We start from the raw sequence: 57347 nt of genomic DNA on the forward strand, positions 1-57347 counted from the left end.
CCGGGAACGCCGGCGGAAGAGTTTCGCCCTGCAGGTTCGACAAGCAGGCGATGCCCTCGGTGGCGATCCGGCGCCGCCGCGCCTCTCCATCCCCGAGGCGTAGGCCTCCGGCGAGGAACGCATGGACCGAGAGGAACCCGGCCTTGCGGTAGGCACCGCGATCGGAGATCTCGGCCAGCAGCGCCGAGTTCGCGCCGTCGAAGCGGCGGTTGGCCCGCTCAAGGACCTCCGCGGTCTCCAAGAGCTGCCCCTCGGTGGAAGCAGTGAACACTGCACTGGCGAGCTGGGCGGCGACCGCGCTTGCCAGCGAGGCGAGCTCGGCCGGATCCTTTACCTCGGCAATTGCCTGGGTTAGGTCCATCGAGTTCACCTCCTCGCGGCGTTAGTGAAGTAGCTGCACTGAAGTAGCTGCGCTAAAGAATCTGTAGTGAAGCACTTCACTGTGTGTTCGTTTATTTGTGTGAACACTATCGCGAGGGTCTGACAATTATCGGCGTCGCCGATTTGGGCGTAACTAGCTCGGTCTAACTAGCTGGGCGCATCTGCTGTCGACTTGAACATCCCTGCCGAACCCAGGACTCGTTCGATGCTCATCTCGAGGACGACTCGCTTCGGGTTTGGCTGGGGTTTGCGGTAGCGGGCCGCATACCTGGCCTCACCGTCGGCGACGGATACCGCGTCGCGCTTCACGACCATCGGACCCTCGAACGTTAGCCAGCGCGGACCGTCGACGTGCGTCAGCGCTCCATAGCCGCCTCGATCGGCATTCCGAACTTTCTGTGAGCCCTCGAATGTGATGACTCGGGCTTTGCCAGCTTCGGCATCGAAGGTGAAACCCACGGCCACGACGTGCGGCGTGCCATTGGCGCGCACAGTCGCCAGGCTTGCCAAGTGATACTCGGACAGCATCTGCAGGGCTTCGGCGGACAGATCATCGGTGGTGCGACTCATAGTGCTCAACGGTATCGGCAGGCGGAGTGGGGCCCGCGGCGCGGGCAGGGGATACTGACGCAATGGGAACAATCGTCGTCTTCGGTGGCCGCAGCGAGATCGGTGTGGCGACCGCCGTTCGCCTCGCCGACGGAAATCGAGTGGTCCTCGCGGCACGCCGCCCCGAAAACCTGCAGCAGGAAACCTCAGCCCTGCTCGCTGCGGGTGCGACCGACGTCACCACCCTCACCTTCGACGCCGATGACGTCGCCTCGCATCCGGCGCTCATCGAATCATTGTTCGCCGAGCACAGTCCCATCGACGTCGCTATTGTTGCGTTTGGCATTCTGGGCGACGCCGCCCGAGCCGAAACCGACGTCGAACACGCCCTGGCGATCGCCCACACTGACTACTACGCGCAGATCAGCGTCATGACACCGCTGGCGGTTGCCCTCCGCAAACAAGGCTCAGGCACCATCATCGCCTTTTCGTCGGTTGCCGGTGTGCGTGTCCGACGCGCGAACTACGTTTACGGATCAACCAAGGCCGGGCTCGACGGCTTCGCCAGTGGCTTGGCCGATGCTCTGCAGGGCTCGGGGGTCAACTTGCTCCTGGCCCGGCCGGGATTCGTGATCGGTGCGATGACCAAGGAGTTGATGGATTCGGGCGTGAAGCCAGCGCCCTTCTCCAGGACTGCCGATCAAGTCGCCGACGCTGTCGCTAGGGCGTACCGAAAAGGCAAGGGAGAGGTCTGGATTCCGGGGATCCTGCGCCCGATGTTCTTCGGTATGCGGATGCTGCCGCGCGCCGTGTGGCGGCGGTTGCCGCGCTAGATCGGTCCCCGGCGGGAGTTTCGGCTACTGCTTCGAGGCGGCATCGGCGTCGAAAATGAAGCCCATCGGCGCCAAAACCCGCACGACCGTCTCGGCCACGCCTTCGGTGAGGTCGGCGATCACAATCTCGCGGTCGTGAGTGAATAGGACGGGTACTCCGATGGCCGCAGCGAACTGCGCCTGCCGCGGCGATAGTCGCCCCGACTCGGTGACTGCACCCAGCAGAACTCGCCCGTCTGCTTGGGTAAACCAGCCAATCGTCGGGAGGACGGTTGGCTGTGTACGGGCGACTCGTTCCGTGTGGTCGGCGAGATCCGCGCGACCGAGCGTTTTCGCACGCTCGACCATGCCCGCAGCACCGCCCAGGGCAAAGGCCTCGGCGACGGTAATCATGGCCGCCGGAGCTTCCGCCACCGGAACAATCCGCCCCGTGGCCTGCCCGGCAACGACTAGTTCGGCTTCTTCGCTCGAGACAGCAACGGTGACGATGTCGATCTGCCGCATCAGTACATCGCCGTGACCGTCGTCGAAGCCAAAAGTGATTTCCGCAGGCAGATCGCCTGATCCGGCGCGCTGGCGGGCCCGATGCCCGAGTTCTGCAGCTGCGGCCCATACGTCGGCCAGACCGCCGATACGTCCGCTCAGCGATGACACCTCGATGGTGTGGGTCCGGTCGGGTGAGTCGCTAGCCACCAGGCCAGCGTCGTGCAGCCGTTCCGTCAACGCCCGAACGGATTCCGGTTTGATGCCGTGCAACCACAATTCACCGTGCGCGCCCAACTCCAAATGGGAGATCTCGTGATCGTCAGCGGCAACGGCGATTGCATCCAAGTTGGCCGCCTCGATCAGACCGTGGAGCAACCGGATTCGCGCTCGATGACCGTCTTCGGACGGTGCGATGGCGAAATCTCCGGGGATAGTCACATGCTCCAGCGTACGAGAGGCTGGCAGCCTTCTCTGGGTCCCGGGAGCAAAATCGGGCGCTCGAACGTTAACCAGACATGATGTACATCTTCCTCGGATACGTGGCGGTCGAAATTGCCGCCTTCTGGGCCATGGTCCACTTCTTCGGTTTCTTGTGGGCGCTGTTCATCACGATCGCGGTGATGGGTGTTGGCTACCTGGTGCTCGGGAACCGAATTCGTAGCCTGGGCGACAACTGGCGTACCGCCAAAACCGCCCCGACCGTCCCCGATTCGCCAATTGGCAATGCGGCGCTCTACGCGATGGCCGGAACTTTGACGATCGTTCCCGGTGCTGTGTCCAGCATCATTGGCCTGCTGTTGATGGCGAAGCCGGTCCGGAAACTGGCTGGTCCTGTCGCTGATGCCGTCGCGATGCGCCGCTTCGTCTCGATGTCACAGCGAGCAGGCATTCTCGGACCCAACATTTTCCAAAGCGGTGGCAGCGGCTCACGCGGCCGTCGCTTCTCCTACGGGAGCGGATATATCGACGGGTCCGTTGAGGACGTTGTCGATGCGCCTGCCAGCACTGTCGACGACATCACCGTCCGCAACGCCGACGGCACCGTCTACATCGACCTCCCGGAAATCGACGCGCGCCATCCGCATCCGCGTCCTGATTCACCAGCCGCCTGAGTCACACATCACCGGACGGCGACCGAATTGACTGTCGGACGTCTGGGAGAATGGCCCACGTGAGCACGCAGCTACTCCTCGGAGGCATGGTCTACTCATCGCCGGCAGTTCCCGACGCCACGGCGATGGCAGTGACCGACGGAACAATCGTGTGGGTGGGGTCCGACGACGTCGGCCGCGCACTGCATCCGGACGCTGAGGTCGTCGACCTGGCAGGGAGGTTCGTGAGTCCGGCGTTCGTCGATTCGCACGTGCACCTCACCGACACCGGCATCGCCCTCGGCGGACTCAATCTGTCTGGTGCTACCAACCGCGCTGACTGCCTCCAGCAGCTCGCAAAATACCTCGCCACGCACGACGACGACCTCGTCTGGGGCCTGGGATGGGATGCCTCAGCCTGGACCGGTGATGCTGGCCAAGACCAGCCCCCAACTACCTCCGATCTCGACGCCATCGCTGGCGACCGTCCCGTCTACCTGGCACGGATCGACGAACACTCTGCGGCGGCCTCGAGCGCGCTGCGGCGAATGGTGCCCGATCTGCAAGCGGAGAACGGATTCTCCGCTGAGCAGCCCCTCGTGGCCGACGCACACCATCGCGTCCGATCCACGGCCCGCAACCTCATGAGCCCGGCCATCCGGCAGCGCGCCCGACTGCGGGCCCTCGATTACGCCGCCTCGCGGGGCGTGGTTGCCGTTCACGAGAACGGCGGCCCCGATATTGGCGGCCTCGACGACTTCCGCGCTATCGCCGACCTCAATCACGGGGTTAGTGTTCGTCGGTACTGGGGTGAAGCCGCGTCGTCGACTGACGAAGTGAAGGCGATCTTGGAGCGTACCGGTGCCGATGCGCTCGGCGGCGACCTCTTCGTTGACGGTGCCCTCGGCTCGCGCACCGCGTGGCTCACCGAGCCCTACGCGGACGCGGCCGCCAGCGGGATCAGCTACCTGAGCGAGCAAGTGATCCTCGACCACCTCCGAGCCACCACCCAACTCCGCGTTCAGGCCGGATTCCACATGATCGGCGACGCCGCTGCCGGAGTTGTTGCGACCGCACTGACAATCCTCGCCGAAGAACTCGGCACCCCAGCGTTGGCGAGTTGCGCCCATCGCCTCGAACACGCCGAAATGGTGACGCAGGAACAAGCCGAACTGTTCGCTCGCTGCGGTGCCGTCGCCAGCATGCAACCGCTGTTCGATGCAGCCTGGGGCGGACCCGACGACCTGTATGCGGCCCGCCTCGGCGATCGTCGTACCAGCCTGAACAATTTCGCGATGCTAGCGAAAGCTGGTGTGGGACTCTCACTTTCCAGCGATTCACCAGTATGCGACATTGATCCCTGGGCCACGATCCGCGCCGCAGCGCATCACCGGACCGAGGAGAACTCGATATCTCCCCGTGCCGCCTTCGCTGCGTCCACCCGCGGTGGCTGGCGCGCCGCAGGCATTAACGACGGCCTCACCGGCACCCTCGTCCCCGGCGCACCAGCACACTATGCGGTGTGGGACGTCGATGAACTCGTCGTCGCAGCATCGACCGAGAACGTTCAGCGATGGTCCACCGATCCACGTTCGCGGGTGCCCGCACTACCGGCAGTCGACGAAGATGCCCGTCTCCCCGAATGCGTACAAACCGTCGCAAACGGGCAACAGATCTTTTCCCGCGCGTGACCGACAGCATTCGATGGTGGCATCGGGTTGTGGTCGCCGCGGTCGCGGGCGGCCTGATGTACCTGACGTTCCCACCGTTTCACCACACGTGGTGGTTAGCGCCAATTTCGTTGGGGCTGCTGTACGCGACGATGGCGGTCGGCAAACCGTCCGTCCGAAGCTGTGCTGGCTCCGGCTTCAGTTACGGCCTCGCCTTCTTCCTGCTCCTGATCCCGTGGGTAGGGGAGTACGTGGGACCAGTTCCCTGGATTGCGCTGTCGGCCGTCATGGCGGGTTACCTGGCCCTATTTGGCGCCCTCGCCGCAGTCACCATGCGACTGCGATTCCGCCCGGTCTGGTTCGCACTCAGTTGGGTGAGTGTCGAGACGATTCGCTCAGCGTTCCCGTTTGGCGGATTTCCGTGGGGTCGGACGGCGTTTGGGCAAGTCGAGGGCTGGTACCTTCCGTTGACATCGGTGATCGGCGTTCCGGGTGTGGCGTTCTCGGTGGCACTCACTGGCGCCGCGGCCGTCGCGCTGATCATTCGCCTCCTTGACGACCGGTCCAGCGTTGTCCGGAATGGGACCGCGCTAGTCGCCGTGGCCGCGGTAGTCGTGCCGTTGGGCCTCGGTGCCGTTCTCGCTGTTACCGGCAGTCCGCTGACCTCGAAGTCGGGGGAGTTGGACGTCGTCGCGGTACAAGGCAATGTGCCTCGACTGGGCCTGGACTTCAATGCCCAGCGGCGTGCCGTCCTCGATAATCACACGCGGGAAACGCTCCGGCTGGCCGAGCAGGTCAACAACGGTAGCCGGACTAAGCCGGACCTGGTCTTATGGCCGGAGAATGCTGCCGACGTGCCGCCAACCGTCTACCCGGACGCTGCCGCGAGTATTCGCGCCGCAGTCACCGCCGTCGGTGCGCCCATTGCTTTCGGTACCTGGATTCCCGGGCCCGACGGCCCCACCAACTCAGTGCTGCTGTGGAGCGCACGCGACGGATACGCCGACGCCGAACCGTCCGGGCGCTACGACAAGCACATCGTCCAACCGTTCGGTGAGTACCTGCCGTGGCGGAGTTTCTTCCGCCTGTTTTCGTCCTACGCCGACCGTGCTGGCGACTTCCAACCCGGTACTGGGCCCGTGGTCCTTGACGTCCCCACCGAAAAGGGAGACGTCGTGATGGGAGTGGCGACGTGCTGGGAGGTCGCGTTCGATCGCGCCGCCCAACAGTCCGTCCGTGAAGGTGCGCAGTTCCTGTTTGTCCCAACCAACAATGCGACGTTCGGTCGGACCAACATGTCCTATCAACAATTGGCGATGTCTCAGGTGCGAGCCGTCGAGACTGGGCGCAGCGTCGTCGTGGCGGCCACGAGTGGCGTTAGCGCGATGGTGGCGCCAGACGGCTCGCTGATCTCAAGCAGCGGGATTTTTACCCCCGACCTGCTGCAGGAGAAGATGCAGTTGCGGACCGGAACCACGCTCGCAGTCCGATTTGGACCTTGGCCACAACGCTTTGTGGTCCTCTTAACCGCGGTCGCATTTTTGTACGCGCTGCGTGGACGCACTAGCCTCGATGTGTTAGCCGGTCGGAGGGGATCGGCCACGACAAAGGAGCACGATGGCCAGCAGGCAACCTGAATCGCGCATCGTTGGATCGAACGGTGAGAACGCACTCGTCGTCATTCCGACGTTCAACGAACGCGACAACCTGCCACTCATCGTCGAGCGACTGCTGTCGTCGCAGACGGGCGTTCACGTTCTGGTCGTCGACGACTCAAGTCCGGACGGTACAGGCGATATCGCTGACCGGCTTGCCGCCGATGACGCTGCAGGGCGCATCCATGTGATGCATCGGACGGCCAAAGACGGCCTCGGCAAGGCCTATCTAGCCGGTTTCGCCTGGGGACTCGATCGCGACTACGCCGTGATTGTCGAGATGGATGCCGACGGCTCTCATGCGCCCGAGCAGTTGCATCGACTTTTCGACGGCATTAACTCGGGGGCCGATCTCGTCATTGGGTCGCGCTATGTTCCGGGCGGGGAACTCGTCAACTGGCCGAAGCGCCGCGAAGTGCTATCGAAGGGCGCGAACACCTACGCTCGTTTGGCCCTCGGCGCCAAGGTCAAGGACATCACCGCCGGTTACCGCGCCTTCCGACGCGAAGTGCTCGAGAAGATCGGTCTCACCGAAGTCGAGTCGGCGGGCTACTGTTTCCAGATCGACCTCGCATGGCGGTCGTTGCAGAATGGCTTCACGATTCTCGAAGTCCCGATCACCTTCACTGAACGCGAGATCGGCGAGTCGAAGATGGACGGCGGCGTCATCGCCGAATCCTTCATCAACGTCGCCCGCTGGGGCATCCAAGGCCGCCTCGACCGCCTCCGCGGCAAGAAGTAGCACCCACCCCGCACACCCCGTTTCCGTGTTCTCGCATGATGCGTTGATTCCCGCACTATGTCTGACATAGTGCGGGAATCAACGCATCATGCGAGAACGGCCGGGGACGGGGTGCGGGGGCTACTTCGACTGCGGGAAGAACCACTGTTGGTCGTCGACTTCTTTGCTCTTGTCGTCGGCCAGGTTCACTTCGACGACTTCGCCGAGTTGCGCCTTCTGTGCCTGGATGCGGCCATAGCCGTACGCCGAAGCCATACCGACGACGCCGGTGAGGAGTCCGACGATCATCTGCAGTTCGCCAGAGTCGGTACCCGCGTCGGCCGATATGCGGTAAATCCAGCCGTTCAACGCGACCACTGCCAAACCACCGAAGGTCAACGGCCACACATAAGTTGTCCACACCGTCGACGGCAGCGGCTCAATTCCCGCGCGCTTGCGATACACCTGCCACAGCGACATCACGACGACGGCAAACCCCACGATGACGGCAGTAATTGCCGGATGCAGGGTCCACGAGCCAATCGCCGCGCACAGGAGCAAGATCCCGGAGATTCCAGCAGCCACACGTGCTGTCATTGCGTAAACTCCACCACTCGTTCGGCGTCGGTGAACCCCGCCACGGGGCCGATCACGGCGATCGCCGGGGCAATCAATTTCTCATCGGTTGCGGTCTGCGCCGCGTGGGCAAGATCTGTGCGCAGCAGACGTTGATCGGGGCGCGAGGCATTCTCGATAAAGGCGACCGGCGTATCGGCAGGTCTGCCACCCTCGAGCAGTGCCGTCGCGAAGTCGTCGATCCGCTTCACGGCCATCATCAGCACGATGGTGCCGCGCATCTGCGCCAACGCCGTCCAGTTGGTCAGCGAGTCCGGATGGTCCGGTGCGACGTGCCCGGAGACAATGACAACCTCATGCGTCACGCTCCGATGCGTCACCGGGATGCCAGCCAAAGCGGGAGCAGCAATGGGACTACTGATGCCGGGGACGACCGTCACCGGTACGCCCGCGGCCACGCACGCCTGCAGTTCCTCGAAACCACGACCGTAGACGTACGGGTCGCCGCCCTTGAGTCGGACGACAAACTTACCGGCCTTGGCACGTTCGACGAGGATCTCGTTGATCTTTTCTTGCCGCATGGCGCGCCCGTAGGGCACCTTCGCGGCGTCGATGATCTCCACCTGGGGTCCGAGTTCATCGAGCAGTGCCAACGGGGCGAGTCGATCGGCGACGACAACGTCGGCCTCGGCAAGCATCTTGCGACCGCGGACGGTGATGAGGTCGGCGTCACCGGGACCGCCACCCACCAAAGCCACACCCGCAGCGTGGTGACGATCGCTGTCGATCTTCAGCACGGTGCCGTCGGAGAGAGCCTCGGCGATGGCCGCGCGCACCGCCGCCGACCGATGGTGGTCACCGTTGGCGAGCACCCCAAAACGCAAGTCGCGGTAGACACCCGATGCGGGGGTGACGGCTGTGCCCGCCTTGCCATCATCAGCACGGACGCAGAAGATCCGTTTCAACTCGGCTTCGGTGCCCACCGCGGCGTTAACCTCAGGATCGTTGGTACATGCCATCGCATACCAGGCCCCGTCGAGGTCACCGTCGGCGTATGGCCGACGGTGAACCGTCACCGCCACCTCGGACTCAATCGATGGCGTGGGGTCGATCGCGATCACATGTACATCGGCACCGGAGGCGATCAGGTTGGGGAGGCGCCGCTGAGCGACACTGCCGCCACCGACGACGACCACTTTGCGACCGCTCAAATCCAGGCCAGCGAGGTAATGGGCTTGCATGAGGTACCAGCCTACCGGTGGCCCGGTATCGCTAGACGGGCACGCCGCGTCGTCGCTGCCGGTCCAGGGCACGCTCGCGCGATGCCTCGAAACGAGCGACCTTAATGTCCATTTCGCCAAGGAAATCGGCAAGCTTTTCCCGGTACATCTCGCCGACCGGACCAAAGTCGGTCCGCTCAAAGATGCGCCACTTGCGCAGCACCGGCATCACCACTTCGGTCATGTGCTGGGGAAGGTCGTAGATGCCGCCCTTCGCGATCAGCACTGCGTTGCGGCGGAAGTTGGGCATGGTTGCGCCGGGCATCTGGAAGTTCGCGACGATCGCATAGATCGCGGTCATGGCTTCGTCGGGCACCAGGTCGAGCGCGCCAGCGACCACGTTGCGGTAGAACAGCATGTGCAGGTTCTCGTCGGCGGCGACACGCTGCAGCATCCGGTCGGCGATCGGGTCGCCGCAGGCCTTGCCCGTATTGCGGTGACTGACGCGAGTCGCCAGTTCCTGGAACGAGACGTAGGCGACGGCGAATAGCATGTCGTAGCTGTGATCGCGCATGCCGTCGTCCTCGGGCAGCGGATTAAAGCCGCCGATCATGTGCGCCATACGGGTCTGTTCCAGCTCAACGGGATCAACCCCGCGCGTCACGACGAGGTAGTCGCGCATCACGATCGAATGTCGCATTTCCTCGGCAGTCCAGCGGCCCACCCAGTAGCCCCAGGCGTCGTCGAGACTGAAGTTGTCGGCAATGACCCGGTGGTATGACGGCAGGTTGTCTTCGGTCAGCAGGTTCGTGATCATCGCGGCTTTCGCAGTCTCCGACAGCTGCGACTGCTCCGGATCCCAATCCACGCCGCCGAGAGCGGCGAAGTTGCGACCGTCGTCCCACGGGACGTAGTCGTGGGGGTTCCAATCGCGGGTCATCTTCATGTGCCGCTCAACCTCGGTCTCGCACACGGGAAGAAGTTCGCGGAGCAGGTCGCTCCCGCTCATTGGTTTTCCAATCAGAGTGGTCATGTTCCCAGCTTCATGGTTTCCACCAGGATTTTCAGGGGGCAAAGGTCCCTTTAGGATTGGGCCACCAGTCGCGAAGTTGCCTGTTGTAGCGTGGTGGCATGGCTGACCCCCAACGCAAATATCGCGTCTTCCTTGTCGACGACCACGAATTGGTTCGCCGGGGCTTGCGCGATCTCCTGAGCACCGCAGGCGATCTGGAAGTGGTCGGCGAAGCCGCCACGGTCGCCGAAGCCGAGGTCGGGATCGCCGCGACCTCCCCCGACGTCGCGGTCCTGGATGTACGACTACCCGACGGCAACGGTGTGGAACTGTGCCGGTCGGTACGCAGTCAACAGCCGTCCGTGCGCTGTCTGATGCTAACGAGTTACGCCGACGACGACGCTCTCCTGGCCGCAGTGCTCGCCGGTGCGTCCGGTTTTGTTCTCAAGCAGATTCTCGGCCACAATCTGATCGCCGCGGTACGGACTGTCGGCTCTGGCGGATCGCTACTCGATGACCGCAGTACGGCGGCGCTTCTGACGCGTCTGCGCGACGGCGAACCATCCGATCCCCTCGCTCGTCTGACCGGCCAGGAACGTGAGGTCTTCACGTTGATTGGCCAGGGCATGACGAATCGGCAGATTGCCGATCGAATGTTCTTGGCGGAGAAGACGATTAAGAATTACGTTTCCCGAATCTTGTCGAAGCTCGACATGCAGCGCCGCACGCAGGTGGCAGTGCTCGCGACGGAGTTGCGGTCGAAAGACCGGTAGACCTCGGCAAGACCGACGGCCCTACTGCAGCGGCGCGGTCCAGGTCAGCGTGGTGCCGGTCGCCGCAGAGCTAGCGATCGTGAACACGCCGTCGCAGTCGTCGGCGCGCCGGTTCAAGTTCGACAGCCCGGAGTGCTCGGCCAACGGCGGAATACCGCGGCCATTGTCGGCGATCTCGACAACAACCACGTCGTCGGCCACGATTCGCACGGCAATCTGTTCGGCACCCGAATGTCGAATGGCATTCGAGATCCCTTCCCGCAGAACCGCTTCGATGTGCGGGCCGAGGGCGTCGGGCACGAGGGTGTCGACCGGCCCGTGGAACGTGACACTCGGCATGATCGGCGCATGGGCGGCCAGTTCGGCAACTACGTCGAGCACGCGGCGTCGCAGGGTCACCGCCCCACCGTGCGACGGCATACCCTGCAGGTCGAAGATCGACGTGCGGATTTGCGCGATGGTGCTGTCCAGGTCGGTAATGACCTGCTCCATGCGTGCTTCGTCGCGCACGGGCGTGGCCTGCATTGTCTGCAACGACATTCCGATCGCGAACAGCCGCTGAATCACCAGGTCGTGGAGATCCCGGCCGATCCGGTGCCGGTCTTCGAGGAGTTGCAGGTCGTGTGCCAGTTGCTGCTGGTCGGCGTAGGCCAGCGCCAACGACGCAACTCGCGCCGCCCCTTGCAACCCGGCGACTTCTTCGCCGGTCCAATACCGCCGGTCGACGTTGGTGAGGACGATGGCACTGGTCCCCTGTCCGGCCTGCAAGGGTTGGACGGTGACCCAGCGGGCTCCGCGTCGCAGCCACTTCTGGGAGCCGGCCGCCAATTCACGCAAGATCAGCCTGCCGCTGGCTACTTCGCCATCGGGGTCGACGACATTGAGGAGGTCTTCAGTGTCCGGTTCGGATCCGGTATGCCCGACCACTTCGCTGCCGGACATGATCATGACGTCGACGGCACCGGTCAACGCCGAAATGTCGCGGCATAATCCGTCCAGCGTTCTCGTGAGGTCGGTGCCCGCGAGGGGTTCAGAGCCACGATCGGCGATGACCTGCATCCAGCGGAGCCGCGCCTGAGCGCGTTCGAAAGCTCGCGCATTGTCAACGGCGATCCCCGCGGCGACCGCCAACACGGCAACGATCTTCTCATCGAGCGCAGTAAACGCTGGCTGCCCTTGCTTTTCAGTCAGGTAGATGCTGCCGAAGAGCTCGTCTCGCACGATGATCGGCGCACCGAGGAATGTGTCCATCGGCGGATGGTTGGGCGGGAAACCCACCGAGGCCGGATGGTCGGAAAGCTTCGGAATCCGAAGGACTTCCGGGTGATGCAGCAGAACGCCCAGCACGCCGTGGCCGACGGGCAGTTGGCCCATTGTCGCCCGAACTTCCGGTTCGATACCGGTGTTGACGAATGCTTGAAGGCTCAATTCCGGGCCGCGCACACCGAGCGCGCAGTACCGGGCATCAAGGACATCAGCGGCCACTTCGACGATCCGCTGGAGCGCTTGGTCAAGCTCCAGTCCGTGACCCACCAAGATCACGGCCTCGAGCAGGTCGCGCAGCGCTGTTGGATCGTCGACGCTCGCCGAAGCGAGGGCGTCGAGGGCCGCGTGAACCTCAGCCAGATCTCGTCTGTGACTCATCGCGGCACCCCTGTAGCCATCGTTTGGTGTGCGTTAATCCTGATCGTGGGTGGTGAGTTGCAGGCTCTTGTTGGTCCAATCCCACATCTCGCGGAACAGCGCCGGATTGTCGTTCAGCTTCTGCCCGAACGACGGAATCATCGTGGTCAGCGCACCCTTCCAACCGTCGAACCGGTCACCGAAGCACTGCTCCAGCACCGAAATCATGGCGGGAACCGCGGTCGACGCACCGGGCGAGGCACCCAGCAGGCCGGCGAGAGTGCCGTCGCCAGCGGCGACAACTGCGGTGCCAAACTCGAGGCTGCCGCCGACGCCCGTCTTGCGGATCACCTGGACGCGCTGTCCAGCGGTGATGAGTTCCCAATCTTCTCCGACAGCACGCGGCGCGAAGTCTTGCAACGTGTGCAGGCGATCGATCGGGCTCGCGGCGAGTTCGGAAATCAGGTACTTGAGCAGACCAAATTCCTGCGGCGCGATCGACATCATCGGGATCAAGTTGTTCGGCTTCACCGACTTCGGCAGGTCCATGATGCCGCCGGTCTTGAGGAACTTCGGCGACCAACCGGCATACGGTCCGAACAGGAGGCCGCGGTCACCGTTGATGACGCGAGTGTCCAGGTGCGGCACCGACATCGGCGGTGCGCCAACGGCGGCCTGGCCATACACCTTGGCCGAGTGCTCGGCGATGACGTCGGGGTTGGTGCAACGGAAGAATTCGCCGCTGACGGGGAAACCGCCGAAGCCCTTGGCCTCGGGGATACCCGACTTCTGCAGCAGGTGCAGGGCTCCTCCACCGGCACCGACGAAAACAAACTTCGCCTCGACGCGAAGCTTCTCACCGGTGCGGGTGTTGCGGACCTTAACCACCCAGCTGCCATCGGACTGCTTGGTGAGGTTGCGGACGTCGTGGCCGTAGTACAGGTCTGCCTCGCGACCGACGTAGTTCAACAGCTGCTGGGTCAGCGCACCGAAGTCGACGTCGGTGCCTTGGTCGTACCAGTTCAGCGCAACCGGGTCGGAGAAGTCGCGGCCAGCCCCCATCAGCGGGAGACGCTTGGCGAAGTCGTCGGCGTCGTCGATGAATTCCATGCCCTCGAACAGGGTCTGACTAGCCAGCGCGGCGTGGCGTTTGCGCAGGTAATCAACACCTTCTGCACCGTGGGTGAAGCCCACGTGCGGGATTGGGTTGATGAACTCGTCGGGCACGCCGAGCATGCCTTCGTCGACAGCATGTGCCCAGAACTGACGCGAGACCTGGAACTGCTCGTTGATGCTGAGCGCCTTAGCGATCTCAATGTCGCCGTTGGCGTCCATCGGAGTGTAGTTCAGCTCGCACAACGCCGAGTGGCCGGTGCCCGCGTTGTTCCACGGGTCACTGCTCTCGGATGCGGCTGCCTCGAGGCGCTCGAACAGACTGATGGACCAGTTCGGCTCCAGCTGACGCAAGAGGGCACCCAGGGTGGCACTCATAATTCCTGCGCCAATCAGCGCCACATCTGTCTTAATCACCTTGGCCACGCTGCTGAACTCCTCCACCCAAACGGGATCCACGTCTCCTACATTGGTGTTCATTGTTCCCCATCGCCATGAGCGAGTCATCATTGGTGCGGGCAATTGTGGCGATCGCGACAGGGTGCTAACGCACGGGCACCGCCCGCTGGCGGCCTGCTCCCCGCCCATCCGTGCCGCTGTACACCTACGATGGTCGTCGTGACCATCGCCAAGAACCCTCAATGGCATCCGGACGAGTTTCTCGAAAACTTTCAGTCTCGGACGCTAGACCTACACGACGATCCCGACGGTGCCGGGCCGATCGACGCGACTCTGGTGCGAGCGCAAGGGGCTTCTGGTGCGCAGAACGGTGCGGTTCTGTATGTCCACGGCTTCACCGACTACTTTTTTCAAACCCATCTCGCCGACTACTTCCGCGAACAGGGTTACGCGTTCTACGCCCTCGATCTGCGCAAGTGCGGACGGTCGCTCGACGATCATCACCAGCCCCACTATGTTTCGGACCTCAAAATCTACGACGAAGAGTTGAACGCGGCACTCGACATCATCGTCGAAGAGACTTCCGCCCCCAACGCACCCGCGCAGGTGATGGTCGTGGCGCATTCCACTGGCGGCCTGATCACGCCGTTGTGGATGGACCGCCTCCGTAAAACCGACCCGGCTCGTCACCGGCACTTCAAGGGACTGCTGTTGAACAGTCCTTGGCTCGACCTGCAGGGCGAGGCGCTCCTACGCAGCAGCGCGGTGGGACTCGCCATCAAGGGCCTCAGCAAAGTGCAGGCCAAGAAGGAAATGTCCCGCGCATTGTCGAGCGCCTACGGCGACAGCCTGCATGTCAGCAAACACGGCGAGTGGTCGTACGACTTGCGGCGCAAACCGCTCGTCGGGTTTCCCGTCACCTTCGGATGGCTGGCCGCAGTTCGGGCTGGTCACAAGAGGCTGCACCGCGGTATTGACGTCGGCGTCCCAGCCCTCGTCCTGCGGTCGGATAAGACACAATTCCAGACCACGTACGGTGCCGAAGTGGATACCGCCGACTGCGTGTTGGACGTCAAACAGATTGCCCAGTGGTCCGGCGCGATTGGGAAGCGAGTGTGGGCAGTCGCTGTTCCCGGTGCCCGCCACGATGTTTTCTTGTCCCTTGAACCCGCTCGCAGCACCGCGTTCAGCGAGGTTCAGACATGGCTGAGCACCGTGTTCGGCGAAGGAGCGCAGCAGTGAGCATTCAGCATTTCGACCTGGCAATTATTGGGTCCGGCAGCGGCAACTCGATCCCCGACGAGCGTTATGACGCCACCAGCATCGCGATGTTCGAGGAGTCCATTTACGGCGGAACCTGCCTCAATGTTGGCTGCATCCCCACCAAGATGTTCGTCTACGCCGCAGACGTTGCGGATGCGGCGCGGTCGTCCGAGCGGTTCGGCGTCCACGCGAGTGTCGATTCGGTGGACTGGCCAGCCATTGTGGAGCGGGTTTTCGGTCGCATCGACCCCATTTCAGCTGGGGGCCGGGAGTATCGGACCGACCGCTGCGACAACATCACCGTCTATTCATCGCATGTGCGGTTCGACGGCGTCGACGATGCCTCGGGCTACTACCGGCTGATTACCGATGCGGGCGACCAAGTCCTGGCCCGCCAGGTGGTGATTGCTGCGGGTTCGCGCGCGCAGGTCCCCGACGTGATCGCGGCGTCCGGTGTGCGCTACTACACCAACGACGACGTGATGCGCCTCCCCGATCTCCCCAAAACCATGACGATTTTGGGCAGCGGCTACATCGCCACCGAGTTCGCGCACGTCTTTGCCGCATTGGGTACCGAGGTGACCGTTGTAGCCCGCAGTGGCCGACTGCTACGCGGTCTCGATGCAGAACTCAGCGAGCGCTTCACCGCGGTCGCGGCCACGCAGTGGAACGTCCTTTTGGACCAAACAGTCAGTGGCGCAAACCAACTCGAGGACGGCGGAGTCCGTCTCTCCTTCGCCGATGGCACCCATATCGATTCTGAGGTACTGCTCGTCGCGACAGGCCGCACCCCCAATGGCGACAAGTTGGGCTTGGCCTCGTTGAACATTGATCTGCTCGATGACGGTCGCGTCCCGGTCGACGCACACGGGCGTACGCCAGCACCGAATGTGTGGGCGCTCGGTGACGTCAGCTCGCCATTCCAACTCAAGCACGTGGCCAACCATGAGCAGCGGGTGGTCACCGAGAACCTACTCAAGGGTTGGCATGCGGACAATCTCGACCGATTCAACCATCGGTACGTGCCATTCGCCGTGTTCACTCATCCGCAGATCGCCGCAGTCGGACTCACCGAGGAAGAAGCCCGCAAGGGCCACGATGTTGCGGTCAAGGTCCAGAACTACGGTGACGTCGCCTACGGCTGGGCGATGGAAGACACAACGGGCTTCTGCAAACTTGTCGCCGACCGTGCCACGGGCAAACTGCTCGGGGCGCATATCATGGGACCGCAAGCATCGACGGTGATCCAGCCCGTCATTCAGGCATTGAACTTCGGGCTCACCGTCAGCGACATGGCCCGCGGCCAGTATTGGATCCACCCCGCGATGCCCGAGGTGTTGGAGAACGCGCTGCTCGGTCTTGAGCTGGATTAGCAGCTGCGGCCGCGATCAGAAGCGATTTGAGCGGAGCGCGATTTCGCTGGCCAAGGCCGCCGGAGCCTTCTCCGGAATCCAGTGGTCGACACCTTCCAGGACGGAGAAGCGGAAATCGGAGTAGACGTAGCGTCCGCTGAACTCGGCCTGCTCGCGGCCCAGTGCAGCGTCGCCGTCGCTCCACACCATCGTCGTTGGGATCTCCACCGGCGGGCACGCTAGGTTGGCGGCAACATCGCCGGTGAAGTTGGCGCGATACCAGTTGAGGGGCCCGGTCAGCGCGCCCGGTTCCAGAATCGGCGCGAGTTCTTCCTTCGGAACGCCCGCCTTGCGCAACAGCACACCGTCACGGGCCCGGAGGTTCTCCTCGGCCCCGTCGGCGATGAAGTCCTTGATGTAGGCCGACCGTCGGCGCTGGTCATCACCGACTGCGAGCGCATCGCGCATGGCCGAGGGATGGCCGGTACTGGCGGCGACGAGCCCGGTAAACCGGTCCGGGTACTTTGCTGCCAAATGCCAGGCGACGATCCCGCCCCAATCGTGTCCGACGATCATCGAGTACGAGATATTCAGCTGAATCAAAATCTCACTGACGTCATCGACCAGCTTTTCCAACCGGTACTCGTCGACCCCATCGGGTCGAGCACCGGGACTATATCCGCGCTGGTTGATGCGCAGGGTCCGCAGGCCAGCTTCGTGCAGGCGGGGAATCACCTCGTCGTAGCATTGCGAATTCACCGGAAAACCGTGCAGCAGAACCACCCACGGCCCACGGGCCGGGCCGCTCTCTTCTACGTCGAAGGTCAGTCCGTCGTGGGTTGCCGTCAGGCGCGAGGTCGTCACCCAGACAGGATATGTCGACCGAGCCGACAGCGGGGCGGTCCGCGACCAACCTGTCCAACCAATACCCGTCGAGACGACCTTCACACCGCGCGAGCGTTAGCTCTCGTCGGGCAGCGTCAAAACCTCAGCACCGGTATCAGTGACCACGAGAGTGTGTTCAAATTGCGCGGTCCATCGGCGATCGCTGGTAACAACGGTCCAGTCGTCGTCCCACATTTCCCATCCGAGGCCACCGAGATTGATCATCGGTTCGATGGTGAAGACCATCCCCGGCTCCAACACCGTGTCGACGTTGGGTTGGTCGTAGTGCAGCACGATGAGGCCGTTGTGGAAGGTCTCACCAATCCCGTGCCCGGTGAAGTCACGAACAACCGAGTACCCGAAGCGGTTCGCGTAAGCCTCAATGACGCGCCCGACAACGTTCAGTTCGCGGCCCGGCTTCACCGCTTTGATGGCCCTTTCGGTCGCGATACGGGTCCGCTCGACGAGATCACGCGCCTCCTGTGACACCTCGCCAGCCAGGAACGTGGCATTCGTGTCGCCGTGCGCCCCATCGATGTATGCGGTCACGTCAATGTTGACGATGTCGCCGTCCTGAATCACCGTCGAGTCCGGAATCCCATGGCAGATCACCTCATTCAGTGATGTGCAACACGACTTCGGGAAGCCCTTATAGCCCAGCGTCGACGGATAGGCGCCATGATCGACCATGTACTCGTGGGCAATGCGGTCGAGTTCGTCGGTCGTGACCCCGGGGCGCACCGCCTTCCCGGCCTCGGCGAGCGCATTGGCCGCAATCTTGCTCGCAACCCGCACTTTCTCGATTATTTCGGGCGTCTGCACCCACGGCTCATTGCCCTCGTTGACGGTGTCTTTCCACGCGTACTCGGGACGTTCGATCGTGTCGGGAACAGGCAACGTCGGCGAGATAATTCCGGGCTGTAGGGGGGCGCGAACTGTCATGTGAGCGATTCTACGGACCGCACCGGTGTGCATCGCCACCCGATCAGACAGTAAGGTGTGCCTAACACAAGCTTCAGAACGACAAGGCGGATTCAGGTGGCGACTCCCTCCCGGTCCGCGGCGTCGACGGTCTTTGTTGGGGTTCTCCTGTTGGTGTTGGGCACAGTACTGTCCGGGTGCACCACAGAACCGCTCGATACAGGGAACGCCGCGGCCGCGAAGACCAGCGCAACGTTGCGCAACGGTCCAACGACCGCCATGCTGCCCACGGCGGATGTTGTTCCAATCGACACCGATGCGACGCCCGGTCCCCACGCCGATCGCATCATCGCCATCGATCGCAACGGCACCCTCGCTGCGATTGTTTATGCCCTCGGATTGGGCCCGCACGTTGTTGGCCGCGACCGGTCGACGACGTTTCCCGCCGCCGCGCAGTTGCCATACGTCACCGAAACCGGGCACACCATCAATCCCGAACGGGTCTTGGCACAGAATCCGTCGATCGTGTTGGTCACGGACGACGCCAACCCGCCCGGCGCCGTCGACCAGTTGCGCAACACCAATGTCGAGGTCGCGGTGTTCACCGGAGAGCGATCGATGGCCACCGATTCGGAGTTGATCCGGTCCGTCGCCAAGACACTCGGGGTCCCGGCGGCCGGCGAGAAGTTGGTGGCACGCACCGAGAAGCAGATTGAGGCTGCCCGCAGGCAGATCCCGAACCCGTCTGGGAACCCGACCATTGGATTTGTCTATATCCGCGGGCCCAACTTAATGCTGCTCGGTGGTCCCGAATCCGGTGCAGATGATCTGATCACCGCACTTGGCGGCGTCGACGCCGGAACCAAAGCCGGAATGAAGGCGGCATTTACCCAGGTCAGCGTCGAGTCGATGGTCCGCGCCGACCCCGACGTGATCCTCGTGATGACGCAGGGTGCCGATTCTGTCGGCGGTATGGACAAGGTTCTAGAATTGCCCTCGATCGCTGCGACTTCGGCTGGCCGCGCTGGCCGGGTCATCGAGATGGATGAAACGCAGATCCTCGTATTCGGTCCCAATACAGGCTTGGTGCTCAGTGCTCTTGCAAAATCGATCTATGCCTGATGACGCGCCGACCCTCCGGGCACGGATGGTCGCGGGCGCGTCGAAGATCAGCAAACGCGCCATTTGGGTGATGGTCGGCACGGCAATCCTGCTCGGGGTCGTCGTCGTGTTCTCCGCAGGCAACGGTCAGGTTTACGTTTCCCCCGCCGAGGTGCTCGGGTCCATCGCTCACCACTGGCATTTGAACATTGGTCCCCTACCGTCGGACCCGCAAGGCGAGAACGCTCTTTGGGTATCGCGGTTCCCGCGGATTCTGCTGGGTTTGCTGGTCGGTCTTGCCCTCGGCACGGCGGGTTGCCTGCTGCAAGGGGTGCTGGCTAATCCGCTGGCCGAACCCGGCATCATCGGTGTCTCCTCCGGCGCAGCGGTCGGTGCCTGCCTGGTGATCGTTATTGGCGGCACCGGATCCAATAGTTGGGCGATCGCTGGCGCTGCCGCCGTTTTCGGGCTCATTACGACTGCTGGCGTCTACCTGCTGAGCATCCGTGACGGTGCCTCATCGACCATCATGCTGGTCCTCACCGGCATCGCAGTTAACGCTTTCGCACTCGGCATCATCGCCTACCTGACCTACGTGGCGTCGACTGCAGCACGCGAGCAGATTGTGTTTTGGCAGCTCGGTTCCCTCGCCGGCAACGTGTCGTGGACGCAGGTCAAGATCGTCGCGCCGCTCGCGTTAGCGGGACTGGCTGGCGGCATCCTGTTGGTCAAGAAACTCGACCTTCTGGCTCTCGGCGAAGTCCAGGCCGCCTCGTTGGGCGTCAACGTCGAAGTTGTTCGACGACAGGTCATCGTCCTGGTGGCAATGCTGACTGCCGCGGGTGTCGCATTCACCGGCATCATCATGTTCGTCGGTCTGATCGTTCCCCACGTGATGCGCCTGCTGGTGGGCCCCAAACATGCCTATCTCCTGCCCGCGAGCGCACTCGGCGGCGCGTTGGTGATTGCCGCCGCCGATCTCGCGGCGCGAACCATGACCAACGGCGAACTCCCCCTGGGCATGCTGACCTCTCTGATCGGCGGACCGGTCTTCTTCTTGCTGCTCCGTCAGCGGAATGCGGCGGGACGATGGTAGAGAACTCCTACGAGCCGACCATCACGCGGACCTCGGTGGTCGTGAGCGGCGTTGACGTGCAGATCAACCGCCGTCAGATTCTGCACGGGATCGACCTCACCGCGCTTCCGGGACAGATCTTGGCATTGGTCGGACCGAACGGTTCCGGCAAGTCGACCTTGCTTGCGGCAATGTCGGGCAGCCGCTCCCCCGACGCGGGTACGGTTCGCATTGGCGATCTGGATGTTCATGGGACCGACGCGCGTTCGCTGGCACGGACCCGTTCGCTGGTGACACAGCAAAATCGCGATGATATTCCGTTTACGGTCCGCGAAGTCGTCGAAATGGGCCGCTTTCCGTGGACGCGGACCGATCAGGCACTGCGATCGCCGGAAATCATCGCGGCCGCGATCAGCGAGTGCGAACTTGGCGATCTCGTCGATCGCCCGTTTACCCAACTCTCGGGTGGACAGCAGGCACGGGTTTCGCTGGCACGGGCGCTCGCCCAGGACACCCCGGTCGTCATGCTCGACGAACCTACGGCGGCGCTCGACATTGGCCACACCGAGCAGGTCCTGACAATCCTGAAGCGTCGCGCCGACGCCGGGGCCACCATCATCTTGGTGGTCCACGACCTGTCGTTGACTGCCGCTTACGCCGATCGAGTCGCTGTCATGAAGGACGGCCGCCTCTTGGCGACCGGCTCCGTCGAAGAGGTCATGACCGCCGAACTGCTGAGCACCACCTACGACCACCCGGTCCTCATCTGGGATCACCCGGAAACTGGTGAACGGCTCATCACACCCGCCCGCTAGTTGTCACGCCTGAAACCGGGAATTACGCCGGTTCGACGGCTGTCGCTACGGCCGGTAGTTATTGGGGATCGCAGCGAAGAAGTCGCGAGTCAGGTTCACGGAGTTGGTGGAATCGCCGCCAGCAACGATCAGGGTGGCGAAGGCGATGTCACCGCGATAGCCGGCAAACCAAGCGTGCGAGCCGCCCGCAAATTCCGCCTCACCGGTTTTTCCGAAGACCTCACCCGCGCCAGCGATCGAGGTCGCGGTGCCCTCGGTGACGACGGCCCGCATCATCGGGCGCAGTCGTTGATAGACGTCGTCGGACAAGGTGGCGTGCGGTCCGGTCACGGTCGTCTTTCGACCAACAATCAGTGTCGGGATCTGCGCTTTGCCAGATTGGGCCGCTGCGGCGACGAGCGCCATGCCCAAGGGACTGGCCAGCACCTTGCCCTGACCAAATCCGTCTTCGCTGCGTGCCACCAGTTCCGGTTCGACGGGCACCGACCCGGATTTCACCGTCAGCCCGGGGACGTCGTATTGGGCACCCAACCCCATGGCCGCCGCGGCATGTGTGAGGTCAGTCGGTCCCATCCGGCTCGCTAAATCGGCGAATGACGTATTGCACGACTGCGCAAAAGCGGTCCGCAACGGCACCGGCCCCAGGGAGAAGCCATCGTAGTTCGGGATAGTGCGCGGCCCAATCTCAATCTCGCCGGGGCACGGGACCGTCGAGTCGGGGTTCACCATGTTCTCGTGGAAGGCCGCAGCCGAGGTGACGATCTTAAACGTCGAACCCGGCGGGTACTGCCCGGAAGCGGCGATGAGGCCGTCGCGATCGGCATCTCGGTTCTGGGCGACGGCGAGAATTTTGCCGGTCGAAGCCTGCAGCGCAACGAGCATCGCCTGCTTCCCGGCGACAGCATTAACGGCACGCTGAGCGGCATCTTGGACGGTTCGTGACAACGACAGCAACACTGCCGGGGAAGGTTTTCCGGCTTCGTCAGCCACCACATCGGCGACCACCGCATTCGGGTTCAGCACCGAAACTCGCCACCCGCTGACACCGGTCAACTCACCGCCGACTTGGTCGCGGACTTCGGCCAGCACGGACGGCGCAAAGCCGGGATCACGCGGCATCAGGATCGATTGGTCTGCGGTCAGAATTCCCGGCACAGCGAGTTGATCGCGGAGTCGGTCGAAGTCGCCCGACGAAATCCGACCAATCGGCAACGGGTCACTTTGGGCGGTGGCCTTCTCGGCGATCGCCTGCGCGTCGAGTCCGGGGATCAGCGGCCCCAGCGTGCCGACGAGTCGATGCGCGGAATCAATCACACTCCCGCCCGCAGCGGCGGCCGCGGCATCGAACGAGATGCCGGTAACGGTGCCGTCGACCATTACTTCCGAACCGTCTGATTCGTTGACCGCGGCCCGAGGCGGTGCCAGTTGAGTGAATGAAAGCTGTTGGTCAGCACCAAGTTTGGGGTGGATGTCCGACGACTTCCACCTCACCGACCAACCAGTGTCGTCCCGTCCCATCGAAACCGTCGCATCGTACTGCCACTGGTGATTGCCGGGCAACGTCCAGGTGTAGCTGACGGGAACGTCCGCGACGTCCTGGTTAATGCTGACGCGACCGGTCGACGCGGTCATCGCGGTAGCTGCCAGCCCCTCCCACGTTTGCTTAAGCTGCGGACCCGAACGATTGGGATTGGTCGTCAACGACGCCGCTCCGTCGAAATCTTTCGCGGCAAACTTGTCGAGGAACGCCTGGGCTGCCGATCGTGGCCCGTCTTCTTGGGTTGCGCACGCCGTCAACGAACCCGCCAGGACAAGCGCCGTCAGCAGGCATGTTGCAACCAGCCAACGGGGTCGCGATGAGCGATTTCGGAGCACAGCGGATGACAGCATTGCCCAGATTCTAGTGGGGTTCAAGCGATGATCAGTCGACCAACACAGTCGCAAACGTGCCGACCTGATGGAAGCCGACCTTCGCATAGGTGCGGCGAGCGCCGTGGTTAAAACTGTTGACGTACAGACTCGACGTGCGCCCTTGGCGTGCGATAGCGGCGACCACCGCTGCGGTACCGATGGTCCCGAGTCCCCGACCTCGCCATTCTGGGTCGACCCAGACACCCTGAATCTGGCCGACCTTGCGTGACATTGATCCAATTTCTGCTTTAAAGATCACGCGGTCGCCGTCGAACCTGGCGAAAACTCGCCGGGCGGAAATTAGTGCGGCCAGGCGTCGCCGGTACGACCGCCCGCCGTCGTTGATGCAGGGATCGATCCCTACTTCGCCGATGAACATTTCGACTGCCGCCGGGAAGTAGACGTCCAGGTCGGCCATGGTGACCAGGCGAACGTTCGGGTCCGGCGAAATCTCCGGGTACCCGTGCAATGCCAGCAGCGGTTGATCGTCGCGGATCTCACGAGGTGGTCCCCACACTGGACCGAGGAGGCCCCACAGTGGCATGGCGAGGTCGGCGGCACCAACGATCGACGAGCAGATGCGCGGGCCAGCGAGCGCACGTTCAGCGAAAATGCCGAGGTCAACGGCGCTACCGATGAGTGGCATCAGATTGGCACCGGAAAACGCGAGTGAGTCCGCGGGTCGGGAGGCCGACCACATTTCGCCGCCGAGGAATCGTGGCGAGAGTCCGTAGGCTTCGACGCGCGCGGACACCATGCAAGATGCCACCGGGTTGAGGTCAAGGGCACGGGAGACAGCGTCAGCGTCTTTTGCACCGAGCGGATGTTCGCCAAGCGTCCCGAGCACGTCCCCACCTCCCCGCAAACACCCGCAAGGACGTTTGCCACATCGGCTTGCTGTCAATCCAGCGAGTAACTAACCCACCGTTACGACGGGATTGCCGCCGCTACCAGTCTCCCCTGATTCCTCGGCGATACGCAGCGCTTCGGCAATCAGAGTTTCAACGATTTGCGCCTCGGGCACGGTCTTAATGACTTCACCCTTGACGAAGATCTGTCCCTTGCCGTTGCCAGAGGCAACACCGAGGTCCGCTTCGCGAGCTTCGCCCGGTCCGTTGACGACGCAGCCCATGACTGCCACGCGCAACGGCACATCGAGGCCTTCCAACCCGGCGGTGACTTCGTTAGCCAGTTTGTAGACGTCCACTTGGGCGCGGCCGCACGACGGGCACGACACGATCTCCAGTTTCCGTGGGCGCAGATTGAGCGACTGCAGAATGGCATCGCCCACCTTGATCTCTTCGACCGGCGGTGCCGAAAGGGACACGCGGATCGTGTCGCCAATGCCTTCACCGAGAAGCGCGCCGAATGCCACGGCCGATTTGATGGTGCCTTGGAACGACGGCCCCGCCTCGGTGACGCCGAGGTGCAGCGGGTAGTCACACTGGGCGGCGAGCTGACGGTAGGCCTCGACCATGATGACTGGGTCGTTGTGCTTCACGGAGATCTTGATGTCGCCGAAGCCGTGTTCCTCAAACAGGCCAGCTTCCCACAGTGCTGACTCAACGAGCGCCTCGGGAGTGGCCTTGCCGTATTTCTTCATCAGCCGCTGATCGAGCGATCCGGCGTTGACGCCGATCCGAATCGGGATACCAGCGTCGCCTGCCGCCTTGGCGACCTCTTTCACGCGGCCGTCGAATTCTTTAATATTGCCCGGGTTGACGCGCACTGCGGCACAGCCGGCGTCGATAGCCGCAAAAATGTACTTCGGCTGGAAGTGAATGTCCGCGATGACGGGCAACTGCGATTTCTTGGCGATTGCGGCGAGTGCGTCGGCATCCTCTTGGCGCGGGCAGGCTACGCGAACGATGTCGCACCCGGCGGCCGTGAGCTGCGCAATCTGCTGCAGCGTCGCGTTTACATCGTGAGTCTTAGTGGTACACATCGACTGCACCGACACCGGGAAGTCGCTACCGACGCCAACCTTGCCGACATGGATCTGCCGCGTCTGACGCCGCGGGGCCAGCACAGGCGGTGGCCCGGCGGGCATACCGAGTCCTACCGCAATCGGACCGGAACCATTAGACCCAGCAGTTGTCGACACAGACATCACTCCTCATATTCGCTATCAACAGTACCGGCGGACCCCGCAGTCAGCACCGTAGAGGTGGTGGGAGCCTCATCACGGGCGGCGACCGTTTTGGTTACGCCGTGAAATCGCCCTTCGAGCTAGAAGACCTTGATCGGATTCACCACGTCGGCGGTCAGCGTTAGCAGCATGAAGCCGCCCATCACGACAACCACCACGTATGTGACGGGCAACAGTTTGTAATAGTCGATTGGGCCAGCCGGAATGAGACCGCGCCAGCGTCGGAAGATGTTGCGAACCTTCTCGTAGAGCGCGATTGCCATGTGCCCGCCGTCGAGTGGCAGGAGCGGAACCAAGTTGAAGAGGCCGAGGAAGAAGTTCACGCTCATCAGCAGGCCCAGGAACACATCCCACAGGCCGCGTTCGACAGCCTGCCCGCCGAGCACCGACGCACCCACCACACTCACTGGGCTGTCGGCGGCACGCTGACCTCCGGTCACTGCGTCCCAGAGGCCGGAAATTTTAGATGGGAGGGCCACAAGGGCCTTGAACGTCTCGGCAAAGATGTCGCCGGTGAAGCTGAGCGCACCGCCCCAGATGGTGACCGCGTTGTATTCGTTGGTGTACTTCGTGTCGAGCCCGACGCCGATGGCCCCGACTTCCGCAGCGTGCGGTTCCTCACCGTCTTTCGCGACCATCCGCTGCACCTGAGTGACGGGCACGGTGAGGTCGAGTTGCTCGTCCCCGCGCTTCACCGTCAAGACAACACTGTCGTGAGCCTTCTGTACGTCTTGAATTAGTTCCGACGGGCCGGCGACGGTCGCACCGTCAACGGCCAGAATCTGATCGCCGATCTGCAATCCCGAGCCCGCAGCAGGCGCAGGTCCGGTGCACTCGACTGGCTTGCCCTGCGCATCTGTCGTGAGGGCCACGCACTCCATGGATTTGGCGTACACCGGCAGGTTTCCGATGATTGGCAGTCCCCAGCCGAGTCCGAGGATCAACACGAGCACGAATCCGAGAATGAAGTTCTGCATTGGCCCGGCGATCAGCACCACCAGGCGCTTCCAGGTGGGCTGCGCGTACATGGCGCGAGCGCGTTCGTCTTCGGTCAGTTCCTCGTGCGGCGTCATCCCGGCGATGTCGCAGAATCCGCCCAGCGGCAGGGCTTTTACGCCATATTCGGTTTCACCGCGTTTGGTTGACCAGAGGGTGGGCCCGAAGCCGACAAAGTAGCGCCGGACCTTCATCCCCGTCGCCTGCGCCGCCCACATGTGGCCGAGCTCGTGCCAGGCGATAGAGATCAATAGGGCCAACGCAAACAGTGCGACGCCGAGCACCAAGCTCACTAACTCTCTCCCTCAAACAGGTCAGCCCAAAACCGGGCAACCCAAAATAGGTCAACCCAAATTAGGTCAACGCAGCGCCACCAACTCAGCGGCACACGACCGCGCCCAGCTGTCGGCCGCAAGAACTTCATCGACATTACCTGGACGAGTGGTCCATTGATCGGCCCGAGCAAGCACATCACCGATGATCCCAACGATGTCTGGGAATGCGACGGCGCCGTCGAAGAAGGCTTGGGCGGCGACTTCGTTGGCGGCGTTGAAGACGGCGGTAAGGCTTCCGCCAGCGGTCCCCGCCTGGCGGGCCAGGTTGATTGCCGGAAACACCTCATTGTCGACGGGCTCAAAGGTCCACGCCGACGCCGTTGTCCAATCGAGTGGCGTCGACGAGTTCGGGACACGGTCCGGCCAGCCCAGGGCCAGCGCAATCGGCAATTTCATCGACGGCGGTGAGGCTTTGGCGATGGTGGCGCCGTCGACGAAGGTCACCATTGAGTGCACGATCGATTGGGGATGAACCGTCACATCGATACGGTCGTAGGGCACGTCGAACAGCAGGTGCGCCTCGATCACTTCGAGTGCCTTATTGACCAGGGTTGCCGAGTTGAGGGTAATCATCGGACCCATCGACCATGTCGGATGCTTCCCCGCCTGCTCTGGCGTGACATTGGCCACCTGCTCGGCCGTCCATCCTCTGAATGGTCCACCCGAAGCCGTCAGCACCAGTCGGTCCACCTCGGCGGCCGTCCCCCCGCGCAAGCATTGGGCAATCGCCGAATGCTCGGAATCGACGGGCACTATCTGTCCGGGAGCAGCGGCGTCGAGCACCAGGGCTCCCCCGGCAACAAGTGATTCCTTGTTGGCCAAGGCCAATCTCGCGCCAGATTTCAGGGCGGCCAGGCTCGGTCCCAGCCCGATGGACCCCACCACACCGTTGAGAACGACGTCGGCGGCAACTGACTCAATCAACGCCACCATTGCGTCGGGACCCGACAGCACCGGACGTCCGAGTCGGTCGCTCAAGACCGCGGCCGCGACCGGATCGGCGACGGCGACCTGCGACGCTGGCAGTCGTGCATGGCGGACTTGCTGTTCCAGCAAGTCCAGGTTGCCGCCTCCGGCGCCGAGCCCCACAACCTCAAAGAGGTCGGGATGCTCAGCCACCACTTCGAGGGCTTGAGTACCGATGGATCCCGTGGATCCCAAAATCAACACACGCGTCGTCACACCAACCATTGTCGCGCACGAGCGTCAGGTTATGCTGTAGGCCGGACTACTACCGGTCGTCATAAGGAGTGAACGTGGCAAGCACTGAGGTCGAAACCATCGATACCGGATGGGTTCGCGAGCCCGCTGACGCGCCGTCAGCACGATTCGGCTGGCACGGCGTCGCACGCAAGTCGATTGCTATCGCATCGTTCGTGACCGCCCTGATTCTCCTTGCCATGCTCAAGGGCAATCATGAAGGCCACGTCGAAGACATTTACTTGATCATCATCGCCGTCTTCCTGATCGGCTACACCGTCTACTCGATGATCCCGCGCAAGGGTGTCTGGAAGCGCTAGCACCACCGCAACAAACGAAAAAGACCCGAACGCCACGTCGTTCGGGTCTTTTTGTTGTCGAGCTCGATACCCGAGCTTGCCGACTGCCCTTGCATCCCTGCGCTCATGCACAGGGCGAGCGATCTCCCGCAGGAGTAGCTTCTACTTTTCTTCGGCCGCGAGCTGCCCGCAGGCGGCGGCGATCTCCTGGCCGCGGGTGTCGCGCACGGTGCACGAGACCCCTTGCTCGCGAACTCGGCGCACAAACTCGGCCTCGACGGGCTTGGGGCTGGCGTCCCATTGCGAGCCCGGCGTCGGGTTCAGCGGAATCAAGTTGACGTGCACCAGCGAACCCAGCGCCTTGCGCAGCTTTTTGCCCAGCAGGTCCGCACGCCACGGCTGATCGTTCACATCGCGGATTAACGCGTACTCAATTGAGACGCGACGGCCCGTCGTATCGGCGTAATAGCGTGCCGCCTCGAGAACCTCCGACACCGACCACCGGTTGTTGACGGGGACCAGGGTGTCGCGAAGCTCATCGTCCGGGGTGTGCAGCGACACGGCGAGGGTCACCTGCAGACCTTCGTCGGCGAGCCTGCGGATCGCCGGAGCCAAACCGACGGTCGACACGGTCACCGAGCGTGCGGAGATACCGAAACCCTCTGGCGCGGGCGAGGTAATTTTCCGAACGGCGTCGACCACTCGCTTGTAGTTGGCGAGCGGCTCCCCCATTCCCATGAACACAATGTTCGACAGTCGTCCCGGCTCACCGAACTCGCCGTCGCGCAACGCTCGCGCCGCCGAGCGAACCTGGTCGACAATCTCCGCGGTCGACAGGTTGCGGTCCAAACCGCCCTGACCCGTCGCGCAGAAGGGGCATGCCATGCCGCAGCCAGCTTGTGAGGAGATACACAGGGTGTTGCGTCCCGGGTAGCGCATCAGGACCGATTCGAGCAGGGTGCCGTCGTGCAGACGCCACAGCGTTTTCCGAGTCTCGTTATCGTCCGCCGCGACATGCCGTACGGGCGTCATCAGTGTCGGGAACAACTTCTCGGCGACCGCCTCGCGCTTGTTGGCGGGGAGATCGGTCATTTCCTCAACGTCGGCATTGAGTCGACCAAAATACTGCTTGGCCAGCTGATTTGCCCGGAACTTTGGCAAGCCGAGCTCTTCGACGACGGCGACTCGCCCCGCCGCGTCGAGATCGGCGAAGTGCTTGGGCGGCATACCGCGTTTAGGCGCGTCAAAAACCAAAGGCAGAGAACTCACGTAAGCCAGTGTCTCATGTAATCATGGGCAGATGACGACACAAGATCCGAGCAACGGTCAGCACCCAGTTGGACCGGACGACAATGCGGACTCCGCGAATTACCCGCCGGCGGATGCGCAGCCGGATGCCCCGACCTTCGACGACGCCATTACACATGCGGTCGCTGGCGAACGCGACCGCATCAAGCAGGTCACCAAAAAGGCTTCGCATACCCGAGCGGGCTTCATGTACGTCGGTTGGATTGTGGGCGTCGTCGCCCTGATTTTGCTGCTGGTGTTTATCGTTGCAAATCAGGACAGCGTTGCCGTCAATTTCTTATTCGGCACCGTGGAACTCCCCGTCGGCGTGACGGTCCTCGTCGCCGCAATCATCGGTGCGCTTATTACCGGCGCCCTCGGTGCCGCCCGGATCATTCAACTCAACCGGGCACTGAAGAAGGCCAGCAGCCATACCGACTAACTGTCGCTGACGAAATAGTGTGCCCCGGGCGGTGCTGGCCTACAGAAGTAGCGCCAGCACCGCCCAGGTTACGAAAGCTGAGGGCAACAGCGAGTCCAACCGGTCCATGATTCCACCGTGGCCAGGCAGCAAAGTACCCATATCTTTGATTCCGAGGTCGCGTTTGATCTGCGACTCGATGAGGTCGCCGCTGGTGGCCACCAGGACCAGCAACGGGCCCAAGACAAAGCCGATCCACCAGTGCGGGGTGTCGAGCAGCCACAACGAGCAAGCGACGGCACCGAGGGTGCCGACCAGCAGCGAACCGCCGAGGCCTTCCCACGACTTCTTGGGACTAATCGCTGGCGCCATCGGATGCTTGCCGAACAGCACACCGGCCGCATAACCACCCACGTCGGAACAGACCACGACCAGCACGAGGGTGAAGACCCGATACGCGCCCTGGTCTTCACGGACCAGGTAGGTACCGAAGGTAGCGAGCACCGGTAGCCACGCCAGCACGAGCGTCGAGACCGACAGATCGCGCAGGTAGTTCACCGGCGCAGCCGACAATCCTTGTGCGAAGAGCTTCCACACCATCATCACCAGGATCGTCGCCGCCATCGCAACAAACGACCCGGCCAACCCGTATGGCCACGACAGCCACATAATGGCCTGCCCGCCAACAAGGAGTGGAATCACCGGGACCGCAAAACCGCCGTCACGCAGACGCTTGGTGACTTCCCACGTCGCAATGGCGATCGCCACGGTGACAACGGCGTACCAAGCGTCGGGCACCAGCAGCAAGACGGCAATCAGGAAACCGCCAAGCGCAACACCCACCCCGATGGCTGCGGGCAGATTACGACCCGCCTTCGACGGTGCCGCCGCGGGGCTCGGCGTCGAAGACTGTCCCGGTGAACTCGTCATACTTCCAGCAGCTCGGCTTCTTTATTCTTCACCAATTCGTCGACCGACTCGGTGTACGTGTGGGTCGTCTTATCGAGATCCTTCTCGGCGCGGACAACCTCGTCTTCGCCTGCGTCGCCGTCCTTCTGGATGCGCTTGAGTTCATCGACCGCCTTGCGGCGAATGTTTCGGATGGCGACCTTGGCGTCTTCGCCCTTGCCGCGTGCCTGCTTACCGAGTTGCTTGCGCCGTTCCTCAGTGAGCTGGGGAATCGACACGCGAATCACGTTGCCGTCGTCCGTCGGGTTGACGCCGAGGTCCGAGTTGCGGATTGCGGTCTCAATGTCGCGCATGAGGGAGGCCTCGTACGGCTTGATGATGATCATTCGCGGCTCCGGAGCATTGATGCTCGCGACCTGCGTGATCGGGGTCAATGCACCGTAATACTCGACAACGATCTTGTTGAACATTGTCGGGTTGGCGCGCCCGGTGCGGATGGAGGCCATGTCGTCACGCAGGTGCGCAACGGCCTTCTCCATCTTCTCTTCAGCGTCGAGCAGAGCTTCGTCAATCATGAGACGTCGGTGTCCTTTGCTTATGAAGTGGGAGTTAGGTCGGGGGTCAGACGGTCCGGACGAGGGTGCCGATCTGCTCACCGGCGACGGCACGTGCGATGTTTCCACTCTCAAGGAGGTTGAACACCAACATCGGCATCTTATTGTCCATACAGAGGCTGAACGCGGTAGCGTCGGCGACCTTCAGCTCCTGTTCGATTACTTCGCGGTGGGTAATCTCGCGGAACAGCTTCGCATCCGGATTGGTGCGGGGGTCGTCCGAGTAGACACCGTCGACAGCTTTCGCCATCAGCACCACTTCGGCCTTGATTTCCAGGGCGCGCTGAGCGGCCGTGGTATCGGTCGAGAAGTAGGGCATGCCCATGCCCGCGCCGAAGATCACGACGCGGCCCTTCTCCAGGTGCCGGACGGCGCGCAACGGCAGGTAGGGCTCAGCGACCTGTCCCATGGTGATGGCCGTCTGAACTCGCGTGGTGATCCCACGCTTCTCCAGGAAGTCTTGCAGGGCAAGGCAATTCATCACGGTACCGAGCATGCCCATGTAATCCGATCGAGCTCGGTCGAGGCCGCGCTGCTGCAATTCGGCACCGCGGAAGAAGTTTCCGCCACCGATCACAATGCCCACCTGCACGCCGGAGGAAACTACCTCGGCAATCTGATCGGCCACGGCACCAACAACGTCGGGGTCAAGGCCAACCGAGCCGCCACCGAACATTTCGCCGCCGAGCTTCAGCATGACGCGGGTATAGCCGGTTCGGCCTCCGGATGCCGTTTCGCCCGGGTTTACGGTCGACTGCGATTCGCTCATCTCTTCCTTCAATCGAGTATCGGGCACAAACTCTCTCCATCTTAAGGTGCGAACGTGCCCCCACATGCACTCCGGCCCCGGACTCGCCCCCAACGGGGCGATTCCGGGGCCGGAAGCGGTAATTAAGTCCTCAGATTAGGACTGGCCAACCTCGAAGCGGGTAAACGCAACGACGGTCGCGCCGGCCTCGTCCAAGATGGCCTTAACGGTCTTCTTGGAGTCGGTGACCGACGGCTGATCGACGAGGACGACGTCCTTGAAGAAGCCGGTGAGGCGACCTTCCACGATCTTCGGCAGAGCCTGCTCCGGCTTGCCTTCAGCCTTCGCGGTCTCCTCGGCGACGTGGCGCTCCGACTCGACAACCTCGGCCGGAACCTCGTCGCGGCTGGCGTACTTGGCGCGCAGCGCGGCAACCTGCATGGCAGCTCCGCGAGCAGCCTCAGCGGCAGCATCGGAATCACCGGTGTACGAGACCAGGACGCCAACGGCGGGCGGCAGGTCCGATGCACGCTTGTGCAAGTAGATGGCCGTGGGGCCGTCGTACGAGACAACGCGGTTCAGGACCAGCTTCTCGCCGATCTTCGCCGACAGTGCCTCGACAGCGTCGCCGACAGTGCCGTCGCCGAGCTTGGCTGCCAGCAGCGACTCGACGTCGTTGGCGCGGATCTCCACAGCGGCACCGAGGACATCGTCGGCGAGCTTCTGGAACTCTTCGTTCTTGGCGACGAAGTCAGTCTCGCTGTTGAGCTCGATCATGACGCCGTCGCGCGCAGCGACGAGGCCTTCGGCGGTGGAACGCGCAGCACGCTTGCCCACGTCCTTGGCGCCCTTGATGCGCAGTTCCTCAACGGCCTTGTCGAAGTCGCCGTCGTTGTTCGCGAGGGCGTTCTTGCAGTCGAGCATGCCCGAGCCGGTCAGTTCGCGCAGACGCTTCACGTCCGCAGCGGTGTAGTTCGCCATATGGCGACCCTCCTTTGTGGTTTTGGATCGAGAGACAAGATTCTCCGGCGAGGTAACTACCCCGCCGGAGAATGGGCTCTAGCCCGTTCTTGTTGCCCGAAAGTTATTCTGCGGCAATTACTCTGCGGCCGGGGCCTCAGCAGCGGGAGCCTCAGCAGCCGCAGCCTCGGTTGCGGCAGCTGCCTCAGCGGGTGCCGGCTGCGAAAGCAGTTCCTGCTCCCACTCAGCCAAAGGCTCACCTTCGCCAGCTTCCGGCTTTGCGTCGCCGCTAGCCTTGCCCGCACGCGCCTGAACGCCCTCGGCAACAGCCGTGGCGATGACGCGAGTCAACAGTGCGGCGCTACGGATAGCGTCGTCGTTTGCCGGGATCGGGTAATCGACAACGTCGGGGTCGCAGTTGGTATCCAGGATCGCGATGACCGGGATGTTCAGCTTGCGTGCCTCACCGACAGCGATGTGCTCCTTGTTGGTGTCGACAACCCACACGGCCGAAGGAATCTTGGCCATGTCGCGGATGCCGCCCAGGGTGCGCTGCAGCTTGTTCTTCTCACGCGTGAGCATGAGGATTTCCTTCTTGGTACGACCCTCGAAGCCACCGGTCTGCTCCATGGCCTCCAGCTCCTTCATCCGCTGAAGGCGCTTGTGGACGGTCTGGAAGTTGGTGAGCATGCCGCCGAGCCAACGCTGGTTGACGTAGGGCATACCGACGCGGGTCGCCTCAGCGGCGATCGATTCCTGTGCCTGCTTCTTGGTGCCGACGAACAGGATGGTGCCGCCGTGAGCGACAGTCTCTTTGACGAACTCGAAGGCGCGGTCAATGAAGCCCAGCGTCTGCTGCAGGTCAATGATGTAGATGCCGTTGCGGTCGGTGAAGATGAAACGCTTCATCTTCGGGTTCCAACGGCGGGTCTGATGCCCGAAGTGTGCGCCGCTATCAAGCAGCTGCTTCATGGTTACGACAGCCATGAATGTGTCCTCTCTCGCAGTTGTCGCCGGAGCTCAGTTTGAGTCCCAGCCCTGGCACCCACCACCGCATAACGACCCCGGAAATTGGTTCCGGGACTGCTCGTTCTGCTGCTCAAACGCGGGTGCGCGAAGTCACCCGGGACATACCCAGGTGCGTCGGCCAGACTACTCCGAATCGCAAGGCCCAGCCAAATCGTCGCTCGACAGACGTTTGCGCTGGTCGCTGCCGCGACACGCCCATGGATCCAAACGCGGTTCGCGTGCGTCTAATTAGTATGACGCGCCCATCTCATTCCCCGCCCGCACTCCGACTCGCCGCAGTGATGGTGGTGGCGCTCATCTGCGGGGCGTGGTCGACCTTCGCGGTGAGCGCAGCAACAGCCCGACCCCACTACGACTGGCCGCTACAGCCGCGTCCACCGGTCACTCGCGGATTCGATCCACCGGCACAGCGGTGGCAAGCCGGGCACCGTGGCGTCGACCTCGGCACCACGAGCGATTCCGCGGTCCTTGCCGCACGCGCAGGCACGGTGACCTTTGCCGGACCCGTCGCTGGCCGTCCCACGATCTCTGTCCTGCACGCCGATGGGATCACTACCACCTATGAACCCGTTCAACCGACCGTCCGGCGCGGCGACCATGTCCAAACCGGGCAGGTGCTGGGGTACTTGCAGTCTGGCCACGCTGGCTGTCGTGCTGCGACGTGCCTGCACTGGGGTGCTCGACGCGGCACCGGCCGGCAAGCGACATACGTCAATCCCCTGGGGCTGCTGGGATTACTACGCGTGCGCCTCAAGCCCGTCGTCTCACTCGCAAACGTCCACTAGGCGCGCGGGTGGGCTTGCCGGTGCACAGCGCGGAGTCGTTCCACGCTCACATGCGTGTAGAGCTGAGTGGTGGCGAGGGACGAGTGTCCGAGGAGTTCTTGCACCACGCGAAGGTCGGCCCCACCTTCCAACAGGTGCGTCGCGGCACTGTGACGCAGGGCGTGTGGGCCCACCGACTGCCCGGCCCGCTCGGTGGCCCGATGCACCACTGTCCGCGCCATCCGCTGATCGAGCCTGCCGCCCTTGACTCCTAACAGCAGGGCCTCCCCCGACGCCGCAGTCGCCAGAGCCGGCCGACCGTGCGCCAGCCAGCGGTCGAGGGCGTTGCCCGCTGGGACGCCGTACGGGACTGCCCGCTGCTTATCGCCCTTACCGATCACTCGCAGCACCCGCCGATCGGCTTCGATATCGGACAGGTTGAGACCGCACAGCTCCCCGACCCGAATACCGCTGGCATAAAGCAATTCCATAATGAGGTGATCGCGGAGTGCGACTGGGTCGTCGGATGCTGGACGATCACCATCGTCCGACGCGGTCAGCGGTGCGGTAATGGCCACCGCTGCCTCGTCGGGAGCCAAAACGGCAGGCAGGACCCGATGTGCTTTTGGCGCCTGCAATCGCTGCGATGGATCGGTGGCAAGGATGTGTGAGCGCACCGCCCACGCACAGAAGGTCTTCGCAGACGAGACCTGGCGAGCGATTGTCGTGCGGGCAGCACCGCGTCGTGCGTGCTCGGCGAGCCAAGCACGCAGGAGTGCCAGGTCAATGTCTTCGACGGCCACTCCGCGCGCACCGGCAAATGAGATAAGACCGCGAACGTCACCCGTGTACGCGCGAACCGTGTGCTTGCTGTGCCCCATTTCGAAGCTCAGGTGGTCGGCGAACGCCGCAAGCACATCGGTCATAACCGAACCGTACCCCGCCCCGGACTCGCCAGTAGGGATTGAGCCAGCGACAATGCACCTATCCACTAATTCTGTAGTTATCCGTCTTTGGACGCCTCGATGGGAAGTGTTCCCCCTGACCGACCTCACTAAGTCCGCGACACCGGGCAACGACCGCCTGGCCGTTGCCGTTTTGTGTGCGGCGGGCATCGTCGTTTCGTTGATGCAGACCATCATCGTGCCGCTGATCCCCGACCTCCCAAAACTGCTCCATACCTCGCCGACCAACGCGACGTGGGCCCTCACCATCACCTTGCTGATGGGTGCGGTCGTCACACCCATTTCAGGTCGCCTCGGCGACATGATCGGCAAACGACGCATGCTGCTCGCCTGCCTGAGCGCCGTGGCCATCGGTTCGGTGGTGTGCGCGGTGTCGTCGTCGTTGGTGCCGTTCCTGATTGGACGAGGCCTGCAGGGCATGGGAATCGGGACCGTGGCGCTCGGGATCAGCCTGATCCGGGACATCGTGCCCGCCGAACGCCTCGAATCCTCGATCGGTGCCATGAGCGCCTCGCTCGGTGTCGGTGGATCGCTGGGCCTTCCGTTCGCCGCCGTCATCGCGCAGAACGTCAGTTGGCACGCCCTATTCTGGGTGTGCATGCTGGTGGCGGTCGTGGTGGCCATCGCGGTGTACATCGTCGTCCCGGCTGGCGATATTGCGACGGGCGGACGATTCGACTTGGTCGGAGCCATCGGCTTGAGCGTGTTCATGGTGTGCATTTTGTTGGCGCTGTCGAAGGGCGCCGAGTGGGGCTGGGGTAGCCCGGTCACCATCGGTCTTTTCGCCGGTTTCGTGGTCTCGGCATTTCTCTGGTGGCGGTTCGAAAAACGTCACCCCAATGCGCTGATCGACTTGAAGGTCAACGCCAGCAGGCCGATCATGCTGACGAACACCGCTTCGATTGCGGCGGGTTTTGTGTTTTATGCGATGCAGATGATGCCGATTCAGATCCTGATGGCCCCCGAGGCTGCGCCGACCGGCGTCGGGTTGCCGATGGTTCAGGCCGCGTTGGTGCTCATGCCCGGCGGCTTGGTGATGTTTGCGTTCTCCTACGTGAGCGCCTGGTTGACACGGCGTCACGGGGCGCGGATTTCGTTGGGAATCGGCAGCCTGGTGATTGCTATCGGGTATGTGGGCTTCTTGGTAATGCTGCTCGGCCCATGGCCACCAACTTGGATTTGGCTGATCCTCATCAACGCCGTAGTCGGTGCCGGTTTGGGGATCGCCTACTCGGCGATGCCGTCGCTGATCATGGAATGGGTCCCGGTGACGCAGACCGGCGAAGCCAATGGCGTCAACTCCACGATGCGGTCGATCGGTACCTCGCTGGCGACGGCCGTCGTCGGCATGATCCTGGCGGCGTCGTACGCCGTGTACAACAGTCCTTCCGGACCGGTCCCCATTCCGACTGCGAGCGCCTACATTTGGGCCTGCGTCCTGTCCCTCGCCGTATGCTTCGTCGCGGCAATCGCCGCCTTCGCCGTCCCCCGCAGCACCCTTCGCGTCGAATCCGTGGTCTGACCTTCCCTCACGCCCCGCTGCCGCCCTTGCCCGTTCTCGCATGATGCGTTGATTCCCGCACTACGTCTGACGTAGTGCGGGAATCAACGCATCATGCGAGAACAGGGAGGGGAGGTTGCTGGGGCACCGAACGACGGAGCGGATTAGGCGTCCGCTGCGGCCTTGCGCTCTTCGGCCTTCCACTGGCGGAAGCCCTCTTCGGTACGACCGCGGCGCCAGTAACCGGAGATCGACGCGGCGCGTTTGGCGCTGACGCCTCGTTCCTTGCGGACATAGCTGCGCAGATTCTTCATGACGGCCTGCGCCTCGCCGTGAATGAAGACGTGCGGTTCACCGTCGAGCCATTCCGCAGCGCGGACAGCCGCGATTACCGGAGCGTTGTCCCCCGCCCTGCTCTCGGGTGCCTCCGACGGCCCGGCCCCACGATGCACCCACGTAATTTCCGCACCGACCGGCGCAGTCAGTTCCAGTTCGTCCTCGGGCCCCGCGACCTCGATAAAGACCTTGGCGATCGCGTCCTCCGGCAGGGATTCCAACGCGGCCGACAGCGCGGGGAGGCCCGCCTCGTCGGACACCAATAGGTGCCACGGCGCGCCGGGATCCGGGCGGTAACCGCTACCGGGGCCGCGGAACGTGATCCGCTCGCCAGGTTGCACGCGGCGCGCCCACGGCCCGGCAATCCCCTCGTCGCCATGCACGACGAAGTCGACCGCAAGTTCCCGCGCCGCAGCGTCGTAGCGACGCACCGTGTAGGTACGCAGAACAGGTTGCTGTTCGGGCGGCAAGGTATCGCGGATAACGTCAAGATCAATGGGCTGGGGGTACACGGTGCCGTCCTGCGCGAACACGAACTTCACGTACATGTCGGTGTCGGGGCGTTCAGGGGTGCCGTCGCCTCCGACCGGGAGGAAATCGTCGAAGCCGTCGCCGCCGAACCAGACGCGCACCATGTGCGGGGTCAGTTTCTCGGTCCGCAGCACCGTCATTGTGTTCAGTCGCTTCGCCACACTCGCTCCTCAGTTAGCCACCATTACCCCACTTAGGCGAGCCTAACAGTTTGTGCGAATCGGGGCCCGCATCACCGTGCCAGCCCCCAGGTCCCATCGGATCCATCCACCAAACCAGCGAAGTCGAGAGCGGCGAGAGCCCGGAGCGCGTCTTGAGTACGGACGCCACTGACGAACGCAATCTCATCCACTGACAGGCCACCGCGGGCGGGCAGCGCCTCCAAAATGCGCAGTTGGTCGGGCAGCAAACCATCGGTTCGTCGAGATGGTGCCGCAGGTCGCACGTCGTGCCCGTCAGGTGCCGCCAGGGCAATCACCGCGGCGGCGTCGGCGACCAGCGTCGCATCGCCGTCCGCGATCATCGCGTTGGTCCCGACCGACGTCGCGCTCGTGACCGCGCCAGGCACTGCCCCCAGCGGCCGCCCAATCCGTTTGGCCCACGCTGCCGTATTCGCCGCCCCGGACCGCCGACCTGCCTCCACGACGACCACCGCCGACGACAATGCTGCCACCAACCGATTCCTCGTGAGGAAGCGATGCTTGGCGGCCGTCGTGCCTGGCGGATACTCGGTCACGACCAGCCCGCGTTGAGCGATCTCACGCAGCAACTGCGCATGCCCAGACGGATAGTCGCGGTCGATTCCGCACGCGAGCACAGCGGCGGTCGTGCCGGAGGCAGCCAGTGCGCTGCGGTGCGCCGATCCGTCGATGCCGTACGCCCCACCAGAGACGACGGCCCACCCGCTGGCGCACAGATCCGCCGCCAGCAGTCCGGCCACGTAGTCGCCGTACGACGACGCCGCCCGCGATCCCACCAAGGCCACCGATCGTTCCGAAATGTCCGCGAACGACTCCGGTCCACGCACCCACAGCGCTAACGGGGCTCCCCCGCGCGCGGCAGTTTCGGCTTGGTCGAGGCCTAAGACCTGCCAGGCTGGCCAGTCAGCGTCGTCGCGGGTCAGCAGCCGGGCACCGAGTCGATCGCATGTTTCTAAATCACGTGCAGCGGTGTCAACGGCCGCGCGTGCTTCAGTGGCCACCAACACCGATTGATAGTGCGGCGGCACAGTTCGGGTCCGCACCGCCTTGGCCGCCTCGACCGACCCGACTTCCTCGACCAACGCGACCAGCGGCGCACATGGCGGTTCAGCTACTGCCGCGAGATAGGCCCACGCTCGACGCTCCCGATCCGTCATACCTGTCCCCGTCGTTGTCACAGTTGTCCTCCCCGATCTCGGTACATCAGGGCCGACACCACGTCGTCGGCCTCTGGTTGGTCGGCCCCGCGCAAGTCGGCGATGGTCCACGCCACCCGCAGGGCCCGATCGGCACCGCGCGCAGTGATGCGTCCGTAGCGCAATGCTTGCTCGACCGGAGCGAGCGCGGCTAGCGGCGGCCGATAGCGTTGTCGCAGAGCACTTCCCGGCACTTCGGCGTTGGTGAGCCACTGGTCGGAAGACCATCGCTCACGCGCTGCCGACCGAGCCTGCGCGACGCGGGCGGCCATCACCGCACTCGACTCGCCCGCCTCGGTCATCAGGGCGCTGTTGGCTGGCGGTTCCATCCGGACTCGCAAATCGATGCGGTCCATCAACGGTCCCGATAATCGCCCCAGGTAGCGGCGGCGTTGCACCGAGGTGCACACGCAGTCGACGTCGTGGGCGGGGGCGCACGGGCACGGGTTCGCCGCCAGAATTAGTTGGAACCGAGCCGGGTAAACGGCGGTTCCGTCCCTCCGCGAGATCCGCACGAGACCTTCTTCCAGCGGCTGTCGTAGGGAGTCCAAAACTTTCGGTCCCATTTCCGCGCACTCGTCGAGGAAAAGGACGCCTCGGTGCGCACGCGATACCGACCCCGGTCGTGCCATTCCGGTGCCGCCACCGAGAAGTGCTGTCATGCCAGCGCTGTGGTGTGGTGCGACGAAAGGCGGCGCGGTGATCAGCGGGTGATGCTCGGGCAGAGTGCCTGCGATGGAATGGATTGCGGTGACCTCGAGCGACTCCTCTTGGCCGAGCGGCGGCAGGATTCCGGGTAGTCGACTGGCGAGCATGGTCTTCCCGATCCCTGGAGGACCGGTCATTAGCAAGTGGTGCGCCCCGGCCGCCGCGATTTCGAGGGCCTGTCGCGCCGCGGCCTGGCCGGCGACGTCGGCCATGTCCGGGACCACGGCCGCTGGCGGTGCTACCGGTTCACCGTCGACAGTATCGAGTACAACGTCGCCGGACATCCACCGCACGACATCGGAAAGCGTTTGCGCACCACCGACATCGAGCCCAGAAACCAGCGTCGCTTCGGCAACATTGGCAAGCGGCACGACCGCCCGCTCAAAACCGGCGTCACGGGCAGCAAGCAAGAGTGGGAGCACCCCGCGCACCGGTCGCAGCCGACCGTCGAGGGCGAGTTCTCCGAGCATGACGGTGCCATCGAGCCGGGACGTCGAGGCTTGTTTCGCGGCGATCAGAACGGCCACGGCGAGGGGCAGGTCGAATCCCGGCCCCTGCTTTGGCAGGCTGGCGGGCGCGAGTGCAATCGTCACCTTGGTTTCGGGGAATTTCAGTTCACTGTTGGTGATGGCGGCACGCACCCGGTCTTTGCCTTCGCGGAGGGCGCCGTCGACACTTCCGGTGATCGTGACGCCCGGAAGTCCCGAGCTGATGTTCGCCTGGATTTCGATGATGTCGGCGGCAAAGGCATTGAGCCCCACTGAATGCACCCTCCCGAGCCCGGTCACGGCGCTACTCGGTGATGCCGACGTGATGCCACCACGTCGCCTGCTCGAGGTCTTCGGGATCTTGAATGTCGAGCAGGATAGAGATGACGTCGAACCTCACGACCTCCCAGAACCGGTCTTGCTGCGCGAGCCATTGCCGGGCCAGCAACCGCATTCGACGCAACTTTTGTGGAGTCACCGCGGCGAGCGGATCGGTGTAGGTACGACTCGCTCTCGTCTTCACTTCGACGATTACCAGGGTGTCGCCGTCGGCGGCGATTAGGTCAAGTTCACCGTTCCGCGTGCGCCAGTTGCGTTCCAGAATCTGCCAGCCGAGCTTCTCGACGTAGTTGGCGGCGAGGTCTTCCCCGACTTGACCGATGAGCCGTCGACGATCAGTGCGCTGGCGTGCATTTTCTTCCCCCATGCACGCAAGCATGCGCAGGCGTTCCGACAGAAACTATCGCGACCGCCGCAGTCACCGGCGATTGGGTACAACGAGAAAATCATCAACAGATTTACCTGGGACGACGGCGATGACGACGCTTCAATACCGCCAATCGACACCGGATGCCACGCCGCCGCGTCGCAGGTCCGAATGGGACAGTGTCGACAACGGGCGGCGCTTGAAATCATCAAGATGAGCAATGGGGCCACCGTAGTGACCCTGGTTCGCTCGAATTACCGAATTTCCGGTCACGGTTCGTCGGGTAGACGGAGCTCGGAGCGCTCCAATTCCTCGATGTTGACGTCCTTGAACGTCACGACGCGCACCTGCTTCACGAAGCGGGCAGGCCGGTACATGTCCCACACCCAGGCGTCGGTCATGTGGATTTCAAAGTACACTTCGCCGTCCGAATTGCGCGGAACCAGGTTGACGCCGTTGGCGAGATAGAAGCGTCGCTCGGTCTCCACCACATAGGTGAATTGTCCGACGATGTCCTTGTACTCGCGGTACAGAGACAGCTCCATCTCGGCTTCGTACTTTTCGAGATCTTCAGCGCTCATCAGGCCAGCCTATCGCGGACGTTCCGGTACGAGCGACGGTGCTCCGGCGACGGACCGTGCTCGTCGAGTCGGGACATGTGAAGCGCGGTGCTGTACCCCTTGTGAACTGCAAAATCGTAGCCGGGCAGGGTCTCATCGAGGGCCACCATCATGCGGTCGCGGGTTACCTTCGCCAGGATCGACGCGGCAGCGATGCAGGCGGCGTTGGCATCACCCCCGATTACCGGCAACGACGGCGCAGGGATGCCCGGCACATGGAAGCCGTCCGACAACACGTATCCGGGCCGCACCGACAGCCCAGCGACAGCGCGTCGCATACCTTCGATGTTGGCCACGTGCACGCCAATGCGGTCGACTTCAGCGGCGGGAATCGCGACCACGTGCCAGCTCACCGCATGTTTGACGACGGCGTCGTACAACTTGTCGCGGGTCGCGTGACTGAGCTTCTTTGAATCGTTGAGTTCGGCGAGCGATTTCAACTGTGAATTCGACAGCACGCACGCGGCGACCACGAGCGGGCCCGCGCAAGCACCACGTCCGGCTTCGTCGACGCCAGCGACCGGGCCGAGACCCTGCCGGGCGAGCGTGAACTCCAGGGTTCGCAGTCCGGCCGCTTTACGGACCGGGGATCGCGGCGGCCAGCGTGAGGCACCACTTGTCGACGGGGAAACACTCATCGGTCAGCCCTGCGGGTTAACCGAGCCCACGCCCCCGATCCGGGAGAACGGGTAAATGATAGTCCGAACCTTGCCACGAATGTCGGAGACCGGGACGGTGCCCTGGTATTCGTCCTCCATGTGGGCACGGGAGTCAGCCGAATTACTGCGGTTGTCGCCCATCACCCAAACGTTGCCCTGCGGCACGGTGATCGGACCGAAATCAGCGCCGTAGCACGTGCCCTTCCCAAGAACGCCGTCCGAGGACTGATAGGTCTCCGCCTGCAACTGTTTGTCGATGTAGGGCTCATTCAGCGACTTACCGTTCACCGTGACGCCCTTGCCATTGGCTTCCTTGCACTCAACGGTTTGCCCGCCGGTCGCAATCACACGCTTGACGAGGTTGTTCTCGTTCGGCGGCGCCAACGCGAAAACCGAGAGGACGTCCTGCACCTTGTGCATCACGGGGTTCGACGATCGCGGCGAGCTCCAACCTTCGTCCCACGACGAGGTCGGGGCCTTAAATACGACGACATCGCCGGGCTTCGGGTCACCGAACCGGTAAACCATCTTGTCGATGACGATGCGGTCGTTGGTGCAGCCAACGCATCCGTGCAATGTCGGTTCCATCGATTCCGACGGCACGACGTACTGGCGGAAGAAGAATTGGGTGAAGATGAACATCAGGGCCAGGACGATGGCGACGATGATCGCGATCTCGCGCCCCCAGTGGCTTTTGCCCTCGCCGTCGTCCGTATCGCTGTCAGCATCCCTGATGCTGAACGAGGGGGTGTCGTCGTCCGGTTCACCGCTTGAGTGCGATTGGTAGTCCCCGCTAGTGTCATCCACGTTGAATAGCCTAGCGATCGCCACCCGCGTCTGGTTATCGCACCCGCTGAGTTTGTGTGCACATGGCAAAAGCCCCGCACCTCGACCGAAGTCGGGATGCGGGGCTTTCGGAAAAGTACGGCGCCTAAGCGATCAGCGCTTTTCCTTGATCTTGGCAGCCTTGCCACGCAGGTCGCGCAGGTAGTACAGCTTGGCGCGACGGACGTCACCGCGGGTCAGGACGTCGATCTTCGCGATGTTGGGGCTGTGAACCGGGAAGGTACGCTCCACGCCAACGCCAAACGACACCTTGCGGACGGTGAAGGTCTCGCCGATGCCGCCGCCCTGACGACGGATCACGACGCCCTTGAAGACCTGCACGCGCTCCTTCGAGCCCTCAATGACCTTGACGTGCACGTCGAGCGTGTCGCCGGGGCCGAACTCAGGAATGTCGTCGCGCAGGGACGCCTTGTCGAGGAAGTCCAGGGTATTCATAATTCTCGTCCAATCTAGGGCGGGGACAGAGGAACCTGGCGGCCTCCCGCAAGCGGTAAGGTTCGACCGGTTCGTGCCCGTTGCATAGGTCTGTGCGCTGCACTCTCCAGACACAAGTATCCGGGCCGTTATTTCACGGGGCAGGCAACCTGAAACATTCTGCCACCTCTACAGGGTCAGGTCCAATTCCTGATCATCGTCGTCATCATCACGGTCGGCGTCGAGATCGTCGAAGTTGTCGTGATCGGCCCCATCGTCGTCCCGAATGTCAGCTTCGCGAACACCGATCGCACTAATAACCGGTGGTCCGACAAACGGCTGTGGCCCTAGGACCAATATCCCTTCGGTGGTCGATCGCAGGTAGTCGGCCGGTCGATGAACACGTTGATCATCGCTGCGGCGCGAGGTCGGACCGTACGGTCCGCTTGAGGCGCGACTCCCGGCCTGATTGGCCCCGGCCCCTGGCGTCGCATTGGCCGGGTTGGTGGCCGAAGGCGTTCCACCGGCCCCCGTCGACGTCGATCCGGTCCTCACTTCTGCCACCGGTGCCACCGGCCGTCCGAGCAACGACGACGCCGGCACCGGCGTTGGTCTGTTTACCGCCAGAGCACCGGGCATACGCGGGTTGACCACGGGCGCGATACCACTCGGAGACGACGTCGCTGGTGGTCCGGTTGGTCCACCGGGTCCCGCCGGCCCGGGATTGCTGGGACCGCCCGGACCAAGATTCGGCGTTGGCCCCGCGCTTGGCGATTCGGCCTGACTCCCGTTTCCGGGGCCGGATGGCCCGCCCGCGGGTCCAGACAATCCGTGGTCGGCGTTCCCCAACCCAGCCGGACCGGCAGCGCCATCACCGGATCCCAGTCCGTCCGTCGGCATCTCCGCAACGGGCCCGGCGGGACCCCCGCTGTTGGGCACGGCACCCGTGGCATCTGCACCGACCCCCGATAAGCCGCCACCAAAGGTTTGCGGCCCGGCACCCGACGTCATCAAGGTATTCGCGGTCGACGACATAGGCGGGTTGTAGACCTTCTCTAGTTCAAGGCCAACACCCATCCCCACCCCCTGCCGTATCCCTTCCGACGACGGAGCCAGAAGTTGCAGCGCCATCAGCCGCGGCATGTACGCGACGGCCGCGGTCAGTACGCCGGAGGCGGTCGTCAATGATTGGTGCCCCGTCCGCAACCGGTCTGCCACCGACCCAACCTGTGCGGCCAAGGCATGCGCCGATTCTCGACTGGCGTCGGCCGCAACACCGGTCACGTCGCCCGCCCCAACCCATGCACCGTCGGCGAATGCGGCCTTCAGTTTGTCGCCGATGGCAGTGGCTTCGTCGACGATGCGGGAAATTTCCGCTGCATCGGCGGCCGCTGCGCCCGGTTCCATCGAATTGAGGCGAGCCATGAGCTCACCGATTCCCACGATCCACGAGGTCCCCATGGTGGTTAGACGCACGCAATCGGCGTTCGGTTCCACGACACGCCGAGGAACCTGGTCGCCGACTATTCCGGAAGGAGGTCTGGCCGGCGTTCCCGGGTGCGTTCCATCCCTTGCTCGCGACGCCAGGCGGCTATCTTCGCGTGATCCCCCGATAACAAAATTGGCGGCACTTCCAGATCGCGCCACAGCTTTGGTCGCGTGTAACTCGGACCTTCCAGAATGCCGTCGGAGAACGAATCTTCTTGGTGCGACTGAGGATTACCCAGCACACCGGGCATAAGCCGAGTGGTGGCCTCGACCATCGCGAGCACCGCCACCTCCCCGCCGATGAGCACGAAGTCGCCGAGTGAAACTTCCTCCACCCGCACGCGGCGCGCGGCGTCGTCGAAGACTCGCTGATCAATACCTTCGTAACGTCCGCAGGCGAACACCAGGTGCTTTTCCGAACTCCACCGCTGGGCGGTTGCCTGTGTGAACGGCACGCCGGCCGGGGTCGGGACCACCAGCAACGCATCGTCGGGGCAAACCTCGTCGAGCGCCTCGCCCCACACTTGCGGTTTCATGACCATTCCGGGTCCGCCGCCGTACGGCGTGTCGTCAACGCTGCGGTGCACGTCGTGGGCCCAATTGCGGAGGTCGTGGACACCCACCTCAACGAGACCGGCGTCAATTGCTTTACCCAGCAACGCCTCGCGCATCGGTGCCAGGTACTCGGGGAAAATCGTGACGACGTCGACCCGCACGTCAGTCCTCGATCGGATCGATCAGGCCTTCCGGCGGATCAATCTCGATTCCCTCGCGGGTCACCGTCGGCACAATCTCGCGCACAAACGGAATCAACACGTCACGGCCGTCGGGCGTCTTCACCGACAGCAATTCCCCTCCGGGAAGGTGCAGTACTTCCTTCACCGTGCCAACCGCTTCACCGTCGACGGTGCTGACGGGCAGGCCTTCGAGTTCATGGTCGTAGAACTCGTCCGGGTCATCACCGGAATCGACGTCGGCTGCGTCGATGAGGAACAGGGTTCCGCGGAGCTGGTCAGCTTGATCGCGGCCCTGGATATCTTTGAGCGACAGCAACAGCCGCCCGGCATGCATCCGGGCGGCTGCTACTACGTATTGCTTTTCCCCGCCGCCCGCGTTGCGCGGGGCACGACCACGGAGGGTCGTGCCGACCGCGAAACGGGTTGCGGGGTCGTCCGTGCGGACGTCGACGACGAGTTCACCGCGGACACCGTGCGTCTTGGCCACACGACCGATCACCAGATCCATCAGTTATGAATTCCTGGCTTCAATCAGCGATCGGTGTCGACAATGTCGACGCGCATGCCGCGGCCACCGATACCGGCGACCAGGGTGCGCAGCGCGGTGGCGGTACGACCATTACGGCCGATCACCTTGCCGAGATCGTCAGGATTGACGTGAACCTCGACCATCCGACCGCGACGGCCGGTGATCAGGTCGACGCGAACGTCGTCTGGGTTGGAGACGATTCCGCGAACGAGATGTTCGACGGCGTCAGCGACGATTGCGCTCACGCGTCGGCCTTGGCGTCACCGGCTTCTTCGGCTGCAGCCTCGGTGGCCTCAGCTTCAGCGGCCTTTTCTTCCTTCTTGGCAGCCTTCTTCTTCGCGGTGGTTGCGGCAACCGAGGGCTCGTTCTCGGCGGCGGCGAGCGCAGCGTTGAACAGGTCCTGCTTGGAGGTCTTGGGCTCTGCGACGCGCAGGGTGCCTTCGGCGCCCGGCAGGCCCTTGAACTTCTGCCAGTCACCGGTGATCTTGAGGATGGCGGCGACGGGCTCGGTCGGCTGCGCGCCGACGCTGAGCCAGTACTGTGCGCGCTCGGAATCGATCTCGATGAGCGACGGCTCTTCCTTCGGCTGGTACTTGCCGATGGTTTCGATGACGCGGCCGTTGCGGCGGGTGCGGGCGTCGGCAACCACAACGCGGTACTGCGGGTTGCGGATCTTGCCGAGGCGGACGAGCTTGATCTTGACAGCCATGCGGGCTCTCCTTGTGTGTCACAGCGCAATTCAGCGACCCGCCGATTGGCGACGAGTCCGGTTTTGCGATCTCTTCAGGGGTGACCGCCGGTCGGCCTTGGCCGGTTCCGGCGAACCAGCGTTTCATTCTGCCAGAGCAGTGGGCCTGCACCCAAACCGCGTGCCGCCCCAGCCACCACCGAATATCGGTCCTGGGCGCTGCACCCGGTAGCGTGTCACCGAGATCGACGCCACGACGAGTTGTCGACCAGACCTCCGGAGACCTGAGAAGCCCATGCTGCATGCCTTGTCGCTCGCCTTCGTCGACTCGGTCAATGTGTTGCTGATCGGGGTGCTGGTGGCCCTCGCCATGATGTCTGCTTCCGGCATGTATCGCCGGATCGCCCCGCTGCTGCTGATCGGCGACTGGCTGGGCGTGTTGGTCCTCGCCTTCATTGTGCTGCTAGTTTTTGACGGCCTGCAGTCACTCGTCGACGCGGTCCTTGCGTCGCCGGTATTTGGCATCCTGCTGATCCTCACCGGTTTGTTGACCGCGTTCTTGACCGTCCAAGGTGGCGATTCGTCGGCGCTGGTCGACAAAATTTTGAGCCCTCTGCGCCGACCGTCGGCCCTCACCGTCCTGGTCGGGTTCGTCCTTGGCTTAATCCAGTCGGCGACGTCTGTGCCGTTCTATGCGGGCCTCGCGATTCTCTCGGCGGCGGACATCCCCGTCACCGAGCGGTACTTGGGCCTCATTCTTTACGCCACCGCAGCCCTGAGTTTGCCGTTTCTGGCTGGCTTGGCCTTGGTGGTGGTTCGCGCCCGCCCGCACTCCTGGATTGGCCGCGTTTTTGCCGCGGGACGTCGCAACCAGGCCGCCGTCGCCCGTGGCGCGGGCTGGCTGGTCACCGCCCTACTCGTTGCGATAGGCGTACTTCAGATCGTGGGCTAGATCCCAACTCAAGCGATCTTGACGCCACCGCAGAACACGTGAATGGGCCGACGCAGGGTCGACAAGTCCTGAGCCGGATCGGCATCGAGGACGAGGAAGTCCGCGCGGGCACCGTGTTCGATGCCCGACTCCCCCAACCATGCTCGCGGCGCGGTCGACGCTGCAGTCAGTGATTCCAACGGCGAGAAACCAATGCCAACCAGCGCTTCCACTTCGTCAACGATGCGGCCGTGGCCAATGAAGCCGCCGGCGTCGGTACCCGCGAAAATCCGGACGCCCGCCTCTCGAGCCTTCGCGAAGACATCTCCGCGACCCGCGTACAGCGCGCGCATATTGGCCTGGTATTTCGGAAAACGATCGGCACCATCGGCGATGTTTGGGAAGTTCTCGAGCTGAATCAGCGTCGGCACCAGCGCAATATCTCGGCGCACCATCTCGTCGATCAAATTCTCGTCGAGTCCGGTGCCGTGCTCGATCGAGTCGAAGCCGGCTCCGACAATATCGGGCAGCGCATCGGCCCCGAAGACGTGCGCGGTGATTCGCGCGCCGTTCTCATGCGCCGCAACAACCGCCGCGTCCAACTGCGCGCGCGTCCACAGCGGCGCGAGGTCGCCGACCTCGCGGTCAATCCAGTCGCCAACCAACTTCACCCAGCCGTCGCCTTCGCGGGCTTGCCGTGCGACTTCCTCGGCCAGGGTGTCTGGGTCTTCGAGTTCAATGCCGTAGTCGCGCAGGTACCGCTTCGGGCGGGCAATGTGCTTTCCGGCGCGGATGAACCGCGGACCTGCCGGATCATCGTCGAGCGGACGTGTGTCGAGTGGTGATCCCACCTCGCGGATCAGCAGTGCTCCGGCACGTGCATCCTCGGTCGCGAAGCCGCGGGCCCGCTCGATGGTGACGCCGAGTCCCGGCGCGATACCGACGTGATTGTGAGCGTCGACCAGTCCCGGAATGATCGCGGCACCCTCGACGCGCTCTGCACCGGCGACGGGCTCGGTGGAGATCACGCCGTCGGCCACCCAGAAATGGAGTCTTTCGCCGGTGAACGGGTCAGTGCCGGTCAATTCCAACGCTGCAGACACAGGTCTCACACCTCTCTAACGACCGCGGCGTCCCCGTGAGGACCCACCGAGGACTATTTGTCCTCGGCTACCTCTCACGGGGACGCCACCGGTTGTACTCGACTACTACTGCTGTACTCGCTACTTTTTGGGGAACTTCAGGTCGTTGAGGTCGATACCTTCGAGGCCCGGCGGAAGTTCGTCCAGCCCCGGCGGCATGTTCGACAAGTCGAAGCCCGGAGGCATGCCCGGCATTCCCATCCCCGGCATGCCGGGGAATCCGCCGCGCATGGCCTTGGGTGGCGTCGGTCCGCGTCCGCTTCCCTTGCCCTTCTTCCCCTTCTTGCCCTTGCGGTTGTTCTTTCGCCCGCCGCCCATGCCCATACCCATGCGGCCGGACATCTGCGACATCATCTTGCGCGCAGCAAAGAAGCGATCAACGAGTTGGTTCACGTCGGTCACCGTGACACCGGAACCCTTGGCGATACGGATGCGGCGCGAGGCGTTGATGATCTTCGGATCGTCACGCTCGGCGGGCGTCATGCCGCGAATAATCGCCTGGATCTTGTCGAGCTGCGAGTCGTCGACCTGCGAGAGGGCTTCCTTCATGTCACCGGCACCCGGCAGCATGCCGAGGATGTTGCCGATCGGGCCCATCTTGCGGATCATCATCATCTGCTGAAGGAAGTCCTCCAGCGTCAGTTCGCCCTGACTGATCTTGGCGGCAGTCTTCTCGGCTTCGGCGGCATCGAAGTGCTGCTCGGCCTGCTCGATAAGCGAGAGGACATCGCCCATGCCGAGAATGCGGCTGGCCATGCGGTCGGGGTGGAAGACATCGAATTCTTCGAGCTTTTCGCCGGTCGACGCGAACATGATGGGTCGACCGGTGATTTCGCGGACCGACAGGGCCGCACCACCGCGGGCGTCACCGTCGAGCTTGGTGAGGACCACACCGGTGAAGTCGACACCGTCGGCGAAGGCCTGGGCGGTGGTGACCGCGTCCTGACCGATCATGGCGTCGAGCACAAACAGGACTTCGTCGGGGCTGGTGGCGTCGCGAATCGCGGTCGCCTGGCTCATCAACTCCTGGTCGATACCGAGACGACCCGCGGTGTCAATGATGACAACGTCGTGCTGCTTGTCGCGCGCTTCCTGGACACCGGCTTCGGCAACCTGGACCGGGCCCTGCGAACCGTCGACGCCGAGTGAGCCTTCGCCACCCACCGAAGTACCGGGGTTGGGAGCGAACACCGGCACGCCAGCCCGCTCACCGACGATTTGCAACTGCTGCACGGCGCCGGGACGCTGCAGGTCACAGGCCACCAACAGCGGCGTATGCCCCTGCGTCACCAGCCATGCCGCCAGCTTTCCGGCAAGCGTCGTCTTACCGGCACCCTGCAGACCAGCCAGCATGATGACCGTCGGCGGGTTCTTCGCGAGATTGAGCCGTCGGGTCTCGCCGCCCAAGATGGCGATGAGTTCCTCGTTGACGACCTTGACGATCTGCTGCGCCGGGTTCAGCGCCCCGGAGACCTCGGCGCCCTTGGCGCGCTCTTTGACGCGTCCAATGAACGAACGCACAACGGGCAACGAAACGTCGGCCTCGAGCAATGCCAGTCGGATTTCCCGTGCGGTGGCATCAATATCGGCGTCAGTAAGCCGCCCCTTGCCGCGCAGGTCCTTCAGAGCACCGGTCAACCGGTCAGAGAGGGATTCGAACATTCCCCCATCTTTCCACGTCGACGCAACCGGCGGGCCCGCGGGAGGCGTACACCGTCACCGCGCGGGCGCGCAGACCGCGAGCACCGCGGCCGTCAACGCTTCCCTGGCCGCGACACTCTCGTCCGGCAAAGTGACGCTGAACGTGTCGACGGCGGTGGCACCCAGCGTCGAGACCGTCGCCCAATCGACGTTGACCCCGCCCGCTTCCAATTCTGCGGCGACCTTCGCGAGGAGCCCCTCATCGTCGGCGGCCCGCAGTTCAAGGAGCCAATGCCCCGCGCCCCCGGTTAACCAACGGGCTCGCGGAGGTGCGACGACCCGCGTGACCGGAACCGCCGTTTGCGCGGAAGTTCCGGCCTCGGGTAGTCGTGCCGCGGTGCGCGCGGCCAGTTCGACGATCGGGTGGTAATCACCGGCCAACGACGCATTGAGTCGCTGCCGCAGCAACTGGGCGTTGGGTGGCCCACCGAAGGTCGGCATCACAACAAACGTGTCGACGGCGTGGCCCGCATGCGAGGCGAGCGTCGCCGAGTGTGCTTGCAGCCCCGCCACCGCCAACACGCCCGCCATCGTCGACAGCAACCCTCGACGGTCCGGCGCAATCATCGTCACGATCGACATGTTGGGGCCATCGCCCCGTTCCACCAGCACGTGCAGGCCACCTCGCTCGGCAAGGTCGCGCAATTCCGGTGATACAGGTTCCGGCACGGAGATCGGAGACCCGCCGATATGCGCGACGACGCGATCGACCAACCCCGAAATCAGCGACGACTTCCACTCACCCCACACCCCTGGCCCCGTAGCGCGTGAGTCGGCTTCACTGAGGGCACCGAGGACTTCCACGACCACCGCGTTGTTCCCCAGTTTCTCGGCTACTTCGGCAACGACCGCCGGATCGGTCGAATCCCGACGCGTCACCACTTGATGCAGCAGCAGGTGGTGCCGAACCACTTGGTTGACGACTTCACGGTCCGGTGCCCACAGCCCCAATCGCCGTCCGACGGTGTCGGCGAGTTCGGCACCGACCTCGCAGTGGTCTGGCCCGCCCGGGCCATCTTTTCCGGCGGAACTCTTCCCGATGTCGTGCAGGAGCGCACTCAGAAGCAGGAGGTCGGGCCGCGACAGGCTGGTTGTCAGTTCCGCGGAGAACGCGACCGTCTCGATGAGGTGCCGATCGACGGTCCACGTGTGGATGCCGTCACGTGGCGGCACGTCACGGACGCGATCCCATTCGGGAAACAATCGACCCCAAAGACCTGCACGGTCGAGCATTTCGACGGGACCGGCCATATCGTGCCCCGATGCCAGCAGAACCAGCAGATCCGAGAGCACCTCAATTGACCAGGGCTCCGGCATCGGCGCGCCGTACTTGGCCAGCCGTTCCAGGGTGGGCCCGTTGATCGGGAGTCGGTTGCGCGCCGCGGCGGCGGCCACGCGGATAACCAACCCCGGATCGCTGCTCGGGATGGCCGATCGCGCCAACACCACTTCGCCGTTGTGTTCCACCACCCCTTCGTCGAGTGGGCGACGTAGCGGCGACCGTCGTAGTCGGGAAAAACCGCGACGACTAACCGCATTCTGTGCGGTCCGCAGGCCGGCGTCGACGGCATACGACGCGGTGCGCCCGGCATCGCTGATTCGGCGTGATAGTTCGAAGCGGTCACCCACTCCCAACGCCTCGGCGATCTCGTCCGCGTCCTGCGCGCGAACCTGATCACGGGAACGGCCAGCAATCCGGTGGGCTTCGTCGCGGACGCCGAGCAGAAAGTCGTATGCCTGCGCCAACGGTGACCCTTCGGTACCGGGGTCCAACCGATCCAGACCGTCCGTCAATTGAGCGAGGGCCAAAGCATTGAGCAATTGGATGTCGCGGAGGCCACCGCGACCATTCTTCAAATCCGGTTCCGCGCGGTGCGCGATATCCCCGGACCGCCGCCACCGATCCTGGGTTGCCTCAAGCACCTGCGGCAGTCGCAGTCGTGCCTCAGAGCGCCACAAGTTGCGGACCGAGGTGGTCATCAGCCCGGCAAGATCCGCGTCACCGGCGATGAAGCGGGAGTCAAGTAATCCCAGTGCCGCGGTGGCGTCTTCCCGGGTGACCCGCAGGGCGTCCGGGACCGAACGCACGCTGTGATCGAGCTTGATCCCTGCGTCCCAGAGCGGATACCACAGTCCGTCTGCCACCTGCGACAGTCGTTCCGGGTAGCGGTCGTCGTGCACCAGGATCAGGTCCAGATCGGAGTATCCGACCATCTCGTTGCGGCCCAGACTGCCGACCGCCACGACGGCGAATCCGCTCTGATCGACGATGCCGAGAGCTTTGGCGCGCTCGCTGATCCAGTCTTCGAATACCGCGCCGATCGCTGCCCGACGCCTTGCCCCGGTCAGTGATTCATCTTGCAGGACAACTGTTCTGACGGCAGCCAGGGTGGCCCCGGACGTTGGGTCCGGGGCCGCGCGGCCATCAGATGGCTTCGGGTCCGCGTTCACCGGTTCGCACCCGAATGATCGACTCCACCGGCATCACCCAAACTTTGCCGTCACCAATCTTTCCGGTGCGGGCGGCTTCGACGATGACGTCGGTGACCTGGTCGACGGCTTCGTCATCGACGACTACCTCGACGCGCACCTTCGGGACGAAGTCGACGGCGTACTCGGCACCGCGATACACCTCGGTGTGCCCCTTCTGGCGGCCGTAGCCTTGTACTTCACTGACGGTCATCCCGACGATCCCGATTTGCTCAAGCCCCGCCTTCACATCTTCGAGGGTGAACGGCTTGACGATTGCGGTGATCAGCTTCATGGATTACCCCTTCTCTCACAAACGAGACTAGTTGCTAGAAGAACTCATGCCGGCTCATACGCGCTCTCGGCGTGCTGCGCGCCGTCGATCCCGCCGAGTTCGGCCTCGCGGTCGACCCTCCAGCCCAAGGGCTTGAGGACGAGTGCGATCAGGTAGGTCAAGATTCCGGTAAAGGCGAGGGCACTGAACGCGATGACGGTCTGGACGGCAAGCTGCTTCAGGTCGTGGCCGTAGAAGAGTCCCGTTTCCTTCGCGAGGAGGCCGATGGCGATAGTTCCCCACAGACCGGACACCAGGTGGACGCCGACGACGTCGAGCGAATCGTCGAAACCGAACCGGTACTTCAGGCTGATCGCCAATGCCGAGAGGATGCCAGCAACAACACCGAGCAGTAGCGCGCCAACCGGTGTGATGGATCCGCACGCCGGAGTCACCGCGACGAGACCGGCGACGATGCCGGAAGCGGCGCCGACGCTGGTGGGGTGACGGTCGCGGATCCATTCAACGATGAGCCAACCGACCATGGCGGCGGCGGTAGCGGCCGCGGTGTTGACCCAAGCGAGGCCAGCAATGCCGTCTGCGGCGAGCGCGGAGCCCGCGTTAAAGCCGAACCAGCCGAACCACAGGAGTGCGGCACCGAGCATGACGAAGGGAATGTTGTGCGGGCGGTAGGCCGTGTTGCCGAATCCGCGACGCTTACCGACGACCAGGGCCAGAACCAAGCCCGCGATACCGGCATTGATGTGTACGACGGTGCCACCGGCAAAGTCGATGGGTGCCACTTTGGCCACGCCGTCGGCCACGCCAAACATCCACGACGCGATCGAGTCTTTGGCGTTGGAGAGCAGTCCCCCACCCCACACCATGTGGGCGAGCGGGAAGTAGACGATGGTGGTGAACAGCACAGTGAAGGCAACCCACGTAGCGAACTTCACGCGTTCGGCGAGGGCACCGCTGATGAGGGCCACGGTAATCACGGCGAAGGTCAACTGGAACGCCAAGAACACGATCGCGGGGATGTGGGTACTGCCCCACACGACGACCTCGGTGGTCCCGTTGACGTCTCGTGTCTGCGTCAGCTGATCAGATCCGAAGAGCGACAGCGGGTTGGAGAAAACGCCGCCGATGTCACCGTCGCCGGTGAGGCTGTTTCCGAAGGACATTGAGAAGCCCCACAGGATGTAGATGACGGTCACTGTTCCGAGTGCCGCGAACGACATCATCATCATGTTGAGTACTGATTTGCCACGGGAAAGTCCGCCGTAGAAGAACGCCAGGGCCGGCGTCATCAGCAACACGAGCGCGGCGCTCATGAGGACCCACGCGGTATTGCCCGCGTCAATTGTTCCGAACACGTCGTCCGGCAAGGCAATCTGCACGGTTGCACCTCCTCGAAGGAACGTCGCCCATCGACGTCCCACGAGAAGAATGCAAGCGAAGTGTTGCGTGCCGTTACGCCCCGATGTTTCGACTTCGTCAAGGATTCCCGCTTGTGTTTCGGCTGTGTAACTCGCCGCCCGCCCAACTTTCGCGCTCGGGCCACCCCTTCCCCGCCCGCCCCTTTTCTGTCACAAAACGACCAGACCGTCACCGATCGCACTGATCGGTGACGGTCTGGTCGGATGTCGACGACGCTTTGTGACAGAAAAGGGACGAATTCGACGGTGGGCCGACGTCCTACAGCGATTCGCGGAGGACGTGTTTGACGATCTTGCCGCTCGGATTGCGCGGAAGAGCATCAACGACGACCACTTCTCGGGGCAGCTTGTAGCGCGCGAGCTTGTCGGCGAGAAATTCACGCACCTCTTCGACGGTGATATCGGCACCGTCGTTCGTGACACACACCGCGACCACCGTCTCACCCCATTCTGGGTGCGGCCGACCAATAGTCGCGACGTCGGCCAGGCGCGGGTGACCGCGCAGCACCTCTTCGACCTCCTGCGAATGGACGTTCTCACCTCCGACGATGATCACATCCTTCAGGCGGTCGACGATGTAGAGGTAGCCGTCGTCGTCCATGCGCGCGACGTCGCCGGTACGGAACCAGTCACCGTCGAACGAGTCTGCGGTCGCGGCGTCGTTCTCGAAATAGCCGATCATCCGGCTGTCGCCGCGGAGCCAAATCTCGCCCGTGCCTCCGGGGCCAACGTCGACGCCGTTCGCGTCGACCAAACGTAAGTCGATGGCAACCATGCCACCCCGCCCGATGGATCCAGCTTTGGTTACTTGTTCGTGCGGATAGAGCGCGGTGCCCGCGGGTCCCATCTCGCTCATTCCGTACACCTGGAAGAACCTGTCACTGCGGTAGGTATCGACCAGCCGACGAGCGGTGTGCTCCCCCAGCGATGCCCCGCCGTACAGCCACTTCGACACCGTCGACAGGTCGTAGTCGGCAAAGTTGATCTTCCCGGCGTCGGCCATCTGAACGGGCAACAGGTACGCGATCGGCGAACCAAAGAACGCGGTAATCCGGTGCTTATCGACAGTTGGGAGGAACGCGGTCGGGTCAAATTCGCGCATCAGCACCGTTGTGGCACCGAGAGAAATCATCGTCAGGAGCCAGTCGTTCAGCGGTGCCGCATGCCAGATGGGCATCGCCAGCAGGAACCGCTCTTCGGAAGTGAAGCCGAGAGTCGCGGACAGCGCCGGACCCAGTCCCGAGAGGGTGCGATGCGTATGCAGGCACCCCTTGGGTGAACTTGTGGTCCCGGACGTATAGAGGATCTGTGCCACATCGTCGAGGTTGCCGCTGACCGGACCCACGATGGGTGCGGCCCCCGCCACTAGCGCATCGAAATCCGACAGCCCCTCGTGGCCGGATTCGGTTGTCAGCCAAGAGGTTTCCGAACCGGCGCTCACAGCGGTGGCCGCCAGCGAGCCCGACACCACGCCGATCGACGCACCACTGTGCCCGACCGCGTAGGCCACCTCCGGTGCAGCGAACTTGTGATTGACCGGGACCAGCACAGCTCCGGCAAACCACGCGCCGAACGCCGCGACGACAAAGCCCGGCGTGTTGTAAGTCATTACCGCGACGCGGTCGCCCGGCTTGACGCCAGCC

At 63.5% G+C, this 57347-nt stretch carries 56 protein-coding genes and 1 pseudogene (1 of these 57 running past the window's edge); 16 read left to right on the plus strand and 41 right to left on the minus strand.

Annotated elements, in window-relative coordinates; all coding sequences use genetic code 11:
- A pseudogene (locus WBA38_RS13030) lies at positions 1-361 on the minus strand (HNH endonuclease); the annotation flags it as partial.
- A gap of 167 nt (positions 362-528) precedes the next feature.
- Entirely contained in the window at positions 529-951 is a 423-nt protein-coding gene (locus WBA38_RS13035; protein ID WP_424322865.1) for a pyridoxamine 5'-phosphate oxidase family protein, read from the minus strand.
- Positions 952-1013: 62 nt separating this feature from the next.
- On the opposite strand from WBA38_RS13035, the gene WBA38_RS13040 reads away from it, so the two are divergent.
- Positions 1014-1763 (plus strand): SDR family NAD(P)-dependent oxidoreductase, encoded by a 750-nt coding sequence (locus tag WBA38_RS13040; RefSeq protein ID WP_424322866.1) that lies wholly within the window; start codon positions 1014-1016, stop codon positions 1761-1763.
- Positions 1764-1787: 24 nt separating this feature from the next.
- On the opposite strand, the gene WBA38_RS13045 is transcribed toward WBA38_RS13040, so the two are convergent.
- Positions 1788-2687, minus strand: a complete 900-nt coding sequence (locus WBA38_RS13045; RefSeq protein ID WP_424294590.1) for a precorrin-3B synthase — start codon at positions 2685-2687, stop codon at positions 1788-1790.
- Between the two features lie 77 nt (positions 2688-2764).
- Between WBA38_RS13045 and WBA38_RS13050 the strand changes: the two genes are divergently transcribed.
- From WBA38_RS13050 to WBA38_RS13065, 4 genes are read left to right on the plus strand one after another with little or no spacing between them, the layout of a single operon-like run.
- Positions 2765-3361: an FxsA family protein gene (locus WBA38_RS13050; protein WP_424322867.1), complete on the plus strand. Its 597-nt coding sequence runs from the start codon at positions 2765-2767 to the stop codon at positions 3359-3361.
- A 59-nt stretch (positions 3362-3420) separates the two neighbouring features.
- Positions 3421-5031 (plus strand): amidohydrolase, encoded by a 1611-nt coding sequence (locus tag WBA38_RS13055; protein ID WP_424322868.1) that lies wholly within the window; start codon positions 3421-3423, stop codon positions 5029-5031.
- Positions 4983-6647 (plus strand): apolipoprotein N-acyltransferase, encoded by a 1665-nt coding sequence (gene lnt / locus WBA38_RS13060; RefSeq protein ID WP_424322869.1) that lies wholly within the window; start codon positions 4983-4985, stop codon positions 6645-6647. Before WBA38_RS13055 ends, lnt begins: the two co-directional genes overlap by 49 nt.
- On the plus strand, positions 6628-7407 hold the full coding sequence (locus WBA38_RS13065; RefSeq protein WP_424322870.1) for a polyprenol monophosphomannose synthase: 780 nt from the start codon (positions 6628-6630) through the stop codon (positions 7405-7407). Before lnt ends, WBA38_RS13065 begins: the two co-directional genes overlap by 20 nt.
- A gap of 120 nt (positions 7408-7527) precedes the next feature.
- Here WBA38_RS13065 and WBA38_RS13070 read toward each other — a convergent pair whose 3' ends face one another.
- The 3 genes from WBA38_RS13070 to WBA38_RS13080 are packed head-to-tail and all read right to left on the minus strand — an operon-like array spanning position 7528 to position 10215.
- Positions 7528-7983: a hypothetical protein gene (locus WBA38_RS13070; RefSeq protein ID WP_424295296.1), complete on the minus strand. Its 456-nt coding sequence runs from the start codon at positions 7981-7983 to the stop codon at positions 7528-7530.
- Positions 7980-9203 carry a uroporphyrinogen-III C-methyltransferase gene (gene cobA / locus WBA38_RS13075; RefSeq protein ID WP_424295295.1) on the minus strand — a complete coding sequence of 408 codons (1224 nt, stop codon included), beginning with the start codon at positions 9201-9203 and terminating at the stop codon, positions 7980-7982. Before cobA ends, WBA38_RS13070 begins: the two co-directional genes overlap by 4 nt.
- Positions 9204-9234: 31 nt before the next feature.
- Positions 9235-10215, minus strand: coding sequence for an acyl-ACP desaturase (locus tag WBA38_RS13080; RefSeq protein ID WP_424295293.1), 981 nt, complete (start codon positions 10213-10215; stop codon positions 9235-9237).
- Positions 10216-10313: 98 nt separating this feature from the next.
- Between WBA38_RS13080 and WBA38_RS13085 the strand changes: the two genes are divergently transcribed.
- The gene (locus WBA38_RS13085) at positions 10314-10967 is read left to right on the plus strand and encodes a response regulator transcription factor (protein ID WP_424322871.1); all 654 of its coding nucleotides are present in this window, start codon (positions 10314-10316) and stop codon (positions 10965-10967) included.
- A gap of 21 nt (positions 10968-10988) precedes the next feature.
- Here WBA38_RS13085 and WBA38_RS13090 read toward each other — a convergent pair whose 3' ends face one another.
- Together WBA38_RS13090 and mqo are read right to left on the minus strand one after the other, a co-directional pair.
- Positions 10989-12611, minus strand: a complete 1623-nt coding sequence (locus WBA38_RS13090; protein ID WP_424295252.1) for a GAF domain-containing protein — start codon at positions 12609-12611, stop codon at positions 10989-10991.
- A gap of 33 nt (positions 12612-12644) precedes the next feature.
- Positions 12645-14162 (minus strand): malate dehydrogenase (quinone), encoded by a 1518-nt coding sequence (gene mqo / locus WBA38_RS13095; protein WP_424322872.1) that lies wholly within the window; start codon positions 14160-14162, stop codon positions 12645-12647.
- A gap of 150 nt (positions 14163-14312) precedes the next feature.
- Here mqo and WBA38_RS13100 point away from each other — a divergent pair, with 150 nt between their 5' ends.
- Together WBA38_RS13100 and WBA38_RS13105 are read left to right on the plus strand one after the other, a co-directional pair.
- A complete protein-coding gene (locus WBA38_RS13100; RefSeq protein ID WP_424322873.1) occupies positions 14313-15344 on the plus strand; it encodes an alpha/beta hydrolase in 1032 nt (343 codons plus the stop codon).
- Positions 15305-16738, plus strand: a complete 1434-nt coding sequence (locus WBA38_RS13105) for a mycothione reductase (protein ID WP_424295256.1) — start codon at positions 15305-15307, stop codon at positions 16736-16738. Before WBA38_RS13100 ends, WBA38_RS13105 begins: the two co-directional genes overlap by 40 nt.
- Positions 16739-16753: 15 nt before the next feature.
- On the opposite strand, the gene WBA38_RS13110 is transcribed toward WBA38_RS13105, so the two are convergent.
- Together WBA38_RS13110 and map are read right to left on the minus strand one after the other, a co-directional pair.
- Positions 16754-17581 carry an alpha/beta fold hydrolase gene (locus WBA38_RS13110; protein ID WP_424295258.1) on the minus strand — a complete coding sequence of 276 codons (828 nt, stop codon included), beginning with the start codon at positions 17579-17581 and terminating at the stop codon, positions 16754-16756.
- Positions 17582-17677: 96 nt separating this feature from the next.
- Positions 17678-18544, minus strand: coding sequence for a type I methionyl aminopeptidase (gene map / locus WBA38_RS13115; protein ID WP_424295260.1), 867 nt, complete (start codon positions 18542-18544; stop codon positions 17678-17680).
- A 96-nt stretch (positions 18545-18640) separates the two neighbouring features.
- Here map and WBA38_RS13120 point away from each other — a divergent pair, with 96 nt between their 5' ends.
- The 3 genes from WBA38_RS13120 to WBA38_RS13130 are packed head-to-tail and all read left to right on the plus strand — an operon-like array spanning position 18641 to position 21514.
- Positions 18641-19645: a heme/hemin ABC transporter substrate-binding protein gene (locus tag WBA38_RS13120; protein WP_424322874.1), complete on the plus strand. Its 1005-nt coding sequence runs from the start codon at positions 18641-18643 to the stop codon at positions 19643-19645.
- Between the two features lie 25 nt (positions 19646-19670).
- Entirely contained in the window at positions 19671-20720 is a 1050-nt protein-coding gene (locus WBA38_RS13125) for a FecCD family ABC transporter permease (RefSeq protein WP_424295274.1), read from the plus strand.
- A complete protein-coding gene (locus WBA38_RS13130) occupies positions 20714-21514 on the plus strand; it encodes a heme ABC transporter ATP-binding protein (RefSeq protein ID WP_424295264.1) in 801 nt (266 codons plus the stop codon). The genes WBA38_RS13125 and WBA38_RS13130 overlap by 7 nt, the downstream gene beginning before the upstream one ends.
- A 45-nt stretch (positions 21515-21559) precedes the next feature.
- On the opposite strand, the gene WBA38_RS13135 is transcribed toward WBA38_RS13130, so the two are convergent.
- The 5 genes from WBA38_RS13135 to dxr form a co-directional block, all read right to left on the minus strand.
- Positions 21560-23404 carry a penicillin-binding transpeptidase domain-containing protein gene (locus WBA38_RS13135; RefSeq protein WP_424295266.1) on the minus strand — a complete coding sequence of 615 codons (1845 nt, stop codon included), beginning with the start codon at positions 23402-23404 and terminating at the stop codon, positions 21560-21562.
- Positions 23405-23435: 31 nt separating this feature from the next.
- Positions 23436-24272 (minus strand): GNAT family N-acetyltransferase, encoded by an 837-nt coding sequence (locus tag WBA38_RS13140; protein WP_424295268.1) that lies wholly within the window; start codon positions 24270-24272, stop codon positions 23436-23438.
- Between the two features lie 69 nt (positions 24273-24341).
- The gene (gene ispG / locus WBA38_RS13145; RefSeq protein WP_424295276.1) at positions 24342-25475 is read right to left on the minus strand and encodes a flavodoxin-dependent (E)-4-hydroxy-3-methylbut-2-enyl-diphosphate synthase; all 1134 of its coding nucleotides are present in this window, start codon (positions 25473-25475) and stop codon (positions 24342-24344) included.
- A gap of 179 nt (positions 25476-25654) precedes the next feature.
- Positions 25655-26863: a M50 family metallopeptidase gene (locus WBA38_RS13150; protein WP_424322875.1), complete on the minus strand. Its 1209-nt coding sequence runs from the start codon at positions 26861-26863 to the stop codon at positions 25655-25657.
- Between the two features lie 66 nt (positions 26864-26929).
- The gene (gene dxr, locus WBA38_RS13155) at positions 26930-28096 is read right to left on the minus strand and encodes a 1-deoxy-D-xylulose-5-phosphate reductoisomerase (RefSeq protein ID WP_424295272.1); all 1167 of its coding nucleotides are present in this window, start codon (positions 28094-28096) and stop codon (positions 26930-26932) included.
- A gap of 65 nt (positions 28097-28161) precedes the next feature.
- On the opposite strand from dxr, the gene WBA38_RS13160 reads away from it, so the two are divergent.
- Positions 28162-28425 carry a DUF2631 domain-containing protein gene (locus WBA38_RS13160; protein ID WP_424322876.1) on the plus strand — a complete coding sequence of 88 codons (264 nt, stop codon included), beginning with the start codon at positions 28162-28164 and terminating at the stop codon, positions 28423-28425.
- Between the two features lie 141 nt (positions 28426-28566).
- Here WBA38_RS13160 and rlmN read toward each other — a convergent pair whose 3' ends face one another.
- On the minus strand, positions 28567-29673 hold the full coding sequence (gene rlmN / locus WBA38_RS13165; protein WP_424295404.1) for a 23S rRNA (adenine(2503)-C(2))-methyltransferase RlmN: 1107 nt from the start codon (positions 29671-29673) through the stop codon (positions 28567-28569).
- 31 nt (positions 29674-29704) lie between these two features.
- Here rlmN and WBA38_RS13170 point away from each other — a divergent pair, with 31 nt between their 5' ends.
- On the plus strand, positions 29705-30133 hold the full coding sequence (locus WBA38_RS13170) for a LapA family protein (protein ID WP_424322877.1): 429 nt from the start codon (positions 29705-29707) through the stop codon (positions 30131-30133).
- 39 nt (positions 30134-30172) lie between these two features.
- Here WBA38_RS13170 and WBA38_RS13175 read toward each other — a convergent pair whose 3' ends face one another.
- The 5 genes from WBA38_RS13175 to rpsB all read right to left on the minus strand — a co-directional run bounded on the left by WBA38_RS13175 (position 30173) and on the right by rpsB (position 34330).
- A complete protein-coding gene (locus WBA38_RS13175) occupies positions 30173-31042 on the minus strand; it encodes a phosphatidate cytidylyltransferase (RefSeq protein WP_424295408.1) in 870 nt (289 codons plus the stop codon).
- A complete protein-coding gene (gene frr / locus WBA38_RS13180) occupies positions 31039-31596 on the minus strand; it encodes a ribosome recycling factor (protein ID WP_424295410.1) in 558 nt (185 codons plus the stop codon). Before frr ends, WBA38_RS13175 begins: the two co-directional genes overlap by 4 nt.
- Positions 31597-31642: 46 nt before the next feature.
- The gene (gene pyrH, locus WBA38_RS13185) at positions 31643-32404 is read right to left on the minus strand and encodes a UMP kinase (protein WP_424295412.1); all 762 of its coding nucleotides are present in this window, start codon (positions 32402-32404) and stop codon (positions 31643-31645) included.
- Between the two features lie 135 nt (positions 32405-32539).
- Positions 32540-33364: a translation elongation factor Ts gene (gene tsf, locus WBA38_RS13190; RefSeq protein WP_424295414.1), complete on the minus strand. Its 825-nt coding sequence runs from the start codon at positions 33362-33364 to the stop codon at positions 32540-32542.
- Between the two features lie 117 nt (positions 33365-33481).
- The gene (gene rpsB / locus WBA38_RS13195) at positions 33482-34330 is read right to left on the minus strand and encodes a 30S ribosomal protein S2 (protein ID WP_424295416.1); all 849 of its coding nucleotides are present in this window, start codon (positions 34328-34330) and stop codon (positions 33482-33484) included.
- 275 nt (positions 34331-34605) lie between these two features.
- Between rpsB and WBA38_RS13200 the strand changes: the two genes are divergently transcribed.
- Entirely contained in the window at positions 34606-35157 is a 552-nt protein-coding gene (locus WBA38_RS13200; RefSeq protein WP_424295417.1) for a M23 family metallopeptidase, read from the plus strand.
- On the opposite strand, the gene WBA38_RS13205 is transcribed toward WBA38_RS13200, so the two are convergent.
- Positions 35154-36062, minus strand: coding sequence for a tyrosine recombinase XerC (locus WBA38_RS13205; protein WP_424295419.1), 909 nt, complete (start codon positions 36060-36062; stop codon positions 35154-35156). The two genes, WBA38_RS13200 and WBA38_RS13205, sit on opposite strands and share 4 nt — an antisense overlap.
- Before the next feature lie 52 nt (positions 36063-36114).
- Between WBA38_RS13205 and WBA38_RS13210 the strand changes: the two genes are divergently transcribed.
- On the plus strand, positions 36115-37623 hold the full coding sequence (locus WBA38_RS13210) for an MFS transporter (RefSeq protein WP_424322878.1): 1509 nt from the start codon (positions 36115-36117) through the stop codon (positions 37621-37623).
- A gap of 143 nt (positions 37624-37766) precedes the next feature.
- Here the strand turns inward: WBA38_RS13210 and WBA38_RS13215 are convergent, their stop codons facing one another.
- The 13 genes from WBA38_RS13215 to rpsP form a co-directional block, all read right to left on the minus strand.
- Positions 37767-38630, minus strand: coding sequence for a siderophore-interacting protein (locus WBA38_RS13215; RefSeq protein ID WP_424296489.1), 864 nt, complete (start codon positions 38628-38630; stop codon positions 37767-37769).
- 71 nt (positions 38631-38701) lie between these two features.
- Positions 38702-39826 (minus strand): DNA-processing protein DprA, encoded by a 1125-nt coding sequence (dprA, locus tag WBA38_RS13220; RefSeq protein ID WP_424322891.1) that lies wholly within the window; start codon positions 39824-39826, stop codon positions 38702-38704.
- Positions 39827-39843: 17 nt separating this feature from the next.
- Complete coding sequence (locus tag WBA38_RS13225; RefSeq protein WP_424322879.1) at positions 39844-41361, minus strand: YifB family Mg chelatase-like AAA ATPase; 1518 nt, start codon at positions 41359-41361, stop codon at positions 39844-39846.
- A 4-nt stretch (positions 41362-41365) separates the two neighbouring features.
- A complete protein-coding gene (locus WBA38_RS13230) occupies positions 41366-41767 on the minus strand; it encodes a YraN family protein (RefSeq protein WP_424296490.1) in 402 nt (133 codons plus the stop codon).
- 269 nt (positions 41768-42036) lie between these two features.
- Positions 42037-42348: a DUF2469 domain-containing protein gene (locus WBA38_RS13235; RefSeq protein WP_347954436.1), complete on the minus strand. Its 312-nt coding sequence runs from the start codon at positions 42346-42348 to the stop codon at positions 42037-42039.
- The gene (locus tag WBA38_RS13240) at positions 42348-43025 is read right to left on the minus strand and encodes a ribonuclease HII (protein WP_424296492.1); all 678 of its coding nucleotides are present in this window, start codon (positions 43023-43025) and stop codon (positions 42348-42350) included. The genes WBA38_RS13235 and WBA38_RS13240 overlap by 1 nt, the downstream gene beginning before the upstream one ends.
- A 3-nt stretch (positions 43026-43028) precedes the next feature.
- Positions 43029-43853, minus strand: a complete 825-nt coding sequence (gene lepB, locus WBA38_RS13245) for a signal peptidase I (protein ID WP_424296494.1) — start codon at positions 43851-43853, stop codon at positions 43029-43031.
- A gap of 132 nt (positions 43854-43985) precedes the next feature.
- Complete coding sequence (gene rplS, locus WBA38_RS13250; RefSeq protein ID WP_424322880.1) at positions 43986-44327, minus strand: 50S ribosomal protein L19; 342 nt, start codon at positions 44325-44327, stop codon at positions 43986-43988.
- A 168-nt stretch (positions 44328-44495) separates the two neighbouring features.
- The gene (locus WBA38_RS13255; RefSeq protein ID WP_424322881.1) at positions 44496-45782 is read right to left on the minus strand and encodes a hypothetical protein; all 1287 of its coding nucleotides are present in this window, start codon (positions 45780-45782) and stop codon (positions 44496-44498) included.
- A gap of 47 nt (positions 45783-45829) precedes the next feature.
- Positions 45830-46510 carry a tRNA (guanosine(37)-N1)-methyltransferase TrmD gene (trmD, locus tag WBA38_RS13260; protein ID WP_424296352.1) on the minus strand — a complete coding sequence of 227 codons (681 nt, stop codon included), beginning with the start codon at positions 46508-46510 and terminating at the stop codon, positions 45830-45832.
- Between the two features lies 1 nt (position 46511).
- Positions 46512-47039, minus strand: coding sequence for a ribosome maturation factor RimM (gene rimM, locus WBA38_RS13265; protein WP_424322882.1), 528 nt, complete (start codon positions 47037-47039; stop codon positions 46512-46514).
- Positions 47040-47062: 23 nt separating this feature from the next.
- Complete coding sequence (locus tag WBA38_RS13270) at positions 47063-47305, minus strand: RNA-binding protein (RefSeq protein ID WP_424296355.1); 243 nt, start codon at positions 47303-47305, stop codon at positions 47063-47065.
- Entirely contained in the window at positions 47302-47769 is a 468-nt protein-coding gene (gene rpsP, locus WBA38_RS13275) for a 30S ribosomal protein S16 (protein ID WP_424296356.1), read from the minus strand. The genes WBA38_RS13270 and rpsP overlap by 4 nt, the downstream gene beginning before the upstream one ends.
- A gap of 274 nt (positions 47770-48043) precedes the next feature.
- Between rpsP and WBA38_RS13280 the strand changes: the two genes are divergently transcribed.
- Positions 48044-48700, plus strand: a complete 657-nt coding sequence (locus tag WBA38_RS13280) for a hypothetical protein (RefSeq protein WP_424296358.1) — start codon at positions 48044-48046, stop codon at positions 48698-48700.
- 8 nt (positions 48701-48708) lie between these two features.
- On the opposite strand, the gene WBA38_RS13285 is transcribed toward WBA38_RS13280, so the two are convergent.
- The 6 genes from WBA38_RS13285 to WBA38_RS13310 form a co-directional block, all read right to left on the minus strand.
- Positions 48709-49782, minus strand: coding sequence for an amidohydrolase family protein (locus WBA38_RS13285; RefSeq protein ID WP_424296359.1), 1074 nt, complete (start codon positions 49780-49782; stop codon positions 48709-48711).
- Between the two features lie 120 nt (positions 49783-49902).
- A complete protein-coding gene (gene ffh / locus WBA38_RS13290; RefSeq protein WP_424322883.1) occupies positions 49903-51483 on the minus strand; it encodes a signal recognition particle protein in 1581 nt (526 codons plus the stop codon).
- A 54-nt stretch (positions 51484-51537) separates the two neighbouring features.
- A complete protein-coding gene (locus tag WBA38_RS13295) occupies positions 51538-53973 on the minus strand; it encodes a [protein-PII] uridylyltransferase (RefSeq protein WP_424322884.1) in 2436 nt (811 codons plus the stop codon).
- Complete coding sequence (locus tag WBA38_RS13300) at positions 53948-54286, minus strand: P-II family nitrogen regulator (RefSeq protein ID WP_424297467.1); 339 nt, start codon at positions 54284-54286, stop codon at positions 53948-53950. The genes WBA38_RS13295 and WBA38_RS13300 overlap by 26 nt, the downstream gene beginning before the upstream one ends.
- A 44-nt stretch (positions 54287-54330) precedes the next feature.
- On the minus strand, positions 54331-55665 hold the full coding sequence (locus WBA38_RS13305) for an ammonium transporter (RefSeq protein WP_424297465.1): 1335 nt from the start codon (positions 55663-55665) through the stop codon (positions 54331-54333).
- Positions 55666-55963: 298 nt separating this feature from the next.
- Positions 55964-57347: the 3' portion of a class I adenylate-forming enzyme family protein gene (locus tag WBA38_RS13310; RefSeq protein ID WP_424322885.1), read on the minus strand. Its footprint extends 134 nt past the window's final position; the window shows 1384 of its 1518 coding nt (coding positions 135-1518); its start codon lies off the right edge, out of view — the gene reads right to left on this strand; the stop codon is at positions 55964-55966.

This window comes from Gordonia sp. (in: high G+C Gram-positive bacteria) (genome assembly GCF_049647785.1).
Lineage (GTDB): Bacteria > Actinomycetota > Actinomycetes > Mycobacteriales > Mycobacteriaceae > Gordonia.

Coding starts and splice junctions, on each gene's coding strand:
- WBA38_RS13105 (WP_424295256.1), top strand. CDS start 15,305: ATGGCTGAGCACCGTGTTCGGCGAAGGAGCGCAGCAGTGAGCATTCAG.
- rplS (WP_424322880.1), bottom strand. CDS start 44,327: ATGAATACCCTGGACTTCCTCGACAAGGCGTCCCTGCGCGACGACATT.
- WBA38_RS13175 (WP_424295408.1), bottom strand. CDS start 31,042: ATGACGAGTTCACCGGGACAGTCTTCGACGCCGAGCCCCGCGGCGGCA.
- rpsB (WP_424295416.1), bottom strand. CDS start 34,330: ATGGCTGTCGTAACCATGAAGCAGCTGCTTGATAGCGGCGCACACTTC.
- ffh (WP_424322883.1), bottom strand. CDS start 51,483: ATGTTCGAATCCCTCTCTGACCGGTTGACCGGTGCTCTGAAGGACCTG.
- dxr (WP_424295272.1), bottom strand. CDS start 28,096: ATGGTTGGTGTGACGACGCGTGTGTTGATTTTGGGATCCACGGGATCC.
- rpsP (WP_424296356.1), bottom strand. CDS start 47,769: ATGGCTGTCAAGATCAAGCTCGTCCGCCTCGGCAAGATCCGCAACCCG.
- WBA38_RS13035 (WP_424322865.1), bottom strand. CDS start 951: ATGAGTCGCACCACCGATGATCTGTCCGCCGAAGCCCTGCAGATGCTG.
- WBA38_RS13135 (WP_424295266.1), bottom strand. CDS start 23,404: ATGCTGTCATCCGCTGTGCTCCGAAATCGCTCATCGCGACCCCGTTGG.
- pyrH (WP_424295412.1), bottom strand. CDS start 32,404: ATGAGCGAATCGCAGTCGACCGTAAACCCGGGCGAAACGGCATCCGGA.
- WBA38_RS13070 (WP_424295296.1), bottom strand. CDS start 7,983: ATGACAGCACGTGTGGCTGCTGGAATCTCCGGGATCTTGCTCCTGTGC.
- map (WP_424295260.1), bottom strand. CDS start 18,544: ATGACAGTTCGCGCCCCCCTACAGCCCGGAATTATCTCGCCGACGTTG.
- cobA (WP_424295295.1), bottom strand. CDS start 9,203: ATGCAAGCCCATTACCTCGCTGGCCTGGATTTGAGCGGTCGCAAAGTG.
- WBA38_RS13230 (WP_424296490.1), bottom strand. CDS start 41,767: ATGGGGGAAGAAAATGCACGCCAGCGCACTGATCGTCGACGGCTCATC.
- WBA38_RS13130 (WP_424295264.1), top strand. CDS start 20,714: ATGGTAGAGAACTCCTACGAGCCGACCATCACGCGGACCTCGGTGGTC.
- frr (WP_424295410.1), bottom strand. CDS start 31,596: ATGATTGACGAAGCTCTGCTCGACGCTGAAGAGAAGATGGAGAAGGCC.
- rimM (WP_424322882.1), bottom strand. CDS start 47,039: ATGGATCTGGTGATCGGTCGTGTGGCCAAGACGCACGGTGTCCGCGGT.
- WBA38_RS13205 (WP_424295419.1), bottom strand. CDS start 36,062: ATGACCGATGTGCTTGCGGCGTTCGCCGACCACCTGAGCTTCGAAATG.
- WBA38_RS13050 (WP_424322867.1), top strand. CDS start 2,765: ATGATGTACATCTTCCTCGGATACGTGGCGGTCGAAATTGCCGCCTTC.
- WBA38_RS13085 (WP_424322871.1), top strand. CDS start 10,314: ATGGCTGACCCCCAACGCAAATATCGCGTCTTCCTTGTCGACGACCAC.
- WBA38_RS13040 (WP_424322866.1), top strand. CDS start 1,014: ATGGGAACAATCGTCGTCTTCGGTGGCCGCAGCGAGATCGGTGTGGCG.
- lnt (WP_424322869.1), top strand. CDS start 4,983: ATGCGTACAAACCGTCGCAAACGGGCAACAGATCTTTTCCCGCGCGTG.
- WBA38_RS13200 (WP_424295417.1), top strand. CDS start 34,606: ATGACGCGCCCATCTCATTCCCCGCCCGCACTCCGACTCGCCGCAGTG.
- WBA38_RS13235 (WP_347954436.1), bottom strand. CDS start 42,348: ATGAGCGCTGAAGATCTCGAAAAGTACGAAGCCGAGATGGAGCTGTCT.
- WBA38_RS13100 (WP_424322873.1), top strand. CDS start 14,313: ATGGTCGTCGTGACCATCGCCAAGAACCCTCAATGGCATCCGGACGAG.
- WBA38_RS13300 (WP_424297467.1), bottom strand. CDS start 54,286: ATGAAGCTGATCACCGCAATCGTCAAGCCGTTCACCCTCGAAGATGTG.
- WBA38_RS13125 (WP_424295274.1), top strand. CDS start 19,671: ATGGTCGCGGGCGCGTCGAAGATCAGCAAACGCGCCATTTGGGTGATG.
- WBA38_RS13280 (WP_424296358.1), top strand. CDS start 48,044: ATGCTGCATGCCTTGTCGCTCGCCTTCGTCGACTCGGTCAATGTGTTG.
- dprA (WP_424322891.1), bottom strand. CDS start 39,826: ATGACGGATCGGGAGCGTCGAGCGTGGGCCTATCTCGCGGCAGTAGCT.
- ispG (WP_424295276.1), bottom strand. CDS start 25,475: ATGCCCGCCGGGCCACCGCCTGTGCTGGCCCCGCGGCGTCAGACGCGG.
- WBA38_RS13065 (WP_424322870.1), top strand. CDS start 6,628: ATGGCCAGCAGGCAACCTGAATCGCGCATCGTTGGATCGAACGGTGAG.
- WBA38_RS13090 (WP_424295252.1), bottom strand. CDS start 12,611: ATGAGTCACAGACGAGATCTGGCTGAGGTTCACGCGGCCCTCGACGCC.
- WBA38_RS13170 (WP_424322877.1), top strand. CDS start 29,705: ATGACGACACAAGATCCGAGCAACGGTCAGCACCCAGTTGGACCGGAC.
- WBA38_RS13080 (WP_424295293.1), bottom strand. CDS start 10,215: ATGACCACTCTGATTGGAAAACCAATGAGCGGGAGCGACCTGCTCCGC.
- WBA38_RS13210 (WP_424322878.1), top strand. CDS start 36,115: ATGCACCTATCCACTAATTCTGTAGTTATCCGTCTTTGGACGCCTCGA.
- tsf (WP_424295414.1), bottom strand. CDS start 33,364: ATGGCGAACTACACCGCTGCGGACGTGAAGCGTCTGCGCGAACTGACC.
- WBA38_RS13240 (WP_424296492.1), bottom strand. CDS start 43,025: ATGAGTGTTTCCCCGTCGACAAGTGGTGCCTCACGCTGGCCGCCGCGA.